Annotated in this window: 46 protein-coding genes, 1 rRNA gene and 1 pseudogene (1 of these 48 cut by a window edge); 18 read left to right on the forward strand and 30 right to left on the reverse strand. The window is 71.0% G+C overall.

All coding sequences use genetic code 11. The features are described from left to right. A protein-coding gene (locus IE178_RS23105) for an RtcB family protein (RefSeq protein ID WP_193513616.1) crosses the window boundary here: on the reverse strand, positions 1 to 954 show its 5' portion. 240 nt of this gene lie to the left of the window's left edge; only the first 954 of its 1,194 coding nucleotides appear in the window; it begins with the start codon at positions 952 to 954; its stop codon lies beyond the left edge, outside the window. Positions 955 to 1,169: 215 nt separating this feature from the next. Between IE178_RS23105 and IE178_RS23110 the strand changes: the two genes are divergently transcribed. The 3 genes from IE178_RS23110 to IE178_RS23120 all read left to right on the forward strand — a co-directional run bounded on the left by IE178_RS23110 (position 1,170) and on the right by IE178_RS23120 (position 4,462). Further along, positions 1,170 to 2,015, forward strand: a complete 846-nt coding sequence (locus IE178_RS23110; RefSeq protein WP_193513617.1) for a DUF3558 domain-containing protein — start codon at positions 1,170 to 1,172, stop codon at positions 2,013 to 2,015. A gap of 118 nt (positions 2,016 to 2,133) precedes the next feature. Next, positions 2,134 to 2,994, forward strand: coding sequence for a DUF3558 family protein (locus tag IE178_RS23115; protein WP_193513618.1), 861 nt, complete (start codon positions 2,134 to 2,136; stop codon positions 2,992 to 2,994). Between the two features lie 115 nt (positions 2,995 to 3,109). Then, entirely contained in the window at positions 3,110 to 4,462 is a 1,353-nt protein-coding gene (locus tag IE178_RS23120; protein ID WP_193513661.1) for a DUF2637 domain-containing protein, read from the forward strand. 72 nt (positions 4,463 to 4,534) lie between these two features. Here IE178_RS23120 and lysS read toward each other — a convergent pair whose 3' ends face one another. Beyond that, the gene (lysS, locus tag IE178_RS23125; protein ID WP_193513619.1) at positions 4,535 to 6,277 is read right to left on the reverse strand and encodes a lysine--tRNA ligase; all 1,743 of its coding nucleotides are present in this window, start codon (positions 6,275 to 6,277) and stop codon (positions 4,535 to 4,537) included. A 150-nt stretch (positions 6,278 to 6,427) separates the two neighbouring features. On the opposite strand from lysS, the gene argS reads away from it, so the two are divergent. Beyond that, complete coding sequence (gene argS, locus IE178_RS23130) at positions 6,428 to 8,203, forward strand: arginine--tRNA ligase (RefSeq protein WP_193513620.1); 1,776 nt, start codon at positions 6,428 to 6,430, stop codon at positions 8,201 to 8,203. Between the two features lie 309 nt (positions 8,204 to 8,512). Here the strand turns inward: argS and IE178_RS23135 are convergent, their stop codons facing one another. Continuing rightward, positions 8,513 to 9,739, reverse strand: coding sequence for an aminotransferase-like domain-containing protein (locus tag IE178_RS23135; protein ID WP_193513621.1), 1,227 nt, complete (start codon positions 9,737 to 9,739; stop codon positions 8,513 to 8,515). Between the two features lie 350 nt (positions 9,740 to 10,089). Then, entirely contained in the window at positions 10,090 to 11,511 is a 1,422-nt protein-coding gene (locus IE178_RS23140) for a helix-turn-helix domain-containing protein (RefSeq protein ID WP_193513622.1), read from the reverse strand. 221 nt (positions 11,512 to 11,732) lie between these two features. Here IE178_RS23140 and IE178_RS23145 point away from each other — a divergent pair, with 221 nt between their 5' ends. After that, complete coding sequence (locus IE178_RS23145; protein WP_193513623.1) at positions 11,733 to 12,488, forward strand: DUF4232 domain-containing protein; 756 nt, start codon at positions 11,733 to 11,735, stop codon at positions 12,486 to 12,488. A gap of 3 nt (positions 12,489 to 12,491) precedes the next feature. Here the strand turns inward: IE178_RS23145 and hemB are convergent, their stop codons facing one another. Next, on the reverse strand, positions 12,492 to 13,487 hold the full coding sequence (hemB, locus tag IE178_RS23150) for a porphobilinogen synthase (RefSeq protein WP_193513624.1): 996 nt from the start codon (positions 13,485 to 13,487) through the stop codon (positions 12,492 to 12,494). Positions 13,488 to 13,722: 235 nt separating this feature from the next. Between hemB and IE178_RS23155 the strand changes: the two genes are divergently transcribed. Together IE178_RS23155 and IE178_RS23160 are read left to right on the forward strand one after the other, a co-directional pair. Further along, positions 13,723 to 15,099 (forward strand): FAD-binding oxidoreductase, encoded by a 1,377-nt coding sequence (locus IE178_RS23155; RefSeq protein WP_193513625.1) that lies wholly within the window; start codon positions 13,723 to 13,725, stop codon positions 15,097 to 15,099. A 43-nt stretch (positions 15,100 to 15,142) separates the two neighbouring features. Beyond that, the gene (locus tag IE178_RS23160) at positions 15,143 to 16,102 is read left to right on the forward strand and encodes a D-2-hydroxyacid dehydrogenase family protein (protein ID WP_193513626.1); all 960 of its coding nucleotides are present in this window, start codon (positions 15,143 to 15,145) and stop codon (positions 16,100 to 16,102) included. A 52-nt stretch (positions 16,103 to 16,154) separates the two neighbouring features. Here the strand turns inward: IE178_RS23160 and IE178_RS23165 are convergent, their stop codons facing one another. Further along, positions 16,155 to 16,385, reverse strand: a complete 231-nt coding sequence (locus IE178_RS23165; protein WP_193513627.1) for a hypothetical protein — start codon at positions 16,383 to 16,385, stop codon at positions 16,155 to 16,157. Positions 16,386 to 16,588: 203 nt separating this feature from the next. Between IE178_RS23165 and IE178_RS23170 the strand changes: the two genes are divergently transcribed. Together IE178_RS23170 and IE178_RS23175 are read left to right on the forward strand one after the other, a co-directional pair. Next, positions 16,589 to 17,212, forward strand: a complete 624-nt coding sequence (locus IE178_RS23170; protein WP_193513628.1) for a hypothetical protein — start codon at positions 16,589 to 16,591, stop codon at positions 17,210 to 17,212. Positions 17,213 to 17,442: 230 nt separating this feature from the next. After that, positions 17,443 to 18,192 carry a transposase family protein gene (locus IE178_RS23175; RefSeq protein ID WP_193513629.1) on the forward strand — a complete coding sequence of 250 codons (750 nt, stop codon included), beginning with the start codon at positions 17,443 to 17,445 and terminating at the stop codon, positions 18,190 to 18,192. Here the strand turns inward: IE178_RS23175 and IE178_RS23180 are convergent. Together IE178_RS23180 and IE178_RS23185 are read right to left on the reverse strand one after the other, a co-directional pair. Next, the gene (locus IE178_RS23180; protein ID WP_193513630.1) at positions 18,183 to 18,473 is read right to left on the reverse strand and encodes an RICIN domain-containing protein; all 291 of its coding nucleotides are present in this window, start codon (positions 18,471 to 18,473) and stop codon (positions 18,183 to 18,185) included. The two genes, IE178_RS23175 and IE178_RS23180, sit on opposite strands and share 10 nt — an antisense overlap. Before the next feature lie 189 nt (positions 18,474 to 18,662). After that, entirely contained in the window at positions 18,663 to 19,244 is a 582-nt protein-coding gene (locus IE178_RS23185; RefSeq protein ID WP_193513631.1) for a TetR/AcrR family transcriptional regulator, read from the reverse strand. 122 nt (positions 19,245 to 19,366) lie between these two features. On the opposite strand from IE178_RS23185, the gene IE178_RS23190 reads away from it, so the two are divergent. After that, on the forward strand, positions 19,367 to 19,801 hold the full coding sequence (locus IE178_RS23190) for a nuclear transport factor 2 family protein (protein ID WP_193513632.1): 435 nt from the start codon (positions 19,367 to 19,369) through the stop codon (positions 19,799 to 19,801). Then, positions 19,798 to 20,652: an NmrA family NAD(P)-binding protein gene (locus tag IE178_RS23195; RefSeq protein ID WP_193513633.1), complete on the forward strand. Its 855-nt coding sequence runs from the start codon at positions 19,798 to 19,800 to the stop codon at positions 20,650 to 20,652. The genes IE178_RS23190 and IE178_RS23195 overlap by 4 nt, the downstream gene beginning before the upstream one ends. 19 nt (positions 20,653 to 20,671) lie before the next feature. Here the strand turns inward: IE178_RS23195 and IE178_RS23200 are convergent. The 3 genes and pseudogenes from IE178_RS23200 to IE178_RS23210 all read right to left on the reverse strand — a co-directional run. After that, positions 20,672 to 21,064 (reverse strand): annotated as a pseudogene (locus tag IE178_RS23200) (IS982 family transposase); the annotation flags it as partial. Between the two features lie 18 nt (positions 21,065 to 21,082). Next, positions 21,083 to 21,580, reverse strand: coding sequence for a VOC family protein (locus IE178_RS23205; protein ID WP_193513634.1), 498 nt, complete (start codon positions 21,578 to 21,580; stop codon positions 21,083 to 21,085). 140 nt (positions 21,581 to 21,720) lie between these two features. Continuing rightward, entirely contained in the window at positions 21,721 to 22,671 is a 951-nt protein-coding gene (locus tag IE178_RS23210; RefSeq protein ID WP_193513635.1) for a helix-turn-helix domain-containing protein, read from the reverse strand. Positions 22,672 to 23,214: 543 nt separating this feature from the next. Here IE178_RS23210 and IE178_RS23215 point away from each other — a divergent pair. Together IE178_RS23215 and IE178_RS23220 are read left to right on the forward strand one after the other, a co-directional pair. Continuing rightward, complete coding sequence (locus IE178_RS23215) at positions 23,215 to 23,784, forward strand: hypothetical protein (protein WP_193513636.1); 570 nt, start codon at positions 23,215 to 23,217, stop codon at positions 23,782 to 23,784. Beyond that, a complete protein-coding gene (locus tag IE178_RS23220) occupies positions 23,781 to 24,011 on the forward strand; it encodes a hypothetical protein (RefSeq protein ID WP_193513637.1) in 231 nt (76 codons plus the stop codon). Before IE178_RS23215 ends, IE178_RS23220 begins: the two co-directional genes overlap by 4 nt. A 52-nt stretch (positions 24,012 to 24,063) precedes the next feature. On the opposite strand, the gene IE178_RS23225 is transcribed toward IE178_RS23220, so the two are convergent. The 4 genes from IE178_RS23225 to tgmA all read right to left on the reverse strand — a co-directional run bounded on the left by IE178_RS23225 (position 24,064) and on the right by tgmA (position 27,070). Beyond that, on the reverse strand, positions 24,064 to 24,504 hold the full coding sequence (locus tag IE178_RS23225; protein ID WP_193513638.1) for an ATP-binding protein: 441 nt from the start codon (positions 24,502 to 24,504) through the stop codon (positions 24,064 to 24,066). A 116-nt stretch (positions 24,505 to 24,620) separates the two neighbouring features. Then, positions 24,621 to 25,823 (reverse strand): ATP-grasp peptide maturase system methyltransferase, encoded by a 1,203-nt coding sequence (gene tgmC, locus IE178_RS23230; RefSeq protein WP_193513639.1) that lies wholly within the window; start codon positions 25,821 to 25,823, stop codon positions 24,621 to 24,623. Further along, a complete protein-coding gene (gene tgmB, locus IE178_RS23235) occupies positions 25,820 to 26,800 on the reverse strand; it encodes an ATP-grasp ribosomal peptide maturase (RefSeq protein ID WP_193513640.1) in 981 nt (326 codons plus the stop codon). The genes tgmC and tgmB overlap by 4 nt, the downstream gene beginning before the upstream one ends. 3 nt (positions 26,801 to 26,803) lie before the next feature. Continuing rightward, a complete protein-coding gene (tgmA, locus tag IE178_RS23240; protein WP_184760829.1) occupies positions 26,804 to 27,070 on the reverse strand; it encodes a putative ATP-grasp-modified RiPP in 267 nt (88 codons plus the stop codon). A 205-nt stretch (positions 27,071 to 27,275) separates the two neighbouring features. Between tgmA and IE178_RS23245 the strand changes: the two genes are divergently transcribed. Continuing rightward, positions 27,276 to 28,109, forward strand: coding sequence for a helix-turn-helix domain-containing protein (locus IE178_RS23245; RefSeq protein WP_193513641.1), 834 nt, complete (start codon positions 27,276 to 27,278; stop codon positions 28,107 to 28,109). Then, positions 28,106 to 28,312 carry a DUF397 domain-containing protein gene (locus IE178_RS23250; protein WP_193513642.1) on the forward strand — a complete coding sequence of 69 codons (207 nt, stop codon included), beginning with the start codon at positions 28,106 to 28,108 and terminating at the stop codon, positions 28,310 to 28,312. Before IE178_RS23245 ends, IE178_RS23250 begins: the two co-directional genes overlap by 4 nt. A gap of 57 nt (positions 28,313 to 28,369) precedes the next feature. On the opposite strand, the gene IE178_RS23255 is transcribed toward IE178_RS23250, so the two are convergent. From IE178_RS23255 to IE178_RS23280, 6 genes are all read right to left on the reverse strand, one after another. Continuing rightward, positions 28,370 to 28,618 (reverse strand): methyltransferase, encoded by a 249-nt coding sequence (locus IE178_RS23255; protein ID WP_193513643.1) that lies wholly within the window; start codon positions 28,616 to 28,618, stop codon positions 28,370 to 28,372. 154 nt (positions 28,619 to 28,772) lie between these two features. After that, positions 28,773 to 30,470, reverse strand: a complete 1,698-nt coding sequence (locus tag IE178_RS23260) for a bifunctional uroporphyrinogen-III C-methyltransferase/uroporphyrinogen-III synthase (protein WP_184760826.1) — start codon at positions 30,468 to 30,470, stop codon at positions 28,773 to 28,775. Further along, a complete protein-coding gene (gene hemC / locus IE178_RS23265) occupies positions 30,467 to 31,426 on the reverse strand; it encodes a hydroxymethylbilane synthase (protein WP_184760825.1) in 960 nt (319 codons plus the stop codon). Before hemC ends, IE178_RS23260 begins: the two co-directional genes overlap by 4 nt. Then, entirely contained in the window at positions 31,423 to 33,141 is a 1,719-nt protein-coding gene (locus IE178_RS23270; RefSeq protein WP_193513644.1) for a glutamyl-tRNA reductase, read from the reverse strand. The genes hemC and IE178_RS23270 overlap by 4 nt, the downstream gene beginning before the upstream one ends. After that, the gene (locus tag IE178_RS23275; RefSeq protein WP_193513645.1) at positions 33,138 to 33,908 is read right to left on the reverse strand and encodes a redox-sensing transcriptional repressor Rex; all 771 of its coding nucleotides are present in this window, start codon (positions 33,906 to 33,908) and stop codon (positions 33,138 to 33,140) included. The genes IE178_RS23270 and IE178_RS23275 overlap by 4 nt, the downstream gene beginning before the upstream one ends. Positions 33,909 to 34,197: 289 nt before the next feature. Then, positions 34,198 to 34,476, reverse strand: coding sequence for a glutaredoxin family protein (locus tag IE178_RS23280; protein WP_193513646.1), 279 nt, complete (start codon positions 34,474 to 34,476; stop codon positions 34,198 to 34,200). Positions 34,477 to 34,578: 102 nt separating this feature from the next. On the opposite strand from IE178_RS23280, the gene IE178_RS23285 reads away from it, so the two are divergent. From IE178_RS23285 to IE178_RS23295, 3 genes are all read left to right on the forward strand, one after another. Next, complete coding sequence (locus tag IE178_RS23285) at positions 34,579 to 35,490, forward strand: HAD family hydrolase (protein ID WP_184760821.1); 912 nt, start codon at positions 34,579 to 34,581, stop codon at positions 35,488 to 35,490. Positions 35,491 to 36,352: 862 nt separating this feature from the next. Continuing rightward, positions 36,353 to 37,132 (forward strand): ECF subfamily RNA polymerase sigma factor, BldN family, encoded by a 780-nt coding sequence (locus IE178_RS23290; RefSeq protein ID WP_184760820.1) that lies wholly within the window; start codon positions 36,353 to 36,355, stop codon positions 37,130 to 37,132. A gap of 333 nt (positions 37,133 to 37,465) precedes the next feature. Then, positions 37,466 to 38,704 carry a DUF5667 domain-containing protein gene (locus IE178_RS23295; RefSeq protein WP_193513647.1) on the forward strand — a complete coding sequence of 413 codons (1,239 nt, stop codon included), beginning with the start codon at positions 37,466 to 37,468 and terminating at the stop codon, positions 38,702 to 38,704. A gap of 219 nt (positions 38,705 to 38,923) precedes the next feature. On the opposite strand, the gene IE178_RS23300 is transcribed toward IE178_RS23295, so the two are convergent. The 9 genes from IE178_RS23300 to rrf all read right to left on the reverse strand — a co-directional run. Continuing rightward, on the reverse strand, positions 38,924 to 40,012 hold the full coding sequence (locus IE178_RS23300) for a lysophospholipid acyltransferase family protein (protein ID WP_184760818.1): 1,089 nt from the start codon (positions 40,010 to 40,012) through the stop codon (positions 38,924 to 38,926). 14 nt (positions 40,013 to 40,026) lie between these two features. After that, on the reverse strand, positions 40,027 to 41,088 hold the full coding sequence (locus IE178_RS23305) for an NAD-dependent epimerase/dehydratase family protein (RefSeq protein ID WP_193513648.1): 1,062 nt from the start codon (positions 41,086 to 41,088) through the stop codon (positions 40,027 to 40,029). 234 nt (positions 41,089 to 41,322) lie between these two features. Further along, on the reverse strand, positions 41,323 to 41,421 hold the full coding sequence (locus IE178_RS23310; protein WP_003948845.1) for a 30S ribosomal protein bS22: 99 nt from the start codon (positions 41,419 to 41,421) through the stop codon (positions 41,323 to 41,325). Positions 41,422 to 41,575: 154 nt separating this feature from the next. Continuing rightward, the gene (locus IE178_RS23315; RefSeq protein ID WP_004984898.1) at positions 41,576 to 41,788 is read right to left on the reverse strand and encodes a helix-turn-helix domain-containing protein; all 213 of its coding nucleotides are present in this window, start codon (positions 41,786 to 41,788) and stop codon (positions 41,576 to 41,578) included. Positions 41,789 to 41,917: 129 nt separating this feature from the next. Next, entirely contained in the window at positions 41,918 to 42,733 is an 816-nt protein-coding gene (locus tag IE178_RS23320) for a phosphatase (RefSeq protein WP_184760816.1), read from the reverse strand. 91 nt (positions 42,734 to 42,824) lie between these two features. Next, on the reverse strand, positions 42,825 to 43,997 hold the full coding sequence (locus tag IE178_RS23325; RefSeq protein ID WP_184760815.1) for an acetoin utilization protein AcuC: 1,173 nt from the start codon (positions 43,995 to 43,997) through the stop codon (positions 42,825 to 42,827). Next, positions 43,948 to 45,180 carry an MFS transporter gene (locus IE178_RS23330; RefSeq protein WP_193513649.1) on the reverse strand — a complete coding sequence of 411 codons (1,233 nt, stop codon included), beginning with the start codon at positions 45,178 to 45,180 and terminating at the stop codon, positions 43,948 to 43,950. The genes IE178_RS23325 and IE178_RS23330 overlap by 50 nt, the downstream gene beginning before the upstream one ends. 60 nt (positions 45,181 to 45,240) lie before the next feature. Continuing rightward, on the reverse strand, positions 45,241 to 45,891 hold the full coding sequence (locus IE178_RS23335) for an HAD family hydrolase (RefSeq protein WP_184760813.1): 651 nt from the start codon (positions 45,889 to 45,891) through the stop codon (positions 45,241 to 45,243). A 62-nt stretch (positions 45,892 to 45,953) separates the two neighbouring features. Beyond that, positions 45,954 to 46,047, reverse strand: a 5S ribosomal RNA gene (rrf, locus tag IE178_RS23340); the annotation flags it as partial.

Raw genomic sequence — 46,047 nt, forward strand, 5'->3', positions numbered from 1 at the left:
GGCGTTTCCGAGGCCCTTGACGATGTACGAACCCGTGCCCATGGACCCGGGGATGATCCCGTACTCGCCGGAACCCGCCCGGATCGCGCCCTTCCGGGTCACCAGCAGGTCCATGCCCTCGTAGCGCTCCTCGGCCACGTAGTTGTGGTGGGCGCTGATCTCCGGCTCGAAGGTCGGCCCGGCCTTCTTGAACTCCTTGCGGATCACGTCCTTCAGGAGCGCCATCATGATCGAGCGGTTGTACTTCGCGTACTCCTGCGCCCAGAACAGGTCGTTGCGGTACGCCGCCATCTGCGGGGTGTCCGCGACGAAGACGGCGAGGTCGCGGTCGACCAGGCCCTGGTTGTGCGGGAGCTTCTGGGCCACGCCGATGTGGTGCTCGGCGAGTTCCTTGCCGATGTTGCGGGAACCGGAGTGCAGCATGAGCCACACGGAACCGGATGTATCCGTACATACTTCTACGAAATGGTTTCCGCCGCCCAGCGTCCCCATCTGCTTGGTGGCGCGCTCCGCGCGGAACTTGACCGCGTCCGCCACCCCGCCGAACCGCGCCCAGAAGTCGTCCCAGCCGCCGGTCGGGAAGGCGTGCAGCCGGCCCGGGTCGACGGGGTCGCCGTGCATGCCCCGCCCGACCGGAATCGCCTGCTCGATCTTGGACCGCAGCCGCGAGAGATCACCGGGGAGGTCGTTCGCCGTCAGGGACGTCCTCACCGCCGACATCCCGCAGCCGATGTCGACCCCCACCGCCGCCGGGCACACCGCACCGCGCATCGCGATGACCGACCCGACCGTCGCGCCCTTGCCGTAGTGCACGTCCGGCATCACGGCCAGGCCCTTGATCCACGGCAGGGTGGCGACGTTCCGCAGCTGCTGGAGGGCGCCCTCCTCCACCGTCGCCGGGTCCGTCCACAGACGGATCGGCACCTTCGCACCCGGCAGCTCCACGTACGACATAACGTCTCCATTCCCCCGAAAGCCAGCAGAAGTCCTGAATCGCAAAACCGGCGCCAAGGTCGACGAAAAGGGATGACGGACCGGCGTCCACGGCAGTGCGTGCGATACACATTGTCTGCGGGGGGCGCCCCCCTGCGGCAAGCGATTAACCAGCGGGGACACTGGGGAGACCCGGCGGGCACCGGCCCGCACCCACCGTCGAGAGGAGCCCGACCGTGCAGCGGAAGGCGTACGTATCCGGCGTCGCCGCGCTCCTGGCGGCCGTGCTGACCGGCTGCACCGGCAGCTCGGACGACGGCGGCCCGTCGGACAACTCCAACCCGGGAAGTGCCGGTACGGCGACCCAGGCCGCCCAGCCCGGCAAGTACGCCACCCTCCCCGAGCCCTGCGGCGCGGTCGACGACCGGACGCTCGGCGAACTCCTGCCCGGCGTCCAGGAGATGGCCGACGAGACGCAGCGCGAGGACGCGTACGCGGGCGAGGCGACCCTCACCTACGACACCGACCGCAAGGTGGGCTGCCGCTGGAAGGTGGAGTCGGCGGAGGCGACCGACCATCTGCTGGTCGACTTCGAACGGATCGTCTCCTACGACAACGCCGTCAGCGACGACGCCCAGGCCGAACAGCTCTTCGCGACGAAGCAGGCGGCGGCGCAACTCCCGGAGCCGACGGTCACGGAGTCCGGCTCTCCCTCCACCGGCCCTTCCGCGAACGCGAGTTCGTCGCCCTCCGCCTCGGCCTCCTCCTCGCCCTCGACCTCCTCCTCGGCCTCCGACTCGCCCTCGTCCGGGGCCTCCTCACCCCCCGCCGGTGCGTCCGACCTCCAGCCCCGCATCCTGGAGGACCTCGGTGACGAGGCGTTCCTCGACGACGAGCTGAACAGCTCCGGTTCGACCGCGAAGCAGCGCACGGTGACTGTGGCGTTCCGCACGTCCAACGTGATCGTGACGATCGAGTACGCGGAGCAGCCGGTGACCGTCGGCGCCGTCCCGGACAGCAAGGAATTGCAGGACAGGGCCCGGAAGCTGGCCTCGGAGCTGGCCGATGCGCTGGGCGGCTGAGCACCGTTCACAGCCCCTTCACCGCCCTGCGCACCGTGCGCGAAGGAAGACCACACGCGCGGCTCAACGCGTACCGTGACCCCTCGGACCCGTTCCGACCACAGGGAACACGAGCGTCATGAGTGAAGGAACCATGCAGCGACGAGCACAGCGAGACCCGCGAGATCCGCGAGACCAGCGAGCGAAGCGCCTCCACCGCGTCCTTGTCTGCGCGGCCGCCGTCCCCGTGATGCTGATCGCCTCCGGCTGCTCCTCGGACTCCGGCTCCGACGACGGCAAGGACAAGGGCGCCGACGCCTCCGCGTCGCAGTCCGCGAGCCCGTCCCCGACCGTGCGGGCGGCGGCGTACAAGAAGCTCCCGGAGCCGTGCGCGGTGCTGTCCAAGAAGACCCTGGAGGACTTGGCGCCGAAGGCGAAGGCGGGCAAGGAGGGCAACTCGGACGACATCTCCACCCGCGCCAACTGCTCCTGGAACAGCCTGGACAACAACGGTGTGAAGGGCTCCCAGTTCCGCTGGCTGAACGTGTCGCTGCTGCGCTTCGACTCGGACACCACCCGTGGCCCGGGCGACGAGCTGGCCAAGGAGTACTACGACAAGCAGGTGCGGGACGCACAGTCGGCCGAGGGCGCGAAGGGCACCAGGACGGAGCCGCTGACCGGCACCGGTGACGAGGCCATGGTGGTGCGGTACGACCTGAAGAAGAAGGAAGGCACCTTCAAGCAGCAGACGGTCGTCGCACGCGTCGAGAACGTGGTCGTCACCCTCGACTACAACGGCGCCGGCCTCGCCGGTGACAAGACGCCGGACGCCGACGACCTGGTGAAGGACGCGCAGAAGGCGGCCAAGGAGGCCGTCGCGTCGGTGACGGAGGCCAACGGCGCGGCGGCGGCGAGCGGTTCCCCGTCCACGTCGCCCTCCACGTCGGCTTCCCAGTCGGCCTCGGCGTCGGCTTCGAAGCCCGCCTCCGGCAAGGCCTGACCCCCGCAGGACCGGACCGGCCACCCGTCCCCCGCACACATGTGCCACTCTGTGGTGCGCAACAACACGCACTGGGAGGGGAGTACGGGTGGCCGCGCCACTGCAGCTGACACGTATGCACCGGGTTCTCATCGGCGTTGTCGTCACCGGTGCCGTCATCATCGCCGGGATCGGCTTCGCCGGTTCGTACGCGGCTGTCCGTGAACTGGCCCTGCAGAAGGGCTTCGGGAACTTCAGCTACGTCTTCCCGATCGGCATCGACGCCGGTATCTGCGTACTGCTGGCCCTGGATCTGCTGCTGACCTGGATCCGTATCCCGTTCCCGCTGCTGCGGCAGACGGCGTGGCTGCTGACGGCGGCGACGATCGCCTTCAACGGCGCGGCGGCGTGGCCCGACCCGCTCGGGGTGGGCATGCACGGTGTGATCCCGGTGCTGTTCGTGGTCTCGGTGGAGGCGGCCCGGCACGCGATCGGGCGGATCGCCGACATCACCGCCGACAAGCACATGGAGGGCGTCCGCCTCACCCGCTGGATGCTGTCGCCGGTCCCGACCTTCCTGCTGTGGCGCCGGATGAAGCTGTGGGAGCTGCGCTCCTACGAGCAGGTGATCAAGCTGGAGCAGGAGCGCCTGGTCTACCAGGCCCGCCTCCGCTCCCGCTTCGGCCGTTCCTGGCGCCGCAAGGCCCCGGTGGAGGCCCTCATGCCGCTGCGCCTGGCCAAGTACGGCGTCCCCCTCGCCGAAACGGCCCCCGCGGGCCTGGCAGCGGCCGGCATAGAACCGGCCCTCCTCCCCCCGTCCCCCACCGACCTGACCAAAGGCACCCCCACCGCGGCCCTGGCAACGGGCAGCCACACGGCGATAGCCCCGGCCGGCCCCGCCGACGCGGCCGCGGGCGGCCCCGCCGACCTGGCCGCGGACAGTCGTGCCGCCGGGACGGCACGGGTGGGCACGGCAGCTCACCCCGGCGAGCAGCAGCGGGAACTCGAGGGCCACCCCCACCCCGGTCACCAGGACGACCCGGCCGCCAATCCCTGGCTGCACGCCCGCGACCCGCAGTCGGTCGAGTACCACGGCGGCTACGACCCGACCTATGACCCGGACGAGGAGTACGCCCGCTGGTACGCGGAGCAGCAGCAGGCCGAGCAGTACCAGGACCAGTTCGAGGAAGAACCCCCCGTCCCGGAACCCTCTCCGGAGGAGACCGGCAGCTTCCCCATCCCGGTGACCCCCGGCCGCACCCGCGAGCTCGGCGAAGGCGGCGGCACCCCGGTCGCCGACCCGGACGAGGAGGCGTACTACCAGGTCTTCAAGAAGTCGATCAACGGCAGCTACCCGACGCCCCGGGAGTTCGGCGACAACGTCGAGGCGGAGTTCAGCCTCACGCTCCCGCCGGAGGAGACCAAGCGCCTGGTCACCCGCTTCACGAACCGCTTCAACGCGGAACTGGAAGAGGACCACATCGCGTAGAGCCGGAGCCACGACGACGAGAGGGGGCGCCCGGCACACACCGGACGCCCCCTCTTCTCGTGGAACCGCGGTCTACTCCCCGAGCAGCGCCCGCACCCGCTCCTGTCCCACCGCGAGCAGCAGTGTGGGCAGACGCGGACCCGTGTCCCGCCCGACCAGCAGGTGGTACAGCAGCGCGAAGAAGGACCGCTGGGCGGTCTTGATCTCCGGCGGCAGCTCCTTGGGCGTGGCGTCGGCGGAGAAGCCGGCCTGGACCTTGGGCACGCCGTAGACGAGGTGGGTGAGCCCGTCCAGCGACCAGTTGTCGGCGAGGCCGTCGAGCAGCAGCCGCAGGGACTGCCGCGCCTGCTCGTCGAGCGACTTCAGCAGCTCGGCGTCGGGCTCCGCGCGGACGATGGTGCGCTGGTCGGCGGGGACGTGGGTGTTGATCCACGCCTCGGCCTTGTCGTAGCGAGGCCGGGCCTCGTCCAGCGTCGCCGGCGGGTTCGCCGGGTCGAGGTCGCTGAGGATGCGCAGCGCCTGGTCCTCGTGACCGGCGGTGATGTCCGCCACCGAGGCCAGCGTGCGGTACGGCAGCGGCCTGGGTGTCCTCGGCAGCTCACCGCCGGCGGTGCCCACCGCGCGGGAGTGCGCGGCCGCGTCGGCGGGCAGCGCGGAGCCGTCGGCGACCTTGGCGTCGAGGCGGTCCCACTCGTCGTAGAGGCGCTGGATCTCCTGGTCGAAGGCGATCTTGAAGGACTGGTTGGGCCGGCGCCGGGCGTAGAGCCAGCGCAGCAGCTGCGGCTCCATGATCTTCAGGGCGTCGGCCGGGGTCGGTACCCCACCGCGCGAGGACGACATCTTGGCCATGCCGCTGATGCCGACGAAGGCGTACATGGGCCCGATGGGCTGCTTGCCGCCGAAGATCCCGACGATCTGCCCGCCCACCTGGAACGACGACCCCGGCGAGGAGTGGTCGACCCCGCTGGGCTCGAAGATCACGCCCTCGTACGCCCAGCGCATGGGCCAGTCGACCTTCCAGACCAGCTTGCCGCGGTTGAACTCGTTCAGCCGGACGGTCTCGGAGAAGCCGCACACCGAGCAGGCGTAGGTCAGCTCGGTGGAGTCGTCGTCGTAGGACGTGACGGTGGTGAAGTCCTTCTCGCAGTTGCCGCAGTACGGCTTGTACGGGAAGTACCCGGCGGCACCGGCGCTGCCGTCGTCCTCGGCCGCGGCGCCGGAGCCCTCGGCGGCCTCCAGCTCGGCCTCGTCGACGGGCTTCTGCTGCTGCTTCTTCGCCGGGGTCTTCTTGGTGCGGTACTGCGCGAGGATCGCGTCGATGTCGCCGCGGTGCCGCATGGCGTGCAGGATCTGCTCGCGGTAGACGCCGCTGGTGTACTGCTCGGTCTGGCTGATCCCGTCGAACTCGACGCCCATCTCGGCCAGCGAGGTGATCATCGCGGCCTTGAAGTGCTCGGCCCAGTTCGGGTGCGCCGAGCCCTTGGGCGCCGGGACGGAGGTGAGCGGCTTGCCGATGTGCTCGGACCACGTCTCGTCGACGCCGGTGACGCCGGCCGGGACCTTGCGGTACCGGTCGTAGTCGTCCCAGGAGATCAGGTGCCGCACCTGGTGGCCGCGGCGGCGGATCTCGTCGGCGACGAGGTGCGGGGTCATGACCTCGCGGAGGTTGCCCAGGTGGATCGGGCCGGAGGGCGACAGCCCGGACGCGACGACGACCGGTTTGCCCGGGGCCCGACGCTCCGACTCCTCGATGACCTCATCCGCGAAACGGGAGACCCAGTCGGTGGTCTCGGTGCTCTGAGCCACGATCGGCACGTCCTTCTTTCTGCTCGAACAGCCGGTACGGTCGCACGGCTGACCGCTCCATTCTCCCAGTCCGGCCCGCATCCGCGAAAACCGCTTTTCACCGCGTGGGATACTCGGCTTCGTCAGTAGTCCACGAACCCGAGCAGAACGGCAGCCTCCATGGCCTCGGTCACGTCCCTCACCGACTCCGTCCAGCAGCATCTCGCGTCCGCCCTTTCGGCCACCCGGCCGGAGGCCGCCGGCGCGGACCCGCTGCTGCGACGAAGCGACCGGGCGGACTTCCAGGCCAACGGCATCCTCGCGCTGGCCAAGAAGGCGAAGGCGAACCCGCGCGAGCTGGCCGGCGAGGTCGTCGCGCGGATCACCACCGGTGACCTGATCAAGGACGTCGAGGTCTCCGGTCCGGGCTTCCTCAACCTCACGATCGCGGACAGGGCGATCACCGGGAACCTGGCCGCGCGGTACGCGGACGACACGGGCCGCCTCGGCGTGCCGTCGACCGGGAACCCCGGCACGACGGTGATCGACTACGCCCAGCCGAACGTGGCGAAGGAGATGCACGTCGGCCACCTCCGTTCCGCCGTGATCGGTGACTCGGTGGTCCAGCTGCTGGAGTTCACCGGCGAGAACGTCGTGCGCCGGCACCACATCGGCGACTGGGGCACCCAGTTCGGCATGCTCATCCAGTACCTGGACGAGCACCCGCACGAGCTGGACCACAAGGCCGACGAGAACCTCCAGGCGTCCGGCGAGGAGGCGATGTCCAACCTCGACCGCCTCTACAAGACGGCGCGGAAGCTGTTCGACTCCGACGAGGAGTTCAAGGCGCGCGCCCGGCGCCGGGTGGTCGACCTCCAGGCGGGCGACCCGGCGACGCTGGCCACGTGGCAGAAGTTCGTCGACGAGTCGAAGATCTACTTCTTCTCCGTCTTCGAGAAGCTGGACATGGAGGTCCGCGACGCGGACATCGTCGGCGAGTCCGGCTACAACGACATGCTCGCGGAGACCTGCCGGCTGCTGGAGGAGTCGGGCGTCGCGGTCCGCTCCGAGGGCGCGCTGTGCGTGTTCTTCGACGACGTCAAGGGCCCGGACGGCAACCCGGTCCCGCTGATCGTGCAGAAGTCGGACGGCGGCTACGGCTACGCGGCGACCGACCTCTCCGCGATCCGGGACCGCGTGTTCCACCTGAAGGCGAACACCCTGCTGTACGTGGTGGACGCCCGGCAGGCGCTGCACTTCAAGATGGTCTTCGAGACCGCGCGCAGGGCCGGCTGGCTCAACGACGACGTGCACGCGGTCCAGCTGGCGTTCGGCACGGTCCTCGGCAAGGACGGCAAGCCGTTCAAGACCCGTGAGGGCGAGACGGTGCGTCTGGTCGACCTCCTCGACGAGGCGATCGACCGCGCGTCGGCGGTCGTGCGGGAGAAGGCGCAGGACCTGTCCGAGGAGGAGATCGCCGAGCGGGGCACCCAGGTGGGCATCGGCGCGGTGAAGTACGCGGACCTGTCGACGTCGGCGAACCGGGACTACAAGTTCGACCTGGACCAGATGGTCTCGCTGAACGGCGACACGTCCGTCTACCTCCAGTACGCCTACGCCCGTATCCGCTCGATCCTGCGCAAGGCCCCCGAGGGCGTCCGCCCGTCGGCGCACCCGGAGCTGGAACTGGCCCCGGCCGAGCGGGCGCTGGGCCTGCACCTGGACGCGTTCGCGGAGACGGTGGCGGAGGCGGCCCGCGAGTACGCCCCGCACAAGCTGGCGGCGTACCTGTACCAGCTGGCGTCCCACTACACGTCGTTCTACGACAAGTGCCCGGTCCTGAAGGCCGAGTCCCCGGCCCAGGTGGAGAACCGCCTGTTCCTGTGCGACATCACGGCCCGCACGCTGCACCGGGGCATGGCCCTGCTGGGCATCCGGACGCCCGAGCGGCTCTGACCTTCGCCGGCATGCGGCGTGCGGCCCGTCCTCCCCCAGGGGGAGGACGGGCCGCACGGATGTGGGGGACGGATCGGAGGCCGGGTGGACGTCACGGCGGGCGGTCCGACCCGCGCGGTACGCGCCGTGGACCGAGTGGACGTGGCGACCTACGTCCGCACCGGGATGACCGCGGCCCGCCCCGGCGGCGTCGTCCGCTCCTGCTTCCGGCACGCGGCGGCCGGCGGCGAGCGGGAGTGTTTCGACGGGCGGGTGGGTGGGCCGGGACGAGCCGCCGCCCTTGGCGTCGGGCGCGCGGCGCCTGGCCCTTCAGCGTCGGGCGCGCAGCGCCTCCCCCAGCCTCCGCAGGCCCTCCGCGATCTCCTCCGGCGTCTGCGTGACGAAGCAGAGCCGCAGTGTGGCCCGGTCCGGCTCACCGGCGTAGAAGGGGGCGCCGGGGACGTACGCCACGTCGTGCCGGACGACCTCGGGGAGCAGGGCTGTGGTGTCGTACCCCTCCGGCAGGCGTGCCCACAGGAACATGCCGCCCTCGGGGCGGGTCCAGGTCGACCCGGCCGGGAGCGCGTCCGTGAGGCCCGCGAGCATCGCGTCCCGGCGTACACCGTAGGCCCCGGCGACCCGGGCGACGTGCGCGTCCAGGTCCCGGTCGGCCAGATAGCGGGCGGCGGCGAGCTGGTTGAGGGTCGGCGTGTGCAGGTCGGCGGCCTGCTTGGCGACGACGCAGGCGCGGCGCAGTTCCCCGGGCGCCCGCAGCCAGCCGAGGCGCAGGCCGGGTGCCATGATCTTGGAGAAGCTGCCGAGGAGCACGGTCCGGTCCTCGGCGCCGGGCTGGGCGGCGATCCACGGCACCCGCTCGCCCTCGAAGCGCAGCTCCCCGTACGGGTCGTCCTCGACGATCCACAGCCCGCACCGCGCGGCGACCTCGGCCACGGCGGCGCGGCGCGCGGCGGGCAGGGTGCGGCCGGTGGGGTTCTGGAAGGTGGGGACGGTGTAGAGCAGCTTGGGGCGCTCGCGCAGCACGAGCTCCTCCAGCGCCTCCGGGTCGAGACCGTGCTCGTCACCGGGCACGGCCACCACCCGGGCCCCGGCCAGCCCGAAGGCCTGGAGGGCGGCCAGGTAGCAGGGGCTTTCGACCAGCACCGTGTCGCCGGGTTCGAGCAGCGCGGTGGACAGCAGGGACAGCGCCTGCTGCGAGCCGGTGGTGACCATGAGGTCGTCCGGCGCGGTGGCCAGTCCGCGCGCCGAGGTGCGCTCGGCGAGCGCGGCCCGCAGGGCGGGTTCGCCCTCGGTGGTGGAGTACTGCAGTGCCCGCGCGGGCGCCTCGGCGAGGACGGCCCGGTACGCGGCGGCGATGCCGTCGGCGTCGAACAGCTCCGGGGCCGGCAGCCCGCCCGCGAAGTTGATCACCTCGGGGCGGGCGGTGACGGCGAGGATGTCCCGTACGGGCGAACCCCCGATCGACCGGGCCCGCGCGGCGAGCGGCGGCGGGGAGGCCGGGGCGGGGGCGGGGGAGGGGGCGGGCTGGGTCACGGTCATGTCCGCAGCCTAGAGAAGTACTTGTCGCGTACAAGCACCTTTCCGTGATGCGGACAGCCGGGGCACCGGCACCGCGTGCGCCTCCGGCAGCCGCGCGTTCGGCGCCCGGTGCGGCGGGCGCCTCGCGGTCACCCGGGCGTTGTGAGCGCGACGCGGCGCTTCGGGGAGCATGCTCGCGGCGACCGTGAGTGGTCCTTCGGCCGGTACCGCCGCCGGGACATGAGGCAGAGGAGACGTTTCGTCATGCTCAGTGGTCACGGCCGCCGGGACGGTACGGCGTCGTCCGGTGACCTTCGAGGCCGGAAGACGTCCTGGCCTTGGACGTGCCGGTCGTCCGCCGCCACCCGGTCCTAGCCGACCTCGGTCGTGCCCTCCGGAACCCACTCCTCGCCGCCCAGCGGGAACTCGTAGGCCGCACGCCCGTTGTTGCCGCTGGTACGGAAGGGGCGGCCGTTGTCGTCCAGGGTGAGCGTGCCGCTGCGGGAGCCGCTGGACCACTTCAGCTCCAGGTACCACTTGACGTCGTAGGCGGAGGCGTCGGCGTTGATGTAGTAGACCTCGGGGTCGGACTCGCTCACCTTGAACGGGAAGTCGCGGTGCCCGGAGACGGGCGTCACGAGCGGCCGCGCGGCGTCGAGGGCGACCGTGAAGGACCGCGCCGGCACGTCGCCGCCGCAGCCGACGCCGGGGTAGCCCATGGCGAAGTCGTTCCACGCGAGCGGCGACCGCTTGCCCGCCACCCGCACGGTGAGCCCCTCCACGACCACCGTCTCCGCGCCGGTCCCCTGCACGGTGAGCCGCACGTTCTGCTCCCCCGACGCCACGGCCCCGAACCTACCGACCCATCCCGGCGCGTCCTGTTCCGGCGGCGGCGGATGCACCTCGCTCGGCGGCCGGTCGATCAGATACCGCTGCGAACAGGGATCCACCCAGAAGTACGGATCGGTGCGCACGGTGAGCGGCACGACACCGCTTCCCTCGGCCGGGGCGCTCGGCGAGGACGCACCGGAGGTCGGCGTGCCGCTCCGGCCCTTGCCCTCGCCGCCCTCGGGGGACGCGGAGGCCGAGGCGGAGGCCGAGGCGGACGCGGACGCGGACGGCGTGGTGGAGCGCGAGGGTGACGAGGTGACGTCCTTGTCGTCGACGCCCGCGCCACCGGCCGGCCCCCGTCGGCCGGCCCCGTCCGTCCCGCCCTCCGGCTGACTCACGGCGAGCGCGACCCCACCGAGCACGGCGGCCACGGCGATCCCGGCGAGGACGGCGGTGCGGGTACGGCGGCGGGGGCGGGTGCGGGGTCCGGCGTCCGGGCCCCCGATCTGCGCGACCTCGTCCGCCCCGGCCGGCTCGACCTCGGCCTCGACCTCGGCCGCCCGGACCTCGACCGGCGGGACCTCGGCCGCCTGGACCTCGACCGGCCGGACCTCGCTCGGCTCGACGGAACCGGTGGGCCCCACCGGTTCCGCATCCGCGACCGCCGCACCCTCGTCGGTTCCGGCCGCCCCCGGCATCGCGGGCTTGCGCCCCCGCACCGCGTCCGCCAGCACCCACCGCCGGTGCAGCTCGACCAGCTCCTCGGGGCGCGCCTTGCACAGCCGGGCCAGCCGTTCCACCGGCGCGTAGTCCGTCGGCACCGCGTCCCCGTTGCAGTACCGGTGCAGGGTCGACGTACTCATGTGGAGCCGCTTGGCGAGCACCCCGTAGCTCAGCCCGGACCGCTTCTTCAACTCCCCCAGCAGCGCGGCGAACTCCGCCGCGGCCGTGTCCTCCGACACCGTTCCTGCCACCCCCCGCGTTTCCGCGTTCCATTCCACCGTTCCAGGGAACGGTCGTTTCCCCAGGTCACAGCGGTGTGAGCGTTCCAGCGTCCCAGATCCTCCGTCGAAGGTGGCGGCCGGGACGGATCACACCACAAGCTCTGGTCATCCAAGCACGCCGCTCCCGGCAACCGGTCGAGCGGTCACGCCAAACCCTCACTCGTGACAAGGAATTCGCCATGCGCAAGTCCCGCATCCGTCTGTTCGCCGCCACCGGAGTCGCCCTCGCCGCCCTCGCCCTCACGGCGTGCCAGGACGGGACGGGCACGACGGACGAGGGAGCGTCCGAGTCGACCGCGACGGCGACCACGGACACCTCCTCGGGCACCTCCTCGGGCACCTCCAAGGGCGACGCCACCTCCAACGAGCACGCCCAGGCCGGCGGGGCCGACAGCACCGGCGGCGGTGGAAGCACGGACGCCGAGAAGACCGGGAACACCGGAAGCACCGGCAAGGGCAGTGACAAGTCGGCCGCAACCGGCACCGGCTCCGACGACGGCCCCGAGACCCGCGTCGCCTGCAACGGCTCCAACACCACCGTCACCGCCCAGCCCGTCTCCCGCCCCGTCAACCACATGCTGATCACGGTCAAGAACACCGGTTCGCAGCCCTGCGACCTCACCTACTACCCGGTGCTGCGCTTCGACGAGATGCAGTGGGTGCCGCAGCCGGTCGAGGCGTCGCAGCCGCAGTCCGTGGTCGGCATCGACCCGGGCCAGTCCGCCTACGCGGGCGTGCTGCTGGCCTCCGCCGACGGCAGCGGCGACGGCGGGACCACGGGCCACAAGCTGACCGTCGGCTTCCAGGGCCGCACCCCGAACAGCGACGGTGGCCCGTCCGCGACCCCTTCCCTGCCCGCCAAGGGCGTGTACTACGACAGCACCCTGGCGGTGACGTACTGGCAGCAGTCGATGGAGGACGCCCTGACCTACTGAGGGCTACCGTCCGAGCCGCTGGGCCACCTCGGTGGCCCAGTAGGTGAGGATGATGCGCGCGCCGGCCCGCTTGATGCCGGTCAGCGTCTCGAGGATCGCCCGGTCCCGGTCGATCCAGCCCTTCTCGGCGGCGGCCTCGATCATCGCGTACTCGCCGGAGATCTGGTACGCCGCCACCGGCACGTCCACCGCGTCCGCGACCCGCGCCAGAATGTCCAGATACGGACCCGCCGGCTTCACCATCACCATGTCGGCGCCCTCCTCCAGGTCCAGCGCCAGCTCCCGCATCGACTCGCGGACGTTCGCCGGGTCCTGCTGGTACGTCTTCCGGTCGCCCTGGAGCGAGGAGGCGACGGCCTCCCGGAAGGGGCCGTAGAAGGCGGAGGCGTACTTGACGGTGTAGGCGAGGACGGCCACGTCCTCCCGCCCGATCTGGTCGAGGGCGTCGCGGACGACCCCGATCTGGCCGTCCATCATCCCGCTCGGCCCCACCACATGGGCGCCCGCGTCGGCCTGCACCTGCGCCATCTCGGCGTACCGCTCGAGCGTCGCGTCGTTGTCGACCCGCCCCTGCTCGTCCAGCACCCCGCAGTGCCCGTGATCCGTGGTCTCGTCGAGGCACAGGTCGGACATGACGAGCAGATCGTCCCCGACCTCGGCCCGCACATCGCGCAGGGCGACCTGGAGGATCCCGTCCGGGTCGGTCCCCGGCGTCCCCAGGGCGTCCTTCTTCGACTCCTCCGGCACCCCGAACAGCATGATCCCGGAGACCCCGGCCGCCACGGCGTCCGCCGCCGCCTTCTTCAGGCTGTCGCGCGTGTGCTGCACGACGCCCGGCATCGTCGCGATCGGCACCGGTTCGCTCACGCCCTCGCGCACGAAGGCGGGCAGGACCAGATCGGCGGGGTGCAACCTGGTCTCGGCGACCATGCGCCGCATGGCGGGGGTGGTCCGCAGACGCCGCGGACGCGTGCCGGGGAAGGATCCGTACGTCGTCATATCACCTACGCTACGCCCGGCCCACCCGTGCCTTTGCCGACGCCGAGTCGGCGCCCCGGGCCCGCGTGCGCGCCACCGGCCGGGGGTCCATGCTGGTGGAGAAGGGCCCCGCACCGACCCCACGGCCGACCCACGCCCCAGGACGGACCCCGACGGCAGCTCGCCCCCGCCGCCCATCCGGACGCCTGACAGCAGTCCGCCGCCGTCCCTCCGTACGCGCGCCACGGAGGACGCGATGACCACCACGCACCACATCCCCGACCTGTTCGCCCTCTCGGAGATCCGCGGCCCGGTCCTGCGCCCCGGCGACGACGGCTACGCCGAGGAGGTCACCGGTTTCAACCTGGCCGCACTGCACACCCCGGACGTGGTCGTCGTCGCGGCCGGCACCGCCGACGTCGTGACCGCGCTGCGCTGGGCGTCGGCCACCGGCACCCCGGTCGCCGTCCAGGCCACCGGCCACGGCGCCAACTTCCCCATCGACCACGGCCTGCTGATCAGCACCGCCCGCATGACCGACGTACGGGTCGACCCGGAGCGACGCACCGCGACGATCGCCGCCGGCGCGAAATGGCGGGACGTCCTCGCCGCGACCGCACCGCACGGTCTGGCCCCGCTGACCGGCACCTCCACGGACGCCGGCGCGGTCGGCTACACGGTGGGCGGCGGCCTGCCGGTGCTCGGCCGGACCTACGGCTACGCCACGGACCTGGTCCGCTCCTTCCAGGTCGTCACCCCCGACGGCACCCTCCGGGAGACGGACCCGGACCACGAACCGGAACTGTTCTGGGCGCTGCGCGGCGGCAAGGGCAATGTGGGCGTGGTGACCTCCCTGGTCACCGAACTGATCCCGCTGCGCACGGTGCTCGGCGGCGGGATCTACTACCCGGGCGAACACGCCGAGGCCGTCCTGACCGCCTGGGCGGAATGGACACGGACGGTCCCGGAGCAGATGTGCAGCGCGTTCGGCGTCCTCCGGCTGCCGCCGATCCCCCAGCTCCCCGAACCACTGCGCGGCCGCTTCTGGGCCCGTGTCGCGGTCACCTGGACCGGTGAGCTCGCCGAGGGCGAGGACCTGCTGACACCGGTCCGGTCGGCCGCGCCGGTGTCGGTCGACTGGGCGCGGGAGATGCCGTACACGGACGTCGACAGCATCTACATGGAGCCGCAGGACCCGCTCCCCGGCCGCGAGTCGTGCTCCCTGCTGCGCGAACTGACGCCGGACGCGATCCGCGCCTTCCTGGGCCAGGTGGGCCCCGCCGTCCCCGACTGCCCGCTGCTGGTTGCCCAGCTCCGCCACATGGGCGGCGCCCTGTCCCGCCCCGCGAGGACGGAGGACGCGATCTGCTCGCGCGACGCGGCCCACTTCCTGGAGGCCGTCGCGGTCATCGCCGCCCCGCCCGACGCCGAGGCGGTCGAACGCGCCACGGCGTCACTGCACACGGCGATGGCCCCGTACGGCACGGGCCGCACGATGGTCAACATCCACGGCACCCCGGGCGACGCGACGGACCGCGCACGGGCCTGGACCCCGGAGGTCCACGACCGCCTGCGCCGCGCCAAGCAGACCTACGACCCGGCCCACCTCCTCCGCTTCGGCCACACGGTGTGAGTACCGTTCCCTCTGCTGCGGTCACGCCACCGAGAGGAACGCCATGCGGCTTCGCTGCGCCGTGCTCGACGACTTCCAGGACATCGCCACCACCATCGCCGACTGGAGCCCCGTCCAGGACCGCGTGGAGGTCACCGGCTTCACCGGGCACTTCGCCACGGAGGACGAACTGGCCGCGGCGCTCGCGGACTTCGACATCGCGGTGACGCTGCGGGAACGCGTCCCGTTCCGCGCCTCCCTGCTCGACCGGCTGCCCCGGCTCAAGCTGCTCATCGCGTCCGGCATGCGCAACTCGGTCATCGACTACGCGGCAGCCGAGCGCAACGGCGTCACGGTCTGCGGCACCCAGAGTTCCTCCATCCCGCCGGTGGAGCTGACCTGGGCGCTCCTGCTCGGGCTGGCCCGCGGCATCGTCACGGAGCACAACGCCCTGCGCACGGGCGGACCTTGGCAGTCGACGGTCGGCGCCGACCTGCACGGTCGTCGCCTCGGTCTGCTCGGCCTGGGAAAGATCGGCAGCCGGGTGGCGCGGGTGGGGCTCGCCTTCGGCATGGAGGTCACGGCGTGGAGCCCGCACCTCACCAAGGAGCGCGCGGACGAGGTGGGCGTGGAACTGGCCGCCTCGAAGGAGGAGTTGCTGCGCGGCGGTGACTTCGTCTCGCTGCACCTGGTGCTGGCCGAGAGCACGCGGGGCCTGCTGGGCGCCGCCGACCTCGCCCTCCTGAAGCCGACCGCGTACCTGATCAACACGTCCCGCGCGGCGCTGGTCGACCAGGACGCGCTGCTCGCGGCGCTGCGCGAGGGCCGGATCGCGGGCGCCGGAGTCGACGTCTTCGACATCGAGCCGCTGCCCGCGGACCATCCGATGCGCACCGCGCCCCGGTTGCTGGCCACCCCGCACCTCGGCTATGTCTCGCAGGCCAACTACCGCACGTATTACGGCCAGGCGGTCGAGAACATCGAGGCCTACCTGGCCGGTGCCCCGGTCCGCCGCCTCGGCTGACGCCACCGGAGCCGGCGTCGCCGAGACGGCCGCTCAGCGGCGTGGCTCCGGGTCAGAACTCACTGGCGTGGAACACCCGCCACACCTGGGACAGGTGCACCCCGCCGCCCCACATCCGGGTCAGGCCGAGCAGCTTGTCGTTCAGCTGGTGGTGTTCGGCGAGGGCGAGCGCGAACCGTGGGTGCACGACGGAGATGATGACGTAGCTGTCGGAACTGACGTCCTGGCGGACGAACCTCCAGTTCTGGTGGAGGCTGTCGGTGAGCGTTTTCAGAGTGGCCACTGGTCGGGTGACGGGGTGAGCCGAAGCGCGGTAGCTGTCACATAGGCAAGCTTGTTGTCACCGGCGAGGCCGGAGGTGCGTACAGGCAAGACTTCGGCAACGACGACTTCGCCGCACTCACGGCATGAACGACCGGCCTGCGGGCCAGAGATGAGCCCCGGCCGTGTGGAACCGGGCGCTCGGAGCCGCACGTCCCCCCGTACATGCTGATCGTCCTGGGGATACTCTTCGCCGTCGCGCCCGCCGTCGTCTGGATGACGATCGCCCGCACCCGCGCCGTCGGCTTCGCGATCGGCGGCACGCTGCTCGTCGGAGCCGATCTGCTGATCAGTGTCCAGCAGGGCTGGATCGACGCCCCCAGACCCGACGCCCATCTCGTGTTCACGGCTCTCGCGCCCTTGCTCATCGCCTGCGGCGCGGGACTGGAAGGACGGCACGAGAACTCTCCTCCCCCGGAATGGATCTCCCGCCGCAACGGAGCGATCGGCTTCCTGGGGACGCAGTTCGCCCTCACCCTCGTGGTCGGCCTCCTGTACGCGCTGATGATCAGCGAAGGCTCAGACGCCCCGCCGTCCAAGGCCCTCCCCTCGTTGCCGCCAGGCATCAGCATGGTCAACGAAGGCACCAGTTGCGGTTCCGGCGGCTGCTGGCGCGCTGCGACGGTCACCAGCGAGGACGGCCTGTCCCGCCCGGAGATCATCCGCGAGCTGGGCCTCCAGCAGGAGAGCTGCCGCCCCAGCGGCTGGCTGCTCGACTGGCGTGACGTGTGCGTCGGAGCCAGGGACAATGGTCAGAACGTCACCATCTACGCCAGCTGGGGACACTGAAACGTCGTTTCCCAGTCGGCCACGGTGGTCCTGAACGAGGATCTGTGACAAGCCGCGTGCCTCACTGATGACAATCAGACTGCTTCGACCGGTCTCACACACCAGCTCAATCAGCTCTGCCGGTGACAACCGCTGTGCTTTGGCTCACGGGGTGGTCTCCGCAACGCACGAGGCTCCTGTGCCGTTGGGAGAGGTGTTCGATGTCTCAACTCATCAGCGCAGGAGCCTCGTTGGTCCCCTATCCTGCCGCACTCGACCTCCCGCACGACCTGGTCGAGTGGGTAACCATGCTCATCGTCACCCGTGAGGGTGACCGCCGCTGCAAGCTCCCGCCACACCAGCGTGCTCTCGTCGGCTTGGTCTACCTTCGCCGGCACGACACGCTCGCGCAGATCGCCGCCGGTTTCGGCATATCCGTCGGCACTGCCCACGCCTACGTCACCGCCGTCGTCGCCCATCTGTCCCGCCGGGCGCCCGGGCTGCTGCGGGTCCTGCGGGAGACGGATCCCGATCACGTCCTGCTCGACGGAACGCTCGCCGAATGCGACCGGGTCGGTGACAGCCGGGCCGACTTCTCCCAGAAGCACCGCCGCCACGGCGTGAACGTGCAGGTCGTGGCTGACCCTGCGGGCCAGCTGCTGTGGATCTCGCCCGCACTGCCCGGCCGCACCCATGACCTGACCGCGGCCCGCATCCACCGCATCATCCGGATCTGCGAACGCCAAGGCGTACCCGTCCTCGCCGACCGCGCCTACATCGGGGCCGGCTCATGGGTGACCACGCCGATCAGACGCCTTCCGCACCAGGACCTCACCGCGACCCAGCGGACGATCAACCGTGCCCTGTCAGCGGCACGAGCACCGGTCGAACGAAGCGTCGCGAGACTGAAGTCCTGGCGCGTCTTCCGCAGAGCCCGCTGCAGCCCCAACCGCATGACGGTCATGGCCGCTGCCGTCCTCACCCTGGAGCGTCAACGCTGAAAACGCTCGGTGCGCTCCTGGAAGGTGACGATGTCCGACGGCTTGGCGCCGACGGTCAGGCAGCGGCGGTTGGCGAACGATTCGATCCGTGCGGTCCCGTCCCCGTTCTCCACCAGGTACCACTTGTGGCCCGTGGTGTTCGTCCGGAACGGGAACTCGGCCCAGTTCTGCACGTGGTTGTTGACGCCGTCGTGCCAGTCGTTGCACATGAAGTACGTCCCGGTGACGTGATGGGACATCCCCACCGGGCCGATGGGCAGCGCCGTGATCATGTCGGGCACGAGTGACTCCTCGTCTCTCGGTTCGGGCCGGACGGCCCTGTACGCGAGAAGCCTTCACACCCGCCCACCACCCCAACCAACGGGCGGAGTCGCACCACGGCACTCCGCGCCCACCTGCGCACTCCGCGCCCACCTGCGCACTCGGCGCACTCCGCGCACACACCGGCACACGACGCAACGCCGTACGCCTCACGGCCCGGCCAGCACCTGCCGCACGAACTCCGCCAAATGTGCCCGCAGTTCGTCCCGGCCCATCCCGCGCGCCCCTGCGAGGTACTCGACCAGGTCCGCCCGTACGGCGGCCAGCAGGGCGTGCGCGGCGAAGTCGCCGTCGGCGAGACCGGGGACGCCGGCCAGCGCGGACCGCAGCAGACCGTGCCATCGCTCGTAGTGCTCCGCCTGGTAGGGACTGTCGGCCCCGGCCCCTTCCAGCGCCAGCGCGAGATGGCGGTGGTCGAGCTTGAAGCACAGGACGGCGTCGAGCAGCGCGGGCACGCGCTCCGGCGCGGGCGTGCCGGGACCCAGCGGAGGCGGTCCCTCCGCCACGGCCCGCTCCAGGGGCTCCAGCCGCGCCGCGTACAGCGCGCGGATCAGCGCCGTGCGGTCGCCGAAGGCACGGAACAGCGTTCCCTTGCCGACGCCGGCCGCCGCCGCGACATCCGACATCGTGACGTCGTCGGGGCTCTCGCAGCGGGCGAAGAGGTCGTCCGCGGCGGCGAGCAGCGCCGCCCGGTTGCGGGCCGCGTCCTTGCGCGGCTTGCGCTCGGTCATGCGATCCCCGCTCCTTCCTCCGTGATCGTCCTCCCGCGATTGCAAAGCGGACCACCGGTCCGTATCGTTCGGGAGAACGGAAAGCGGACCGACGGTCCGCATTTTACGGGACGGAGACACCCATGCCCGCGCTCACCCCCGACGCCTCCCCGGAAGCGATCTACCGCCAAGGCCTGCGCCTGCTGCTCGACAAGGACGTGCCCGCGTGGGTCGACCTGTGGGCCGAGGACGGGGTCATGGAGTTCCCCTTCGCCCCCGAGGGCTGGCCCCGGCGGCTGGAGGGCAAGGAAGCGGTCGCCGCGTACATGCGCGACTACCCCGATCACATCGACCTCCAGGACATCCCCGACCTGCGCATCCACCGCACCACCGACCCCGGGACCCTCGTCGTCGAAATGCGCGCCGTGGGCCGCGTCGTGGGCACCGGCCGCCCCTACGACATGACCTACATCGCCGTCGTGACCTTCCGGGACGGTCTCATCACGGGCTACCGCGACTACTGGAACCCGCTCGCCGTGCAGGAGCCCGGCGTCGACTTCACCGGGAGCACCCGATGACCTCCATCGGCCCCGTCCTCGTCATCGGCGCCACCGGCACCACCGGCAGCCGTACCGCCGCACAGCTCCTCGCCGCCGGCCACCGCGTCCGCGCGGCCGGCCGCCGGGGCGTCGCACTCCCCGGCGCGGAAGCGGCCCGCTTCGACTGGTACGACCCCACCACCCACGACGACGCCCTCACCGGCACCGACCGCGTCTACCTCGTCCCACCCATCGGCGACCCGGACCCGGCGGCGGTCATGCTGCCCTTCCTCGAACGCGCCCGCACCCTCGGCCTGCGCCGCGCGGTCCTGCTCAGCTCCTCGGCCGTCCCCGAGGGCGGCCCGGCGGTGGGCACGGTGCACCAGGCCCTCCCGTCCCTCTTCGACGAGTGGGCGGTCCTGCGCCCCTCCTGGTTCATGCAGAACTTCACCGGCACCCACCTCCACGCCACCACGATCCGCGCGACCGGCACCTTCGCGACCGCCGCCGGCGACGGCCGCGTCGCCTACGTCGACGCCGACGACATCGCCGCGGTCACCCTCCACGCCCTGACCGACACCGACGCCCCGAACACCGACCTCGTCCTGACCGGCCCCGAGGCCCTCACCCACGACGACATCGCCACGACCCTCACCGAGGTCACCGGCCGCCCCGTCACCCACCACCGCCTGACCGTGGCCCAGCTCCGCGACCGCCTCACCGAACTGGCGGGCATACCCGCGGAGTTCGCCTCCCTGCTGGCCGACATGGACCGCGCCATCGCGAACGGCGCCGAGGACCGCACCACCGACACCGTCCACCACCTCACGGGCCGCCCACCCCACGACTTCCGCATGGTCGCCGAACGGGAGACCGCACGCGTCCCCTAGACGAATGAGTCCGATGTGTTCAGTGATCGAATGCCACGGCCATCGCGAGGACTCGCTGAGCGACGCGGACGGCGACGCCCTCAAAGGTGCGTCCGCCGTGCTGTTCGAGGTCCAGCTGCCCTTTGAGGGTGTCGTTCACAGACTCGATCATCTGCCGCACCGACTTTGAGGAGAGGCTCGCCCTTGCGCTTCTTCTCCCGCTTGAACGACGGCCGCAGCAGTTCGATCCCGTGCATGGCCAGGTCGTTCTCTCCTTGGCAGCGAAGCCCTTGTCGGCGATCAGCAGCAGGCCGGGCCGACAGGCGATCAGGTCCTCCTCGACATCGAGCATGGCCTGGAGTACCTCGCGCTCGTCCAGCTTCGGATTCGCCAGCGCCCACAGGATCGGCATCCCGGTCGGCGTGCAGGCCACTCTTCTCGCTCCTGGACGTCAGCCGAGGTTGGATTCTCGGGCAGGGAAGAAGTCGGCGCTCTGGACGTACTCCATGGCCTTGGTGAACTCCGGGTCGGCGAGGCGGTGTTCCATTTCCTGCGGGCTCAGATCCTCCACACGGGCCTGGATCCAGTACAGGTTGCCCAGCGGATCGCGTACCCGCCCGACCCGGTCTCCGAAGAACAGGTGGGTGACCTCGGTGACCGAGGTGCCGCCGGCCGCAACGGCCTGACGGTGCACCGCGTCGGCGTCCTCGACGTAAAGGCGGAGGAAGCCAGGGGTCGGCGGCCACTCCGGCCGCGCGTCGAACATCATCACCACTGAGTCGCCGATCCGTACCTCCGCATGCTCGATGGCCCCGTCCTTGCCCGCAAGGCAGGCGAGCTCCTCCGCGCCGAAGGCCCTCTTCATGTAGTCGATGAGCTGCACCGTGTCGCGCGAGATGATCCACGGCGTCACGGTGTGGTAGCCCTGGGGAACCGACTTGACGGCCATCTGACTGCCTCCTGGGGTGCGAGTGCCTCAACGCGGGGATGACGCTAACCCTCATCTAGGTCAGCCCCGGTCCTAGCACCACTCCGTGCCGCAAGCCGTCCCGCCTGGCCACGCCCACGCCTGTGCGGGCAGGCACGGGCTCAGGCCGCGCACGGGGTCCCGTTGACTGCCGGCGCGGCAGGGCGGCAGTCGCGGCAGCGGCCGGGGGACGGGGCGCGGAAGACGCGGTCGCAGCCGTCGCAGTCCTGGAAGGGGTGTCTGCCGTGGGGGACGATGCCGGTGTCCGCCACCGGTACGGGGGCGGGCGGGAGGTGCGGGGGCAGGAGCTCGCGGAGGCGGTAGGCGATCACTCCGGCCGGGTGTTTCATCAGCACCGGCAGGTCGGCGGTCAGGGTGTGGTGGACGGCGGCGGGGGTGGCGCCTCGTTTGAGCCAGTCGACGACACCTGGGGCCATTCTGTTCACGTCGCGGAGGGAGAGGGTGAGTCGCGGGTCAGTGCGACGCAGGCCGGCGAGCAGCGTGACCGCCTTCTCGTGCAACTCGTCACGAGGAGCGTCGTCACGGGGCTGGGCTACCGGTTCGGGCTGGTCAGGAGTGGGCGGTTGGTGGCCGGCTTGGTCGTCCTCCTGTGGCGGTTCCCCGGCCTCCGCAGCGACCGCCGCCTCGTGCGCCCCCGCGTGGACCTCGACCGGCCCGACAGGGACAGGCCTTCCCGTCAGGCGCACGGACGACGGCGTGTGGTGGGCGTACGTACGCGTCACCAGGCGGCCCGCCTCCGTGTGCTCACGGACCCTCTCCAGATAGCCGTGCGCCTCCAGCTCCCTCAGCGCGAACGCGATCCGGTCCCGCCCCTCGGGGAAGCGCTCCGCGAGGCTGCGGATGTCGACCGGGGCGCCCTCGGGCACCGACAGGATGTGCGCCGCCAGCCCGATCGCCGTCAGCGACAACTCACGGTGCTGGGCCAGGTGGTGGCCGATCACCACGTACTGCCCGGACTGGTACGTGCGTACGTGTGTGACACCGGAGGGGGTGGTGCTGCGTCGAACACCCTGAATCGGGCGCGGGACGGGGCTAGTCTTCTTCTCAGCCATAGGGAAGGTTCTGCTTCCTCGTTGGTCAGGCCCTCGCACTGGGATGCCAGTCCCGGCGAGGGCCGATGCATGTAGGGGCTTGTGAGAGCACCGAGTTGCCGTGCTCTCGGGCTGAGCCTGCACGCCCGAACCACCGACACGCCAGCCACATCCGCCGGTTTCACCCGCTCGAGTGACCTACGCGAGGTTTGGTTTGGTTGGTTGGTTTTTTCCCGGGGTTCTTTGGTCTTTTACCGCCCGCAGCCCCTGAGCCCAAACCGCCGCATCCCGCACTTCCCGGCGCCGGTGGGCCGTCCGGTTGGTGCGCGCACGAAGGATCCCCCGCACCCCTGCCGTAACCCGAGCGATGAGGGAGGGAGTACCGCTCGATTCGCCTCACGCCCCCTTCCCGCACGTCGCGTACACGATGTTGGATACGTCCTCGTCCTCACGACCCGCCGAATCTCAGGACAGGTACTCTCCGCGACTCGGACAGACTCGTAGACAGCTCAATCACGTGCGACGAGGACACCGCGACCACTGACACACGGGACGAGGGGGCGTATGCAGCAGGCACCGAGGGACCGTTGGGCCATCCCCTCGAAGATCGGCTATGTCACTGCCGCACAGAACGCACACTTCGTGGCAGCCCCGCTGCTGGCCGCCGCGGCCATCGGCATCGCCGGCGTGATGGCCGCCGACGGTGACAAGTTCCGCTGGCCCGGACCAGCCATGATGCTGATGACCGTGTGCGCGGTCCTGTTCATCTCCTGTATCCAGAGCAGCTTCAACGCGGCCACGCACCTCTTCAACTCGGCGGACCTCGACGCCTGGTACGGGACGTCCGATAAACCGCCCGAGACCGTGCTGATGCAGGTACAGCAACGTGACTTCCAGATCTGGAAAAGCTCGTCCCGCAGGGCGGTCAGGCTCTACAACTGGGGTGTGGTGACCCTCGGCATGGGTACGGCCGCCGCGCTGGCCCCGCACGAGAGTGCCTCGTTCGAGCATGCGGCATGTCGCTGGACCGCCTGCGCGGTCGTGGTCATCGCTACAGTGCGCGTGGCCGTCACCACAGCGCTGGAGGCCCGGCGAGTCCGACGCAGGCAACACGGCCGAAGGGACGAGCAGTGAGTTACGGCATCGACTGGGATGACGACTTCGACGACCGCGTGACCACGTACTGCCCACTCTGCCACGGCGCGTACATGCCCAAGTGGGGCACGGACGGGACGTACTTCGGTCACGTGCCCGACTGTGAGGCGCGGATCCTCTCCACGGAGACCCTGCTCCGGCTGTACAGGAGCGAAGCCGACGTCCGCGCCGAGATCGACCGCCGACGGTCGACGGGTTCGCCCTGAAGGAGGGGCCAGGACGCGGGTTCTCGTGCGGCTCACGCGGCACCGGCGCCGATCACCGGCCGAGATCCAGCTCCGCCCACACGGTCTTGGACGGGACCGGGCCGCTCCGTACACCCCAACGGTCGGCCAGCTCCCGGACCAGCAACAGGCCGTGGCCGGACTCGGCGGGCTCCGAGGGGGCGTCCCGGCACACGGGCAGGGCCTCGCCCCGGGTGTCGGTCACCTCGATACGCAGCACCCCGTGCGCGGTGACGATGAGGGTAAGCCGGAAGCTCCGGCCGGGGACACGGCCGTGCAGCGCGGCGTTCGCGGCGAGTTCGGCGACGACCAACCGGGCAGGGTCCAACGGCACCTCCCAGGCGCCCAGTTGCTCGGCGGCGAGCAGCCGGGCGAGACGGGCACCCCGACGGGTGGCGGACAGCGGCACGGAGAACTGGTGCAGCGGGGTGCGAGGCGCGGTGATTTCCTGGTTCACATCACCGAGAGTGTCCATTCACATGCTCTTCGTGAAGGTGGGCGGCCCGTGCGGCCGACGGCTGTCCGTGGCGCGTCCGGTCCCGTCCGGGCTGCCCGGGGAGAGGCGCGGGGGCCGGTGACGACCTCGAACCCTCAGGGCGACGGCAGGGGCAGACAGGGCAACTGCGCATGGCGTAGATGCTGCCCGCCTTCGTGGACGCACAGGGTGAAGGTTTCCGGTCCGGGCCGTCCGGCCGAGTCGTAGGCGTCGAGAACCCGCTCGACGTTCTGCCACAGCGGTACCGGCCCTCCCTCCCGCACCTGCCAATCACCGTCGCCGTCCGGGGTCAGCGTGGCGGCCGACCCGCTGACCACGTCGACCAGGTGCAGGACGTCACCGACCGTGGTCAGTTGCGCGTCGGGGACGGCGGTCTGCACGAGGAAGCGCAGCTGGAAGGCCTCCTCGGTCGCGTCGGTGATCCGCTCGGGACCGTGCCGAGCGACCCGCGACCTTCCCGGCAGCCCGGCCGTCCAGTGGCCGGGGTTGCCGATGGCCGGCGCCGCGTGCGCACGGGCCGACATGAAGGAGACCGTGCCGCCCAGCAGGTGCCCCTCGGCGGTGCCGTCCTCGGCGACCGTGAGCAGGACACGGGCGTACCCGTAGAGCCAGCCCGAGAGCGTCAGCAGGATCTTTCCTCCTGGCCGGGTCTGGCCGACCAGGGCCGGGGGAACGGCCCGGAAGGAGCAGGCCGCGACGATCCGGTCGAACGGTGCCTCGGGCCAGTACCCGTACAGTCCGTCCGCGACCGCGAGGGTGGGTGTGTAACCGCAGCCGTGCAGCCCGCTCGCGGCCCGCTCCAGCCGGTGCGGGTCCACCTCGATGCTGGTGACGCAGGCGGAACCGAGGCGTGCGCAGGCGAGCGCGGTCGAGTACCCCGTCCCCGTGCCGATCTCCAGTACCGTGTGCCCTTCCCGGACATCGGCGTCGGCCCACATCCGCACCACGAGCGACGGCAGGGTGGAGGATGAGGTCGGGGCTCCTCCATGACGCTCGGCCGGGTTCTTCCAGTCGGGTTCGTCACCGTCGAACTGCGTGATGAGTGTGGTGTCGGAGTACGCGGCGGCCAGCCAGCGTCCGTGGTCGAGTGCGGCGGTGACGGGCTGCCACACGGTGAGCCCTCGCCCGTCGCGCTGGTCGGCGGGCAGGTAGTAGCCGGGCACGAACCGGTGCCTGGGCACCGTCTCCACGGCCGCACGCCAGGCCGGATCGTCGAGGAACCCGCGTGCGGCGAGCTCTTCCGCCATCGCCCCGCGCAGCCGCGCGGCATCGGTTTCGAGGTCGACGGGCATCGTCATGAACGGCCCTCTCTTTCTACGGTAAGAAGGTCGGCGAACGCCTCGGTGATGGCCGGCGCGTCGGGAAGCCAGCCCCAATGTCCGTTCGGGTTGCACTCGATCGCCGTCCAGTGTTCCGGGTCGTCCCCGTCACCGGTGAGCGCGAAGTCGAAGCAGCCGAAGACCAGACCGAACGAGGCCAGGTAGGCGTGCAGCGCGGCCTCGACGAGAGGCGGCACAGTGATGGGCGCGTGGCGCAGGGCACCCCAGTCGCCCCGGCGCCAGTCCAACGCACCGTCCGGTGCGGCGATCTGCTGGGCGAAGACACGACGGCCGACCACGGTGACGCGTACGTCACCGGTCTTGGGGATCTCGGCCTGGAACAGGTGGGCGGTCACGGTGAGCGTGTCGTCGAAGGTCTCCGGGTCGACCCGCTGGGTCCAGATCGCCCCGGCGCGCCCGTCGTCGCCGGCGGGCAGGCCGCGGAACGTCTTGCAGACGACGGGACCGTGGACGGCGGCGAACTCCTCGGCGGCCTCACGGTCGTTGGTGATCAGCGTCGGAGGAATCCTCAGCCCGAGCCGGGCGAGCCGGCGGAGCTGGGCGGGCTTGGACTCCGCGCGGGCCACCGCGGCCGGATGGTTGACGTACCGGGCGCCGGACAGGGCGTTCAGGACCCCGCCGAGCCCGTGCCGCGCCTCGGCGGCGGCGAAGTCCCGCTGCTGCCGGGGCAGCTGCGCGGACCGGGTGCCGTACGGAGTGGGGCGGCGGTAGTACACCGCCGCCACCTCCCCCGGCTCCACCTCCCGGCTCGCCGTACGCAGCCGTCCACTCCACGCCGGACGGTCCCCGTCGATGCGGAAGCCGAACGTCAGGGCGGGCCCGATGTCGGCGGGGTCGACACGGACGACCGACGCCTCGCGCTCGTTCAACGCGGCGACGACCAGGTCCGCGGTGACGTCCTCCAGCGCAGTGACGACCAGGACGGTGGAGGCCATCGGTCAGTCCGACTCGTAATCGGTGGTGCTGTCGTCCTGCGTCTGGGGCTGCGGACCGTTCCCGTCACCGCCCCCGGACACGGAAGCGGTACCGATCGTCCTCGACGTCCCGTGCTTGCCCATCTCGACCGGCCGCCCGGCGGTGTCGGCGTAGCGGGCGGTCTGTGTGACGGGGTCGAGCGTCACCGCCACATACGGCGGCGGCCCGACCGGCAGCCGGTCGGTGACCAGCCGCAGCGCCCAGGGGGTCTCGGGGGCGAGTGTCGTCATGGGGGTCCCTTCTCTGTCCGCGATGCGGAGTTCCAGATTCTCACCACTCAGTGTGCTCACGCGTGTGCAGACTGTGAATACGGGCAGCTCGTACGGCCGCTGGCTGTACGCCGGCTGCCCGGTTTCTGTCCGCCCTGCCCGGGGTGACCGGGCGCGGGCGGCCGGAGTTGGTCCGGGGAAGGGCGCACGACGGGAGGCGGCGAACATGGGTGAGTGGGAAGCGGGGCTGGACGACGAAGAGGCCGGGGCCGTGATGCGTACGGTCACCCGGCAGTTGAAGCTGTGGCGGGAGGCGGCCGGCCTCACCCAGGCGGAGTTCGGGGCGGCGATCAAGTACGGGGAGGAGACGGTCTCCTGCGTGGAGCGGGGGCGGCGGATCCCCCGGCCGGAGTACTTGGACGCGGCGGACGAGGTGTTGGGTGCGGGCGGAAAGATCGCCGCGATGAAGAAGGACGTGGCGGAGGTCCGGTACCCGAAGAAGGTACGAGATGTGAAGCGCCTGGAAGCGGAAGCCGTCGAGATCTGCTCCTACAACAACTCGGTCATCGACGGGTTGTTGCAGACCGAGGAATACGCGCGGGCGGTGTTCGGCTCACGACGTCCGCCGTTCACGAAGGAAGAACTGGAGCAGCAGGTCACTGCGCGGGCGGCACGCCAAGAGATCATGGACTGCACCGCCACGTTGCCGGTCTTCAGCTTCGTCCAGTGCGAGTCGACCTTGCGGCGCCCGTACGGGGGCACAATGGTGATGCGCAAGCAACTCGAACAGCTGTTGCGGTTGGGTGGGTTGCTGAACGTTGACCTTCAGGTCATGCCTCTTGGGCGCGAGGCAAACGCCGGGGTCGATGGCCCGTTCCGGGTACTCAGGCTCAAGGAAGGCATCACCGTGGGCTACAACGAGGTTCAGCTCACCAGTCGTTCGATCGTCGACCCCAAGCTCGTTCAGATCCTTGAGATCCGTTACGGGGCCATCCGCTCCCAAGCCCTCACTCCCGAAGAGTCCCTGGCCTTCATCGAGAAAATGCTGGGAGAGCCATGAGCTTCAAGCCCGCCTCCAGGGACGAGACAGTGCTCAAGTGGATAAAGAGCAGCCACAGCGGTGCAGACACCCCCTCCTGCGTCGAGGTCGCCACCGCTCCCGAGACCATCCGTATCCGCGATTCCAAGAACCCCGACGGCCCCCGCCTCACCCTCACCCCCACAACCTGGACGGCCTTCTTGCCGTACGTTTCCGGGCACTGAGGGAGTAGACACACGTGGCCCGTATCCGAGCCCACGGGTCCGGGCCACGTCTACGTGTCAGTCGGCGACCGGAGTCGCTTCCGTCGCCGCTCCTTCCCCCCGAGCCTGCTGCAAGGTCTCCGCGATCGCGGCGAACTCCTCCAGCGCGGCCTGAAGGTCTTCGACGATCTCAGCGGCCAGTACCTCGGGCGCGGGCAGGTTGTCCGCGTCGTCGAGGCTCGGGTCGCGCAGCCAGGTGATGTCGAGGTTGGCCTTGTCGCGGGCGGTCAGTTCGGACCGGCCGGCGATCCGCAACAGGCGCTGCAAGACGCAGTGTCCGCTTGACGGATGCCCGGGGACCGTCGCCCATCTCCCGAACCCGATGCAGCGCCTCGGTGTAACGCGGTGAACGGGGTGCCGCAGTGGTGACGTCGGAGGCCGGACGAAGAAGGGCGCCCCCGAAAGGGCGCCCCTCCTCACCTCAGGTCGTCGACCGACGCCTCCGCGCCCCCGGCCGCCGCTCGCTGGGCCGCGTCACCGGGTCGCCGGCCTCCAGCGCGGCCAGCCGCCGGCGCATGCCGAAGTCGGCCAGGGCCTCCGCCAGCTTGTGGACCGACGGCTCGGGAGCCATGACGTCGACCCGCAGGCCGTGCTCCTCGGCCGTCTTCGCCGTCGCCGGGCCGATACACGCGATCACCGTCACGTTGTGCGGCTTGCCCGCGATGCCCACCAGGTTCCGCACCGTCGACGACGACGTGAACAGCACCGCGTCGAAGCCACCGCCCTTGATCGCCTCACGGGTCTCCGCCGGCGGCGGCGACGCGCGCACGGTCCGGTACGCCGTGACGTCGTCGACCTCCCAGCCCAGCTCGATGAGCCCGGCGACCAGGGTCTCCGTGGCGATGTCGGCGCGCGGGAGGAACACCCGGTCGATCGGGTCGAAGACCGGGTCGTACGGAGGCCAGTCCTCCAGCAGGCCCGCGGCCGACTGCTCACCGCTCGGCACCAGGTCCGGCTTCACGCCGAAGGCGATCAGCGCCTTCGCCGTCTGCTCGCCCACCGCGGCGACCTTGATACCGGCGAAGGCACGGGCGTCGAGGCCGTACTCCTCGAACTTCTCGCGGACCGCCTTGACCGCGTTGACCGACGTGAACGCGATCCACTCGTAGCGGCCCGTCACCAGGCCCTTGACCGCCCGCTCCATCTGCTGGGGCGTGCGCGGCGGCTCGACGGCGATCGTCGGCACCTCGTGCGGCACGGCCCCGTACGACCGCAGCTGGTCGGAGAGCGACACCGCCTGCTCCTTCGTACGCGGAACGAGCACCTTCCAGCCGAACAGCGGCTTGGACTCGAACCACGCCAGCCGGTCGCGCTGGGCGGCGGAGGAACGCTCACCGACCACGGCTATCACCGGCCGGCCGCCCTCCGGGGACGGCAGCACCTTCGCCTGCTTCAGCGTCTGCGCGATCGTGCCGAGCGTCGCCGTCCAGGTGCGCTGCCGGGTCGTCGTACCGCCGACGGTCACCGTCATCGGGGTGTCGGGCTTGCGTCCGGCGGACACCAGTTCGCCCGCCGCGGCGGCCACGGAGTCGAGCGTGGTGGAGACCACCACCGTGCCGTCCGACGCCCCGACCTCGGTCCAGCACCGGTCGGACGCCGAACGCGCGTCGACGAACCGCACGTCCGCACCCTCCGCGTCACGCAGCGGCACACCGGCGTACGCCGGCACACCGACCGCGGCCGCGATACCGGGGACGACCTCGAACGGCACCCCGGCCGAGGCGCACGCCAGCATCTCCTCGGCGGCGTACGTGTCGAGCCCGGGATCACCGGACACCGCGCGCACGACCCGCCTGCCGCCCCGCGCGGCCTCCATGACAAGATGTGCGGCATCCCTCACCAGGGGGACACCGGCGGTTGTCGACGCGCCGTCAACAACCGTCAGCTGAGGCGTGCCTGTGCCCACAACCGACGGATCGGCGTCCGTGTGCACTTCGGCGACGCCCTGCCTCGCGTGCGTGCGTACGACGTCGAGCACCTCGTGCTCGGCGACGAGGACGTCCGCGTTCGCCAGCGCCTCCACGGCGCGCAGGGTCAGCAGTCCCGGATCCCCGGGTCCGGCACCGAGGAAGGTGACGTGCCCGTGTTCCGGAGGGGCGGGAAGGGTGGTGGGGCTCACTGTGCTCGCTCCCCCATCAGACCGGCCGCGCCCTGCGCGAGCATCTCGGTGGCGAGTTCGCGACCGAGTGCCATCGCCGCGTCGTGCGTCTCGGGCACGGGACCGGTGGTGGACAGCTGCACCAGCGTCGAGCCGTCGGTGGTGCCGACGACGCCGCGCAGGCGCATTTCCTTGACAGTCTGCCCGTCGGCCAGAAGGTCGGCCAGCGCGCCCACAGGGGCGCTGCAGCCGGCCTCCAGGGCGGCGAGCAGTGACCGCTCGGCCGTCACGGCGACCCGCGTGAACGGGTCGTCGAGCTCGGCGAGCGCGGCGATCAGGTCCGCGTTGTCCGCGGCGCACTCGATCGCCAGTGCCCCCTGGCCGGGGGCGGGCAGCACCGTGTCGACCGACAGGAAGTCGGTCACCTCGTCACTGCGTCCGATCCGGTTCAGTCCGGCGGCGGCCAGCACCACGGCATCCAGTTCGCCGTTCATGACGTACCCGATGCGGGTGTCGACGTTGCCCCGGATCGGGACCGTCTCGATGTCCATGCCGTGGCCGCGCGCGTACGCGTTCAGCTGCGCCATCCGGCGCGGCGAACCCGTACCGACGCGGGCGCCGCGCGGCAGGTCGGTGAGTTTGCGCGCGTCCCGCGCGACGATCACGTCCCGCGGGTCCTCGCGCACCGGTACGGCGGCCAGGACCAACTCGTCGGGCTGCGCCGTCGGCAGGTCCTTCAGCGAGTGCACCGCGAAGTCCACCTCGCCCCGCGCCAGTGCCTCCCGCAGCGCGGCCACGAACACGCCCGTGCCGCCTATCTGCGCGAGGTGCTCGCGCGAGACATCGCCGTATGTGGTGATCTCGACGAGCTCGACGGGCCGTCCGGTCACCTGGCTCACGGCATCCGCCACCTGCCCGGACTGGGCCAGGGCGAGTTTGCTTCGCCTGGTCCCCAGCCTCAGTGCCTTCTCAGTCATGCCGGCCCTCGGTTCTGTGCGTTCTTCTCGGTGCTTTCCTCGGCTCGGGAGACGGAGGCCACCGTCTCGGGGTCGAGGTCGAACAGGGTGCGCAGCGCGTCGGCGTACCCGGCGCCGCCGGGCTCGGCCGCGAGCTGCTTGACCCGTACCGTCGGGGCGTGCAGCAGCTTGTCGACCACCCGCCGCACGGTCTGGGTGATCTCCGCGCGGTGTTTGTCGTCCAGGCCGGGCAGCCGCCCCTCCAGACGGGCGATCTCACCGGCCACCACATCGGCCGCCATGGTGCGCAGGGCGACCACGGTCGGCGTGATGTGCGCCGCCCGCTGCGCCGCCCCGAACGCGGCGACCTCGTCGGAGACGATACGCCGGACCTGGTCCACATCGGCAGCCATCGGAGCGTCCGCGGAGGCCTCCGCGAGCGATTCGATGTCCACCAGCCGCACGCCGGCGAGGCGGTGCGCGGCCGCGTCGATGTCGCGCGGCATCGCGAGGTCCAGCAGGAAGAGCACGGGCTCGGGACGCGGCGGCTCGGCCACCGGCTCCGGGCGGCGCCGCTCGGGAATCCGTCCGACGGCGGCCGCGGTCGCGGCCAGCGCGCCGATCAGCTCGGCGTCGGCCTCGGGTCCACTGCGCGTGGTCTCCCGGCGGTCGACGGTGCCGCTCGCGGCCCACGCGGCGTGCTGCTCCAGCGTCGCCGCGTCCATGCCGGCGACGGCGGCCTCCCCCATCACGGAGAAGCCGGGCTGTACGGCGGACAGGTCGAGCGGGCAGTTCTCGTCGGCGCCGGTGGTGGTGCCGGTGACGCTGGTGGTGGGAAGCGGGGCCTCCGCCTCCGTGGTGGGCTCGGCGGCCCGGGCGGGCTGCCGCTCCCCGACGCGGCTCTCGACGCCCCCGGCGATCGCGTCGGCCGTGAGGACCAGTCCCGTCGCGCCGGTGCAGGAGACGACGACATCTGCACGTGTCAGCTCGAACGGCACCGACCCCATCGGTACCGCGCGGGCCGACACGTCGGCTTCGTCGCTCTCCATGAGGCTCCGCGCCAGACGCTCGGCGCGCTCGGGCGTGCGGTTCGCGATCACGACCTCGGCGACACCGGCCCTCGCGAGCGTGACCGCCGCCAGCGAGGACATCGAACCGGCGCCGATGACCAGGGCCTTCTTGTCCCGGGCCCACACCCCGACGGGCGTACCGAGGGCCAGCTGCTCCAGCCCGAACGTGACCAGGGACTGCCCGGCGCGGTCGATCCCGGTCTCGGAGTGGGCGCGCTTGCCGACCCTGAGCGCCTGCTGGAACAGGTCGTTCAGCAGTCGTCCGGCGGTGTGCAGCTCCTGCGCCCGGGCCAGGGAGTCCTTGATCTGGCCGAGGATCTGCCCCTCGCCCACGACCATCGAGTCCAGCCCGCAGGCCACCGAGAACAGGTGGTGGACGGCCCGGTCCTCGTAATGCACATAGAGATAAGGAGTGAGCTCGTCCAGGCCGACCCCGCTGTGCAGGGCGAGCAGCGTGGACAGCTCGGCCACACCCGCGTGGAACTTGTCCACGTCGGCGTACAGCTCGATGCGGTTGCAGGTGGCGAGGACCGCGCCCTCGGTGGCCGGTTCGGTGGTGACCGTGTCCTGCAGCAGCTTGACCTGCGCGTCCACGCTCAGCGAGGCCCGCTCCAGCACGCTGACCGGCGCGCTGCGGTGACTGAGTCCGACGACGAGGAGACTCATGCCGGCATCACGGCGGGTACGTCCCCGTCGGGCCCCTGATCGGTGGCGGACTCGGTGCGGGTGGCGGTCGGGACGGCGGGGGACTCGGCCGTGGCCGTGGCCTCCTCGCCGGCCTTGCGCTGCTCGTGGAAGGCGAGGATCTGCAGCTCGATGGAGAGGTCGACCTTGCGCACGTCGACGCCGTCCGGCACGGACAGCACGGTCGGCGCGAAGTTCAGGATGGAGGTGACACCGGCGGCCACGAGCCGGTCGCAGACCTGCTGGGCGGCACCGGCGGGGGTCGCGATCACGCCGATCGAGACGCCGTTGTCCTGGATGATCGATTCCAGCTCGTCGGTGTGCTGCACCGGGATCCCTGCGACGGGCTTTCCGGCCATCGCGGGGTCGGCGTCGATCAGCGCGGCGACCCGGAAGCCACGGGAGGCGAAGCCGCCGTAGTTGGCGAGGGCGGCGCCGAGGTTACCGATTCCTACGATCACAACCGGCCAGTCCTGCGGCAGGCCGAGTTCGCGGGAGATCTGGTACACGAGATACTCGACGTCGTAGCCGACGCCCCTGGTCCCGTAGGAACCCAGGTAGGAGAAGTCCTTGCGCAGCTTCGCGGAATTGACCCCCGCCGCGGCCGCCAGCTCCTCCGAGGAGACCGTGGGCACCGAGCGCTCCGAGAGCGCGGTGAGGGCGCGGAGGTACAGCGGAAGCCGGGCGACGGTGGCCTCGGGAATCCCTCGGCTACGGGTCGCCGGTCGGTGAGTTCGGCCAGTTGCCACGGTGCTCCTGCGGGTAGAGCGGGGCTTCAGGCGGTCATACGTCCCCGGACCGCCCCGTCGAATGCAGGCTATGTCTTTGTGAACGCGTGCACAAAGATTGTGTCCGATTTGCCCGGCCAACGTGACCGGGGTCACGCGCCCCCGGCGCACTTGTGAGGAACCGGCGCACACGCGCCGCCGTTCCTTGTCTTCCGGGGGCAAAACCGCACACTCTCCTCTGTGAATCCCGCCCCCGAGACCAAGCCGCCATCGATCCTAAGCGACTTTCCAGCCACATTGGACTGGCCGGTCAGTCGCTGAGCGCCTTGCGGAGACGGTCCTCGTTCACGCGCCAGAAGGTGTGCTGACGGCCGTCGACGAGGACCACGGGGATCTGCTCCCAGTACTGCTCGTACAGCTCCCGGTCCTCGGTGATGTCCTTGGGCTCCCACCGGACGCCGAGGTCCGCGCACACCTTCTCCACCACCACCTGCGCGTCGTCGCACAGATGACAGCCGGGCTTGCGCACGAGGGTGACGAGCCGGTCCCGCGGGGCGGCCGGGGTGTTGCGGCGGAAGAGAGGGCTCATGGCCGCCATTGTCGCGCGCCTCAACGACACGGACCCGCGGAGTTCACGGCGTTCGAACCTCTCGGATCCGGAACCGCCGGGCGGACTGGCTATGCTCACGCCATGGCCGCTCTCGGATGGCTCACTCCCCGTAGGCGCTCCGCCACGGCGCGGAGCGTGTTGGCAGGCGAGGCCTCGGCGGAGGCAGCACGCAAGTCCACCCAGGAAGTTCCCGAACGCGAACCGGAATTCCCGGTACCCGGCGACGAACGCGCCGCCGCGTTCTTCGACCTGGACAACACGGTGATGCAGGGCGCCGCCCTGTTCCACTTCGGGCGGGGCCTGTACAAGCGGAAGTTCTTCGACACCCGCGACCTCGCCCGGTTCGCCTGGCAGCAGGCCTGGTTCCGGCTGGCCGGGGTCGAGGACCCCGAGCACATGCAGGACGCCCGCGACTCGGCGCTCTCCATCGTCCAGGGCCACCGCGTCTCCGAGCTGCAGTCCATCGGCGAGGAGATCTACGACGAGTACATGGCCGAGCGGATCTGGCCGGGGACCCGGGCGCTGGCACAGGCGCACCTGGACGCGGGGCAGCGGGTGTGGCTCGTCACCGCGGCACCGGTGGAGATCGCCCAGGTGATCGCCCGCCGACTGGGGCTGACCGGGGCGCTGGGGACGGTCGCGGAGTCGGTCGACGGCGTGTACACGGGCAAACTGGTGGGCGAACCGCTGCACGGGCCGGCGAAGGCGGAGGCGGTACGCGCCCTGGCGCTGGCGGAGGAACTGGACCTGAGCCGCTGCGCGGCCTACAGCGACTCGCACAACGACATCCCGATGCTGTCGCTGGTGGGCCACCCGTACGCGATCAACCCGGACGCCAAGCTCCGCAAGCACGCCCGCCGCATGGACTGGCGCCTGCGCGACTACCGCACCGGCCGCAAGGCGGCGAAGGTCGGCATCCCGGCGGCAGCAGGCGTGGGCGCGGTGGCCGGCGGCACGGCAGCAGCCATCGCCCTCCACCGCAAACGCCGCTGACCGCGACCCCAGACACCCGGCCCACCCCTCACCACACCCGCGGACAGTCCCGCCACCCCTCACCACACCCGCGGACAGTCCCGCCACCCCTCACCACACCCGCAGAGAGTCTGCCGCCCGGCACGCGTCCGCACCCGCCGGCCATCGCGCCACCCCTCACCGCCCCGAGGGCAGTCGTGCCACCCCTCACCACACACGCGAACAGCCCTGCCACCCACGCCCACACCCGCGGACAGTCGCGCCGCCCCTCACACACACGCGGCCAGTCCTGCCACCCACGCCCACATCCGCGGAGAGTCTGCCGCCCAAGCCCGCGTCCGCACCCGCACCCGCACCCGCACCCGCACCCGCCGGCCATCGCGCCACCCCTCACCGCACCCGCGGGCAGTCGTGCCGCAGGGCGGCACGGGTGGGCGCGACGGCACCCCGCGAGCGCCGGGCCGCGCAACCACCCCCGGCCCACACCCACACCGGGCACGAGTCAACACCCGCACCCCCACCCCCGTACAACCCCACCCCTGACCGACCCGGACCACACCCCCCACCCCGCCCGTGAACACGGCAATCCAACTGCCGTACCCCGCAACCCCCCTGTCCAGTCCTGTTGGCTGCACACGGCCACAACTCGCCCCAGACCCACCCCGAACACGCAACATTCCGATCAACATCCGGTCATCACCCGGCACTTGATCCCACGTCAACCGGTTACAGAAGCGACGTAATCGGTGATTTGAGCAACTCGGTGTAGCAGAGCCTGCACGAAGCGTTATTCTCCTCAGACGCAATCCGGTACCCACCCGTCGCTACGACGGGTGAAAGGTCCCGCACTGCACGTGATGAAAGCTCTGCCTCTGGGAGTCCCGTGTACCCACACGTCGGGGTTGACGCCTCGGGCCTGGCTACGCTGCGCGCGACAGTCGCGACAGCCCGAGACATGTTGCGCGACATCGTCCCCACCGCGCACACCGTCCCCGCATTCGCCACCGCCCCCGTCGGCCCGTGCTACGCCCTTGCCGACGGCACCGCCGCGGTCGGCAGACGAGGGCGCCCCTCCGGTGCCGCCACCACCGCCCGCCGTCCGGCCGCCGACAGCGACAGCGCCCGGATGATGGACCTCGTGGAGCGGGCCCAGGCCGGCGAGGCCGACGCCTTCGGACGGCTCTACGACCAGTACAGCGACACCGTGTACCGGTACATCTACTACCGGGTCGGCGGAAAGGCGACCGCCGAGGACCTCACCAGCGAGACCTTTCTTCGGGCACTGCGCCGCATCGGCACCTTCACCTGGCAGGGGCGCGACTTCGGCGCCTGGCTGGTGACCATCGCCCGCAACCTCGTCGCCGACCACTTCAAGTCCAGCCGCTTCCGGCTCGAGGTCACCACCGGAGAGATGCTCGACGCCAACGAGGTCGAGCGCTCCCCCGAGGATTCCGTTCTCGAGTCCCTGTCCAATGCCGCCCTCCTCGATGCCGTACGACGACTCAACCCCCAACAGCAGGAGTGCGTCACGCTCCGATTTCTCCAGGGTCTGTCCGTCGCCGAGACCGCCCGCGTGATGGGCAAGAACGAGGGCGCCATCAAGACCCTGCAGTACCGGGCCGTCCGCACCCTCGCCCGCCTCCTCCCCGAAGACGCCCGCTGACCCAAAGACGGCCGCTGACCCAAAGACGGCCGCTGACCCAAAGACGGCCGCTGACCCGAACGCACCCGCCGACCCGACACCCAGCCACCCACCGGCCGACCGACACACACTCCGCGACACCCAACTCACGGTACGTGAAAGTCGGTTGGCTTCCTCATTCCGTCATCCGGCGTCCGTAACCCAAGTGCCGCGCCACTCGTTGTGCGGGATACAGGCTCCCTGTGGTCACCCCCTGACCGACTTCGATCACCTGATCGTGTGCCCTTGGTCAGGTCGGGGAACCCTCAGGACCCCCTGGGGAGTCGACCGTCATGACGAGAGGAGGTGCCGCCAGTGATCGCGAACGTATCGGCGCACCGGCGGGCGAACGCCTTCGCCCAGGCCCTGGAGGAACAGTCCGACCGGGGCGCGGCGGCCGAGCAGTCCGAAGGATCGGCACCGGCCCCGGCCGCCGCGCAGAGCGAGCAGGCGCGGTTGCTCGCGCTGGCCTCCGGCCTCGGCGCGCTGCCCAAGCCGGAGCTGGACCCCGAGGTCAAGGTCGTCCAGCGGGCCCAACTGGTGGCCGCGTTCGAGGCCATGCTCCAGGAGGGCACCGCGGCGGGCGAGGCGACGGATCGGGCCGTTCCCGAACAACACTCGCGCCGGGCCCGCGGCGCACACCGCGCAGCCCCCCTGGGCAAGCTGCGACCGCGCTCCCGGCTGGCCAAAGGACTCACCGCGGGCGGACTCACCGTCGGGGTCGCCGCCGGCGCCCTCGGCGGAGTCGCCGCCGCCAGCTCCGACGCCCTGCCCGGCGACTCCCTCTACGGCCTCAAGCGAGGCATCGAGGACGTCAGACTCGGCCTCGCCGACGGCAACGACGAGCGGGGGCGGGTCTACCTCAACCACGCCTCCACCCGCCTCGGCGAAGCCCGCCGGCTGATGGAGCGCGGACGCAGCGGCCCCCTGGACCACGAGTCCCTCGGCGAGATCCGCCGCGCCCTGTCCGGGATGCGGCACGACGCGTCCGAGGGCCACCGGCTGCTGCGCCAGGCCTACCAGCGCGACCCGGACTCCCTGAGTCCCCTCCAGACGCTCTCCTCCTTCTCCCACGCACACCGCGAGAGCTGGGGCACCCTGCGCGACCGACTGCCCGTGCAGTTGGGCGACGTCAGTGAGCAGGTCTCGTCGGTGTTCGACGCCATAGACCAGGACGTCGCCCCGTTGCAGTCCCTGCTCCCCTCGTCTCCGACCCAGGACGACGGCGGCGGGACACCTCGGCGCGGCTCCGCATCGTCGCCCGGCGCCCCGTCCGACACGGGCCCCTCGCAGTCCCCCGGCACCGGCACCTCCGCCGAGAGCGGCACCAGCAGTGACGGACCGTCCGATTCCGCCGACACCGGCGGCGAGAGCGACGGCCTGCTCGGCGGCAACACCGGCGGCCTGCTCGACCCGCCCGAGGCCGGCGGCGCCGGCACGTCGCCGCCGGCCTCGGCCGACCCCACACCACCCCCCGCCCCCGACGTCACCCTCCCGCCGCTCCTCCCCGGGCTGCTCCCCGGGCTGGGCATCGACGGAGAGAACGGGGAGTAGGACCTGAGGGCGCCCCTCTCGCCGAGGGGCGCCCCCGGAGTCGTACGCGAGCGCGACCGACCCCCGTATCCGCACGCGACGCTCCGGAAGACCACCGACCGCCGCCGCACCAGCAGCGTGCCCCCTCCTGCCCGCTGCCCTCGCACCGCTCCGCAGGCGTCGAACAGCCGCACCGGACTCCGACCGTCGGCTCACCGCCCCCGGCCCGCAGAGGCCGCCTCAGAAAAACACCGACCGCCGCTGCACCAGCAGCTTGTACAACGTGTGCTGGATCTGTTCCCTGACCTGGTCGGTCAGGTTGAACATCAGCATCGGGTCCTCCGCCGCCTCCGGCGGATAACCGTCCGTCGGAATCGGCTCCCCGAACTGGATCGTCCACTTCGTCGGCAGCGGAATCGCCCCCAGCGGCCCCAGCCACGGGAACGTCGGCGTCAACGGGAAGTACGGAAAGCCCAGCAGCCGGGCCAGCGTCTTCGCGTTGCCGATCATCGGATAGATCTCCTCCGCCCCGACGATCGAGCACGGGATGATCGGAGCCCGCTGCCGCAGCGCGGTGGAGACGAACCCGCCCCGCCCGAAGCGCTGCAGCTTGTAACGCTCACCGAAGGGCTTCCCGATGCCCTTGAACCCCTCCGGCATCACCCCCACCAGCTCACCCTGCCCGAGGAGGCGTTCGGCGTCCTCCGCGCAGGCCAGGGTGTGCCCGAGCTTGCGGGCGAGCTCGTTGACCACCGGCAGCATGAACACCAGGTCCGCAGCGAGCAGCCGCAGATGGCGCCCGGCCGGATGGTGGTCGTGGACGGCGACCTGCATCATCAGGCCGTCCACCGGCACCGTCCCGGAGTGGTTGGCGACGATCAGGGCACCACCCTCCGAGGGGATGTTCTCGATGCCCTTCACCTCGACCCGGAAGTACTTCTCGTACACCGGACGCAGCAGGGACATCAGGACCTGGTCGGTGAGTTCCTCGTCGTAGCCGAAGTCGTCGACCTCGTAATCCCCGGTGAGCCGGCGGCGCAGGAAGGCCAGACCGCTCGCGACCCGCCGCTCCAGACCGTCCGTGCCGTCACCGGTGCCGCCGACGGTCTCGTCACCGGCCGGCTCCTGGGGCTGCTGTTCCTCACGGGTCACGGGCTCATCATCCCGCGCCGACGCCACGCCCGGCAGCGGCTGGACCTCCCCCACCTCCGCCGGCCGCGCGGTGCCCTGGCGCCGGCTTCCCGCACCTCGGCGGCGCGACGGGCGCTGCGCGGCACCCGCACGGGAGCGGTGGTCGTCGTCGAACGGAATGACCTTGGCGTCCGCCATCGTTGCTGCGCTCCTCAGTTGGCGCTCTGCGTCGGAGGGTGACCACTGCCCGGCATGGGCAGCGCGGCGATCCGGTCGACGGCCCTCTCGAGGGCCTCCGGCGGAAGCAGCCCGGGACCACGACTGCGCACGAACTCCGCAAACGTTTCGGCAGTCGTGTACTTCGGGGTGAAGCCCAGCGTCTCCCGCATCTGGTCCGTCGCCACCACCCGACCGTGCGTGAGCAGCCGGATCTGCTCGGGCGAGAAGTCCGTCATCCCCAGCGTACGCACCAGCGAACCCGCCCAGGTGACCGCGGGAAGCAGCAGCGGCACGGTGGGCCGGCCGAGCCGCCTCGAACACTGCGAGAGCAGCAGGACACCGTCGCCGGCGATGTTGAAGGTGCCGCTGTTCAGCGTGGAACGCCGCGGTTCGTGCGAACCGATCCGCAGCACCTCGATGACGTCGTCCTCGTGCACGAACTGCAGCCGGGGGTCGTAGCCCAACACGGTCGGCAGCACCGGCAGCGAGAAGTACGAGGCGAGCGGACTGTCCGCGGCCGGGCCCAGGATGTTGGCGAACCTGAGCACACACACGGCGACGTCCGGGCGGCGGCGCGCGAAGCCGCGCACATAACCCTCGACCTCGACCGTGTCCTTCGCGAAGCCACCGCTCGGCAGCGACTTGGGCGGAGTCGTCTCGGTGAAGACCGCCGGGTCGCGGGGCGCCGAACCGTAGACGTTCGTACTGGACTTCACGACCAGCCGTCTGATGCCGGGGGACTTCTGACAGGCACCCAGCAGCTGCATGGTGCCGATGACGTTGGTCTCCTTGAGCGCGGCCCGGCTGCCGCTGCCGAGCGGCGTACCCGTGACGTCGAGGTGGACGACGGTGTCGGCGCCCGACTCGGCGAGCACCCGCGCGATGGTGGGCTGGCGGATGTCCGCCTGGACGAAGTCGGCGCCGCCCAAGTGATGCTCGGGCGGAACCGCGTCCACGGCGACGACCCGGTCCACCTCGGGATCACGCTGGATCCGCCGGACGAAACGGCCTCCCAGCTGACGGGCCACTCCGGTCACGAGCACGACCTTTCCCAAGATCAGCGCCTTCCTTTTCGCCCTCGTCCTGATGGCCGACCTGACGGCCAACCTATCGGTTCGCCGTCGCTCTGTGGCATCCACCCGATGCGTGACGTGACGATCACCCCGGACGTACGAACCGCCCCGGCCCCGAGGACCGCACCACCAGCCGCCCGCACCCGCCCGGCACACGGCAGTGGCCCCCCACCGAAGTGCGGTGGGGGGCCACTGGACACGCTCTCGCGCTGTCGCTTACTTCTTGTTGCGACGCTGAACGCGCGTGCGCTTGAGCAGCTTGCGGTGCTTCTTCTTGGCCATCCGCTTGCGCCGCTTCTTGATAACAGAGCCCACGACTACCCTCGCTCACTTCTCATCACTCGGTGTTTGGGCGCCATGGGCCCACACGACCTACGAGGGGCTAGCCTACCCGTCCGAGCGCTGAGGTCGTAATCGAGGTGACCGGGGAGGCCCATGAGTGCCCTGTACGGGTCTCCCCGGGTCGCCGTCAGGCGGTTTCCACCCCCACGTAGCTCTCGCGGAGGTACTCGTGAACCGCTTGCTCCGGGACGCGGAAGGACCGCCCCACCCGGATCGCGGGCAGATGACCACTGTGCACCAACCGGTACACGGTCATCTTCGACACTCGCATCACCGAGGCGACTTCCGCCACGGTAAGGAACTGAACCTCGTTCAGAGGCCTCTCGCCAGCTGCAGCCATGACACACCTGAACCTTCCGCACTCGACGGCCACCGGCTTCCCCTTCCGGTGACTCTTCGTCGCTGCGTGCTCACTCCCCAATGTAGGGGCGGGTGATGCGAGTGGGGAAGAGGTGCACCCATCGGCGGCCTACTGTGACAGACACGCTCGATTGAGTACGTAGCGGGCCAGCGGCAGGTAGTAATCGGACCGCACACCGTCATCAAGTGGAACGACGACGGACACGCGCCCCTCGGCCTCCCCGACGAAGGGGGCGGGGTCGTTCACATCGGCCGGCCCGACCGCCTCGAACCCCAGCTGACCTGCACCGCAGACCCAACCGTGGTCTCCGATCACCAGCCCGGGAAGCGGCCCGCCGGCGTCGGCCACCGCGGCGAGCGCGGTCCGAACCGGGAGCGGCGAGTGCGTGTGTGCGCCCGGCTCACAACCGGGGCGTTCCGGGGCCGCGCTCCGGACGAACCCGACTCCTCGTACGTAGTCGAGGTTGTACGTGCGTAGACCGAACCGGGTCGTTATGTCGACACGGCGACCCTGCGCCGGGGTGAGAACCGTACATCCCGCCGCCGACAAGCCGTCTGCCAGCGCGGCGTAGAAGCCGATCAGCCGGTGCGGATGGCCCGTGCCGACGAGCACCGGCACACGACGCCGGGCGGCGTCCGCCAGCCGCTCCGCGCAGGCGTCCAGGGCGGCCAGGGTCCGCTCGGGGTCGATCACATCATGGCCGAAGGTGTGCCCCGGGTCGGCCGAAACCCCGCACCTGTCCGCCATCAACGCGATCACATCCCGCTCGCCCCACACCCATTCGGGATCCAACCCGATCAAAACGCGCGGGTCCCGGGCGGCGAACAGCCGATAGCTGCGCAGGCTCTCCTCCCGCGGGGTGCCCACGACCCCGGCGAGCCGGGCAGCCAGAAGATGCGCGCGAAGATCGACGGTGGTCAGCACGGAAGAGATGGTGCGGGACGGCGGGGCGGGACACCCCCATAACGGGCGAACACCGCACAGTCGGCGTAACGACCCCCGGGGACGACGGCCCTCAGGGCAGCAGCCCGCGCAGCGGGAACACCGCACGCCGGACCGCGAGGATCGCCTGGTCCAGACGGTCCGCCGGATCGTAACCCTCGTCCCACGCGGCCCAGGAGACCGGCCACCGCCCGTCGGTCATCCGCCGCGGCGCCGACTGGCGGGTCCGGGCGTAGACCTCCTGCCGCCAGCCCTCGGGAATCGGTGTCGTCGGATCCACCGGCCGCTCGGCCGCGATCCCCACCAGATGCGTCCAGGACCGCGGGACGACCTCCACCACCGCGTATCCACCGCCGCCGAGCGCCACCCACCGCCCGTCGGCGTACGCGTGCGCGAGCTCGTGGCACGCCACCTGCACCGCCCGCTGCGCGTCCAGCGACACCGCCAGATGCGCCAGCGGATCCTCGAAGTGCGTATCGGCCCCGTGCTGCGTCACCAGCACCTGCGGCCGGAAGTCCGCGATCAGCTCCGGTACGACCGAGTGGAACGCCCGCAGCCACCCGGCATCCCCGGTCCCGGCCGGCAGGGCGACGTTGACCGCGCCGCCCTCCGCGCCGGCCGCCCCCGTCTCCTCCGGCCACCCGGTCTGCGGGAACAGGGTCCGCGGGTGCTCGTGCAGCGAGATCGTCAGCACGCGCGGGTCCTCCCAGAACGCCGCCTGCACACCGTCCCCGTGATGCACGTCGACATCGACGTACGCGATCCGCTCGGCCCCCAGCTCCAGCAGGCGCGCGATCGCCAGCGAGGCGTCGTTGTACACGCAGAACCCGGAGGCCGCACCTGGCATCGCATGGTGCAGCCCGCCCGCGAAGTTCACCGCGTGCGCCGCCTCCCCGCGCCACACGGCCTCCGCCGCGCCCACCGACTGCCCCGCGATCAGTGCCGACACCTCGTGCATCCCCGCGAACGCGGGATCGTCCATCGTCCCGAGCCCGTACGACGGATCCGCCGCCGCCGGGTTCGCGGACGCGGCCCGCACCGCCTCGATGTAGTCCTCCCGGTGGACGAGCCGCAGCGTCGACTCCCCGGCCGCCTTCGCGGCGACCACCTCCACCTCACGGTCGAGCCCGAGGGCACCGACCAGACTCCGGGTCAGCGCGAGCCGGACCGGGTCCATCGGATGGTCCCGGCCGAAGTCATAGCCCGTCACTGCCTCGTCCCACATCAGCTGCGCGCGACCGCTCATGCCCGCCACCGTATCGGTCCGGTCGAGCGGCGAACGAGCGGGCGGGCACCAGAGTCACCAGCACCAACACCATCGGCACCAGCATCGCCCCGCGGTAGCTCCAGGCATCACCGAGCGCCCCGACCAACGGCGAACCGATCAGAAACCCCACATAATTGAAGACGTTGAGCCGCGCCACGGCCGCGTCCGAAGCCCCCGGACTGCCGCTCTCGAAGGCCCGTCGTCCCGCCGCCGCGAAGGTCTGCGGCACCAGCACGCACAGGCCCAGCCCCAGCAGCGTGAACCCCAGCATCCCCACCCACGCCCCCGGCGCCCCGGCCACCACGGCGAACCCCACCGCCGCCACCAGCGCCCCGGCCCGCACCACCACCACGGCCCCGAACCGCCGCACCCCGACGTCCCCGACCGCCCGCCCCAGCAGCGTGGTGACCATGTAGAGGTTGTACGGAACGGTCGCCAACTGCTCCGAACTCCCCAGCACGTCCTGGAGGTACTTGGCGCTCCAGTTGGAGACCGTCGAGTCCCCGATGTACGCCACCGTCATCACCAGACACAACGGCAACAGCCATGTGGACGCGCCGGCACCGCCGCCCTCCCCCTCGGCTCCCTCCGCCCCTGGTGAGCCGCCCCGGTCGACATACCACCGGCTCCCGACCAGCGCGGACGGCAACAGCACCACCACCACCGGCAGATACGACACCCACAGCGCCGGCTCCCCGCGCGCCCCCACCCACGCGAGCGACGCCCCGACGATCCCGCCCAGGCTGTACGCGGCATGGAAACCGAGCATGATGCTGCGCCCGTACGCCCGCTGCAGACTCACCCCGAGCATGTTCATCGACGCGTCCAGCCCGCCCACGGCCAGCCCGAACGCGGCCAGCGCCACGCCCAGGACGGCCATGTGGTCCCCCGCCCCGACGCCCAGCAGCGCCAGCAGCACCACGGGTTGCGACCACCGCAGCACCCGGCTCGGCGGCACCCGCTTCACCAGCCGCTCCGTCGTCACACTGCCGATGCCGGCCAGGACGGGCACGGCGGCGAGGAAGACGGGCAGCAGCGCGTCGGAGACCCCGTACCGGTCCTGGATGGCCGGAATCCGCGTCACGAGCAGAGCGAAGGCGACGCCCTGGACGAGAAAGCTGAACGCCAGTGAGCCCCTGCCGCGCCGCAGCACATCGGTCATGGCGGCGAGCGTAGGGCTCGGGCGTACCGGTGGGTAGATCCGGTCAAAGGTGAAGTGTGTTCAGTTTCCCGGGAGCAGTGCGGCCAACTCGCGCATGTCGTCGAAGAGCCGCGTGGCCCCGGCGAGTTTCCCGGCAGGGGTCATCGCGGTGTATCCGTACACATCCATCCCGGCCGCGACCGCGGCCCGCACGCCCAGCGGACTGTCCTCCACCACCACGCACCGCTCGGGCGTCACTCCCATCCGTTCGGCCGCGTACAGGAACAGATCCGGCGCCGGCTTCCCCCGGCCCACATCCTGCGAACTGAAGATCCGCTCGTCGTCGAACCATCGGTCGAGCCCCGTCGCGCGATGCCCCACCCGGATCCGCTCATGGCTCCCGGACGAGGCCACGCAGTACGGCACCCCGTCCGCGGTCAGTTTCTCGAGTACGTCCGTGGCGCCGACGACCGGTTTCAGCTCCCGCTCGAACGCGGCGAAGACGCGGGCGTGGAACACGTCGTCGAAGTCCGCCGGCAAGCGCTGCCCGGTCCGCTCCGCCACGAGGTCGTGCACGCGGTGCATGGCGGAACCCATGTAGTCGCGGAGGGAGTCCTCGTACGACGTCGGGTGGCCCAGCTCGGTGAGATAGGCGGCCAGGAGCATATTGGAGATCGGCTCGCTGTCGACGAGAACACCGTCGTTGTCAAAGATGACGAGGTCATGGCCCATGTCCCGACCTTAAACGCAGAAAGCCCCCGTGCCGAATGGCACGGGGGCTTTCTATAAGAATTGTTCGGCGGCGTCCTACTCTCCCACAGGGTCCCCCCTGCAGTACCATCGGCGCTGTAAGGCTTAGCTTCCGGGTTCGAAATGTAACCGGGCGTT

The sequence above is a fragment of the Streptomyces griseoloalbus genome, from assembly GCA_014650015.1.
GTDB lineage: Bacteria > Actinomycetota > Actinomycetes > Streptomycetales > Streptomycetaceae > Streptomyces > Streptomyces griseoloalbus.

What these genes read in the sequence shown, in the direction of transcription:
- IE178_RS23225 (WP_193513638.1), bottom strand. Translation starts at nt 24,504, where the DNA reads ATGGACACTCTCGGTGATGTGAACCAGGAAATCACCGCGCCTCGCACC.
- IE178_RS23315 (WP_004984898.1), bottom strand. Translation starts at nt 41,788, where the DNA reads ATGGCTGCAGCTGGCGAGAGGCCTCTGAACGAGGTTCAGTTCCTTACC.
- IE178_RS23185 (WP_193513631.1), bottom strand. Translation starts at nt 19,244, where the DNA reads ATGACCGAGCGCAAGCCGCGCAAGGACGCGGCCCGCAACCGGGCGGCG.
- IE178_RS23280 (WP_193513646.1), bottom strand. Translation starts at nt 34,476, where the DNA reads ATGAGCCCTCTCTTCCGCCGCAACACCCCGGCCGCCCCGCGGGACCGG.
- hemB (WP_193513624.1), bottom strand. Translation starts at nt 13,487, where the DNA reads ATGACGACGTACGGATCCTTCCCCGGCACGCGTCCGCGGCGTCTGCGG.
- IE178_RS23330 (WP_193513649.1), bottom strand. Translation starts at nt 45,180, where the DNA reads ATGACCGATGTGCTGCGGCGCGGCAGGGGCTCACTGGCGTTCAGCTTT.
- tgmB (WP_193513640.1), bottom strand. Translation starts at nt 26,800, where the DNA reads ATGGCCTCCACCGTCCTGGTCGTCACTGCGCTGGAGGACGTCACCGCG.
- IE178_RS23285 (WP_184760821.1), top strand. Translation starts at nt 34,579, where the DNA reads ATGGCCGCTCTCGGATGGCTCACTCCCCGTAGGCGCTCCGCCACGGCG.
- IE178_RS23245 (WP_193513641.1), top strand. Translation starts at nt 27,276, where the DNA reads ATGGGTGAGTGGGAAGCGGGGCTGGACGACGAAGAGGCCGGGGCCGTG.
- IE178_RS23190 (WP_193513632.1), top strand. Translation starts at nt 19,367, where the DNA reads ATGCCCGCGCTCACCCCCGACGCCTCCCCGGAAGCGATCTACCGCCAA.
- IE178_RS23205 (WP_193513634.1), bottom strand. Translation starts at nt 21,580, where the DNA reads ATGGCCGTCAAGTCGGTTCCCCAGGGCTACCACACCGTGACGCCGTGG.
- IE178_RS23215 (WP_193513636.1), top strand. Translation starts at nt 23,215, where the DNA reads ATGCAGCAGGCACCGAGGGACCGTTGGGCCATCCCCTCGAAGATCGGC.
- IE178_RS23325 (WP_184760815.1), bottom strand. Translation starts at nt 43,997, where the DNA reads ATGAGCGGTCGCGCGCAGCTGATGTGGGACGAGGCAGTGACGGGCTAT.
- IE178_RS23170 (WP_193513628.1), top strand. Translation starts at nt 16,589, where the DNA reads ATGCTGATCGTCCTGGGGATACTCTTCGCCGTCGCGCCCGCCGTCGTC.
- IE178_RS23250 (WP_193513642.1), top strand. Translation starts at nt 28,106, where the DNA reads ATGAGCTTCAAGCCCGCCTCCAGGGACGAGACAGTGCTCAAGTGGATA.
- IE178_RS23210 (WP_193513635.1), bottom strand. Translation starts at nt 22,671, where the DNA reads ATGGCTGAGAAGAAGACTAGCCCCGTCCCGCGCCCGATTCAGGGTGTT.
- IE178_RS23145 (WP_193513623.1), top strand. Translation starts at nt 11,733, where the DNA reads ATGCGCAAGTCCCGCATCCGTCTGTTCGCCGCCACCGGAGTCGCCCTC.
- IE178_RS23135 (WP_193513621.1), bottom strand. Translation starts at nt 9,739, where the DNA reads ATGACCGTGACCCAGCCCGCCCCCTCCCCCGCCCCCGCCCCGGCCTCC.
- hemC (WP_184760825.1), bottom strand. Translation starts at nt 31,426, where the DNA reads ATGACTGAGAAGGCACTGAGGCTGGGGACCAGGCGAAGCAAACTCGCC.
- tgmC (WP_193513639.1), bottom strand. Translation starts at nt 25,823, where the DNA reads ATGACGATGCCCGTCGACCTCGAAACCGATGCCGCGCGGCTGCGCGGG.
- IE178_RS23115 (WP_193513618.1), top strand. Translation starts at nt 2,134, where the DNA reads ATGAGTGAAGGAACCATGCAGCGACGAGCACAGCGAGACCCGCGAGAT.
- IE178_RS23270 (WP_193513644.1), bottom strand. Translation starts at nt 33,141, where the DNA reads ATGAGTCTCCTCGTCGTCGGACTCAGTCACCGCAGCGCGCCGGTCAGC.
- IE178_RS23155 (WP_193513625.1), top strand. Translation starts at nt 13,723, where the DNA reads ATGACCACCACGCACCACATCCCCGACCTGTTCGCCCTCTCGGAGATC.
- argS (WP_193513620.1), top strand. Translation starts at nt 6,428, where the DNA reads ATGGCCTCGGTCACGTCCCTCACCGACTCCGTCCAGCAGCATCTCGCG.
- IE178_RS23335 (WP_184760813.1), bottom strand. Translation starts at nt 45,891, where the DNA reads ATGGGCCATGACCTCGTCATCTTTGACAACGACGGTGTTCTCGTCGAC.
- IE178_RS23195 (WP_193513633.1), top strand. Translation starts at nt 19,798, where the DNA reads ATGACCTCCATCGGCCCCGTCCTCGTCATCGGCGCCACCGGCACCACC.
- IE178_RS23300 (WP_184760818.1), bottom strand. Translation starts at nt 40,012, where the DNA reads ATGGCGGACGCCAAGGTCATTCCGTTCGACGACGACCACCGCTCCCGT.
- IE178_RS23160 (WP_193513626.1), top strand. Translation starts at nt 15,143, where the DNA reads ATGCGGCTTCGCTGCGCCGTGCTCGACGACTTCCAGGACATCGCCACC.
- tgmA (WP_184760829.1), bottom strand. Translation starts at nt 27,070, where the DNA reads ATGACGACACTCGCCCCCGAGACCCCCTGGGCGCTGCGGCTGGTCACC.
- IE178_RS23120 (WP_193513661.1), top strand. Translation starts at nt 3,110, where the DNA reads ATGCACCGGGTTCTCATCGGCGTTGTCGTCACCGGTGCCGTCATCATC.